At 57.2% G+C, this 56199-nt stretch carries 57 protein-coding genes and 2 pseudogenes (1 of these 59 running past the window's edge); 21 read left to right on the forward strand and 38 right to left on the reverse strand.

Going from position 1 to position 56199, the window contains the following annotated elements; translation table 11 throughout:
* The first annotated feature begins 31 nt into the window (after positions 1–31).
* From proX to betC, 4 genes are all read left to right on the forward strand, one after another.
* Positions 32–991, forward strand: coding sequence for a glycine betaine/L-proline ABC transporter substrate-binding protein ProX (gene proX, locus AABB31_RS00580; RefSeq protein WP_342075074.1), 960 nt, complete (start codon positions 32–34; stop codon positions 989–991).
* 64 nt (positions 992–1055) lie between these two features.
* The gene (locus AABB31_RS00585; RefSeq protein ID WP_373634759.1) at positions 1056–2075 is read left to right on the forward strand and encodes a glycine betaine/L-proline ABC transporter ATP-binding protein; all 1020 of its coding nucleotides are present in this window, start codon (positions 1056–1058) and stop codon (positions 2073–2075) included.
* A gap of 10 nt (positions 2076–2085) precedes the next feature.
* Positions 2086–3003 carry an ABC transporter permease gene (locus AABB31_RS00590; RefSeq protein ID WP_373634760.1) on the forward strand — a complete coding sequence of 306 codons (918 nt, stop codon included), beginning with the start codon at positions 2086–2088 and terminating at the stop codon, positions 3001–3003.
* Positions 3004–3010: 7 nt separating this feature from the next.
* Positions 3011–4528: a choline-sulfatase gene (betC, locus tag AABB31_RS00595; RefSeq protein ID WP_342075072.1), complete on the forward strand. Its 1518-nt coding sequence runs from the start codon at positions 3011–3013 to the stop codon at positions 4526–4528.
* 43 nt (positions 4529–4571) lie between these two features.
* Here the strand turns inward: betC and AABB31_RS00600 are convergent.
* Positions 4572–4739 (reverse strand): annotated as a pseudogene (locus AABB31_RS00600) (EamA/RhaT family transporter); the annotation flags it as partial.
* A gap of 150 nt (positions 4740–4889) precedes the next feature.
* On the opposite strand from AABB31_RS00600, the gene AABB31_RS00605 reads away from it, so the two are divergent.
* On the forward strand, positions 4890–5828 hold the full coding sequence (locus AABB31_RS00605) for a tyrosine-type recombinase/integrase (RefSeq protein WP_342075071.1): 939 nt from the start codon (positions 4890–4892) through the stop codon (positions 5826–5828).
* Positions 5829–6036: 208 nt separating this feature from the next.
* Here AABB31_RS00605 and AABB31_RS00610 read toward each other — a convergent pair whose 3' ends face one another.
* Positions 6037–6726: a hypothetical protein gene (locus AABB31_RS00610; protein WP_342075070.1), complete on the reverse strand. Its 690-nt coding sequence runs from the start codon at positions 6724–6726 to the stop codon at positions 6037–6039.
* Between the two features lie 244 nt (positions 6727–6970).
* Complete coding sequence (locus AABB31_RS00615; protein WP_342075069.1) at positions 6971–8350, reverse strand: IS1182 family transposase; 1380 nt, start codon at positions 8348–8350, stop codon at positions 6971–6973.
* 101 nt (positions 8351–8451) lie between these two features.
* Between AABB31_RS00615 and AABB31_RS00620 the strand changes: the two genes are divergently transcribed.
* Together AABB31_RS00620 and AABB31_RS00625 are read left to right on the forward strand one after the other, a co-directional pair.
* Positions 8452–8583, forward strand: coding sequence for a hypothetical protein (locus AABB31_RS00620; RefSeq protein ID WP_342075068.1), 132 nt, complete (start codon positions 8452–8454; stop codon positions 8581–8583).
* Positions 8584–9085: 502 nt separating this feature from the next.
* Positions 9086–9676: an FRG domain-containing protein gene (locus tag AABB31_RS00625; protein ID WP_373634761.1), complete on the forward strand. Its 591-nt coding sequence runs from the start codon at positions 9086–9088 to the stop codon at positions 9674–9676.
* Positions 9677–9810: 134 nt separating this feature from the next.
* Here the strand turns inward: AABB31_RS00625 and AABB31_RS00630 are convergent, their stop codons facing one another.
* Entirely contained in the window at positions 9811–10359 is a 549-nt protein-coding gene (locus AABB31_RS00630) for a hypothetical protein (protein WP_342075066.1), read from the reverse strand.
* A 78-nt stretch (positions 10360–10437) separates the two neighbouring features.
* Between AABB31_RS00630 and AABB31_RS00635 the strand changes: the two genes are divergently transcribed.
* From AABB31_RS00635 to AABB31_RS00650, 4 genes are all read left to right on the forward strand, one after another.
* A complete protein-coding gene (locus AABB31_RS00635; protein WP_342075065.1) occupies positions 10438–11010 on the forward strand; it encodes a Crp/Fnr family transcriptional regulator in 573 nt (190 codons plus the stop codon).
* A 461-nt stretch (positions 11011–11471) separates the two neighbouring features.
* Positions 11472–11879, forward strand: coding sequence for a hypothetical protein (locus tag AABB31_RS00640; RefSeq protein WP_342075064.1), 408 nt, complete (start codon positions 11472–11474; stop codon positions 11877–11879).
* Positions 11876–12319 (forward strand): DUF2147 domain-containing protein, encoded by a 444-nt coding sequence (locus tag AABB31_RS00645; RefSeq protein WP_342075063.1) that lies wholly within the window; start codon positions 11876–11878, stop codon positions 12317–12319. The genes AABB31_RS00640 and AABB31_RS00645 overlap by 4 nt, the downstream gene beginning before the upstream one ends.
* Positions 12316–12894: a hypothetical protein gene (locus AABB31_RS00650; protein ID WP_342075062.1), complete on the forward strand. Its 579-nt coding sequence runs from the start codon at positions 12316–12318 to the stop codon at positions 12892–12894. Before AABB31_RS00645 ends, AABB31_RS00650 begins: the two co-directional genes overlap by 4 nt.
* Here AABB31_RS00650 and AABB31_RS00655 read toward each other — a convergent pair.
* Positions 12857–13837 carry a helix-turn-helix domain-containing protein gene (locus tag AABB31_RS00655; RefSeq protein ID WP_342075061.1) on the reverse strand — a complete coding sequence of 327 codons (981 nt, stop codon included), beginning with the start codon at positions 13835–13837 and terminating at the stop codon, positions 12857–12859. The genes AABB31_RS00650 and AABB31_RS00655 overlap by 38 nt on opposite strands.
* 222 nt (positions 13838–14059) lie before the next feature.
* Between AABB31_RS00655 and AABB31_RS00660 the strand changes: the two genes are divergently transcribed.
* The 6 genes from AABB31_RS00660 (at position 14060) to AABB31_RS00685 (ending at position 20660) form a co-directional block, all read left to right on the forward strand.
* Positions 14060–15235 (forward strand): hypothetical protein, encoded by a 1176-nt coding sequence (locus tag AABB31_RS00660; protein ID WP_342075060.1) that lies wholly within the window; start codon positions 14060–14062, stop codon positions 15233–15235.
* A 240-nt stretch (positions 15236–15475) separates the two neighbouring features.
* A complete protein-coding gene (locus tag AABB31_RS00665) occupies positions 15476–15694 on the forward strand; it encodes a hypothetical protein (protein WP_342075059.1) in 219 nt (72 codons plus the stop codon).
* Positions 15695–15735: 41 nt separating this feature from the next.
* On the forward strand, positions 15736–16782 hold the full coding sequence (locus AABB31_RS00670; RefSeq protein WP_342075058.1) for a DNA cytosine methyltransferase: 1047 nt from the start codon (positions 15736–15738) through the stop codon (positions 16780–16782).
* A 4-nt stretch (positions 16783–16786) separates the two neighbouring features.
* Positions 16787–17878 carry a hypothetical protein gene (locus AABB31_RS00675; protein WP_373634762.1) on the forward strand — a complete coding sequence of 364 codons (1092 nt, stop codon included), beginning with the start codon at positions 16787–16789 and terminating at the stop codon, positions 17876–17878.
* On the forward strand, positions 17875–19692 hold the full coding sequence (locus tag AABB31_RS00680; protein ID WP_342075056.1) for a hypothetical protein: 1818 nt from the start codon (positions 17875–17877) through the stop codon (positions 19690–19692). Before AABB31_RS00675 ends, AABB31_RS00680 begins: the two co-directional genes overlap by 4 nt.
* A complete protein-coding gene (locus AABB31_RS00685) occupies positions 19689–20660 on the forward strand; it encodes a hypothetical protein (RefSeq protein ID WP_342075055.1) in 972 nt (323 codons plus the stop codon). The genes AABB31_RS00680 and AABB31_RS00685 overlap by 4 nt, the downstream gene beginning before the upstream one ends.
* A 202-nt stretch (positions 20661–20862) precedes the next feature.
* Here the strand turns inward: AABB31_RS00685 and AABB31_RS00690 are convergent, their stop codons facing one another.
* Positions 20863–22245 carry an IS1182 family transposase gene (locus AABB31_RS00690; protein ID WP_342075054.1) on the reverse strand — a complete coding sequence of 461 codons (1383 nt, stop codon included), beginning with the start codon at positions 22243–22245 and terminating at the stop codon, positions 20863–20865.
* 162 nt (positions 22246–22407) lie between these two features.
* Here AABB31_RS00690 and AABB31_RS00695 point away from each other — a divergent pair, with 162 nt between their 5' ends.
* The gene (locus AABB31_RS00695; RefSeq protein WP_342075053.1) at positions 22408–23004 is read left to right on the forward strand and encodes a DUF6088 family protein; all 597 of its coding nucleotides are present in this window, start codon (positions 22408–22410) and stop codon (positions 23002–23004) included.
* Positions 23005–23006: 2 nt separating this feature from the next.
* Positions 23007–24017, forward strand: coding sequence for a nucleotidyl transferase AbiEii/AbiGii toxin family protein (locus tag AABB31_RS00700; protein WP_342075052.1), 1011 nt, complete (start codon positions 23007–23009; stop codon positions 24015–24017).
* A gap of 162 nt (positions 24018–24179) precedes the next feature.
* Here AABB31_RS00700 and AABB31_RS00705 read toward each other — a convergent pair whose 3' ends face one another.
* The 3 genes from AABB31_RS00705 to AABB31_RS00715 all read right to left on the reverse strand — a co-directional run bounded on the left by AABB31_RS00705 (position 24180) and on the right by AABB31_RS00715 (position 28953).
* Positions 24180–24773, reverse strand: a complete 594-nt coding sequence (locus tag AABB31_RS00705) for an SMC-Scp complex subunit ScpB (protein ID WP_342075051.1) — start codon at positions 24771–24773, stop codon at positions 24180–24182.
* A 2-nt stretch (positions 24774–24775) separates the two neighbouring features.
* Positions 24776–25654: a DUF1403 family protein gene (locus AABB31_RS00710; RefSeq protein ID WP_342075050.1), complete on the reverse strand. Its 879-nt coding sequence runs from the start codon at positions 25652–25654 to the stop codon at positions 24776–24778.
* 347 nt (positions 25655–26001) lie between these two features.
* Entirely contained in the window at positions 26002–28953 is a 2952-nt protein-coding gene (locus AABB31_RS00715) for a Tn3 family transposase (protein WP_342074899.1), read from the reverse strand.
* A 140-nt stretch (positions 28954–29093) separates the two neighbouring features.
* Between AABB31_RS00715 and AABB31_RS00720 the strand changes: the two genes are divergently transcribed.
* A complete protein-coding gene (locus AABB31_RS00720) occupies positions 29094–29660 on the forward strand; it encodes a recombinase family protein (RefSeq protein WP_342074900.1) in 567 nt (188 codons plus the stop codon).
* 24 nt (positions 29661–29684) lie between these two features.
* Here AABB31_RS00720 and AABB31_RS00725 read toward each other — a convergent pair whose 3' ends face one another.
* The 13 genes and pseudogenes from AABB31_RS00725 to AABB31_RS00785 form a co-directional block, all read right to left on the reverse strand.
* A complete protein-coding gene (locus AABB31_RS00725) occupies positions 29685–31709 on the reverse strand; it encodes a strawberry notch family protein (protein ID WP_342075049.1) in 2025 nt (674 codons plus the stop codon).
* Positions 31710–31815: 106 nt separating this feature from the next.
* Complete coding sequence (locus AABB31_RS00730; RefSeq protein WP_071974127.1) at positions 31816–32091, reverse strand: type II toxin-antitoxin system mRNA interferase toxin, RelE/StbE family; 276 nt, start codon at positions 32089–32091, stop codon at positions 31816–31818.
* The gene (locus tag AABB31_RS00735; RefSeq protein WP_044353023.1) at positions 32078–32377 is read right to left on the reverse strand and encodes a type II toxin-antitoxin system RelB/DinJ family antitoxin; all 300 of its coding nucleotides are present in this window, start codon (positions 32375–32377) and stop codon (positions 32078–32080) included. Before AABB31_RS00735 ends, AABB31_RS00730 begins: the two co-directional genes overlap by 14 nt.
* Positions 32378–32481: 104 nt before the next feature.
* Positions 32482–33138: a hypothetical protein gene (locus tag AABB31_RS00740; protein ID WP_342075048.1), complete on the reverse strand. Its 657-nt coding sequence runs from the start codon at positions 33136–33138 to the stop codon at positions 32482–32484.
* Positions 33138–33731, reverse strand: coding sequence for a regulator (locus AABB31_RS00745; protein ID WP_342075047.1), 594 nt, complete (start codon positions 33729–33731; stop codon positions 33138–33140). Before AABB31_RS00745 ends, AABB31_RS00740 begins: the two co-directional genes overlap by 1 nt.
* Before the next feature lie 74 nt (positions 33732–33805).
* A complete protein-coding gene (locus AABB31_RS00750; RefSeq protein WP_342075046.1) occupies positions 33806–35788 on the reverse strand; it encodes a ParB/RepB/Spo0J family partition protein in 1983 nt (660 codons plus the stop codon).
* A 158-nt stretch (positions 35789–35946) separates the two neighbouring features.
* Positions 35947–36336 (reverse strand): DUF3768 domain-containing protein, encoded by a 390-nt coding sequence (locus AABB31_RS00755; RefSeq protein WP_342075045.1) that lies wholly within the window; start codon positions 36334–36336, stop codon positions 35947–35949.
* Between the two features lie 87 nt (positions 36337–36423).
* Entirely contained in the window at positions 36424–36633 is a 210-nt protein-coding gene (locus AABB31_RS00760; RefSeq protein WP_342075044.1) for a DUF6330 family protein, read from the reverse strand.
* A 23-nt stretch (positions 36634–36656) separates the two neighbouring features.
* Positions 36657–36959, reverse strand: a pseudogene (locus tag AABB31_RS00765) (zincin-like metallopeptidase domain-containing protein); the annotation flags it as partial.
* Between the two features lie 110 nt (positions 36960–37069).
* The gene (locus AABB31_RS00770) at positions 37070–38065 is read right to left on the reverse strand and encodes a tyrosine-type recombinase/integrase (protein ID WP_373634765.1); all 996 of its coding nucleotides are present in this window, start codon (positions 38063–38065) and stop codon (positions 37070–37072) included.
* Positions 38065–39009 carry a tyrosine-type recombinase/integrase gene (locus AABB31_RS00775; protein ID WP_342075042.1) on the reverse strand — a complete coding sequence of 315 codons (945 nt, stop codon included), beginning with the start codon at positions 39007–39009 and terminating at the stop codon, positions 38065–38067. Before AABB31_RS00775 ends, AABB31_RS00770 begins: the two co-directional genes overlap by 1 nt.
* On the reverse strand, positions 39006–40253 hold the full coding sequence (locus tag AABB31_RS00780) for a tyrosine-type recombinase/integrase (protein ID WP_342075041.1): 1248 nt from the start codon (positions 40251–40253) through the stop codon (positions 39006–39008). Before AABB31_RS00780 ends, AABB31_RS00775 begins: the two co-directional genes overlap by 4 nt.
* A gap of 359 nt (positions 40254–40612) precedes the next feature.
* Positions 40613–40753 carry a hypothetical protein gene (locus AABB31_RS00785; protein ID WP_373634772.1) on the reverse strand — a complete coding sequence of 47 codons (141 nt, stop codon included), beginning with the start codon at positions 40751–40753 and terminating at the stop codon, positions 40613–40615.
* Here AABB31_RS00785 and AABB31_RS00790 point away from each other — a divergent pair.
* Complete coding sequence (locus AABB31_RS00790) at positions 40697–40909, forward strand: hypothetical protein (RefSeq protein WP_373634766.1); 213 nt, start codon at positions 40697–40699, stop codon at positions 40907–40909. The two genes, AABB31_RS00785 and AABB31_RS00790, sit on opposite strands and share 57 nt — an antisense overlap.
* Before the next feature lie 89 nt (positions 40910–40998).
* Here AABB31_RS00790 and AABB31_RS00795 read toward each other — a convergent pair whose 3' ends face one another.
* The 16 genes from AABB31_RS00795 to AABB31_RS00870 form a co-directional block, all read right to left on the reverse strand.
* Positions 40999–41754, reverse strand: coding sequence for an SDR family oxidoreductase (locus tag AABB31_RS00795; RefSeq protein WP_342075040.1), 756 nt, complete (start codon positions 41752–41754; stop codon positions 40999–41001).
* Positions 41754–42596, reverse strand: coding sequence for a fumarylacetoacetate hydrolase family protein (locus AABB31_RS00800; RefSeq protein WP_342075039.1), 843 nt, complete (start codon positions 42594–42596; stop codon positions 41754–41756). Before AABB31_RS00800 ends, AABB31_RS00795 begins: the two co-directional genes overlap by 1 nt.
* Before the next feature lie 11 nt (positions 42597–42607).
* Positions 42608–43333, reverse strand: a complete 726-nt coding sequence (locus AABB31_RS00805) for an SDR family NAD(P)-dependent oxidoreductase (RefSeq protein ID WP_342075038.1) — start codon at positions 43331–43333, stop codon at positions 42608–42610.
* Positions 43333–44928: an isochorismatase family protein gene (locus tag AABB31_RS00810; RefSeq protein ID WP_342075037.1), complete on the reverse strand. Its 1596-nt coding sequence runs from the start codon at positions 44926–44928 to the stop codon at positions 43333–43335. The genes AABB31_RS00805 and AABB31_RS00810 overlap by 1 nt, the downstream gene beginning before the upstream one ends.
* Before the next feature lie 84 nt (positions 44929–45012).
* Positions 45013–45861, reverse strand: coding sequence for an N-acyl homoserine lactonase family protein (locus tag AABB31_RS00815; protein WP_342075036.1), 849 nt, complete (start codon positions 45859–45861; stop codon positions 45013–45015).
* 19 nt (positions 45862–45880) lie between these two features.
* Positions 45881–46753, reverse strand: a complete 873-nt coding sequence (locus tag AABB31_RS00820; RefSeq protein WP_342075035.1) for an amidohydrolase family protein — start codon at positions 46751–46753, stop codon at positions 45881–45883.
* Positions 46750–47835 carry a VWA domain-containing protein gene (locus AABB31_RS00825; protein WP_342075034.1) on the reverse strand — a complete coding sequence of 362 codons (1086 nt, stop codon included), beginning with the start codon at positions 47833–47835 and terminating at the stop codon, positions 46750–46752. Before AABB31_RS00825 ends, AABB31_RS00820 begins: the two co-directional genes overlap by 4 nt.
* Positions 47832–48713, reverse strand: coding sequence for a MoxR family ATPase (locus AABB31_RS00830; RefSeq protein ID WP_342075175.1), 882 nt, complete (start codon positions 48711–48713; stop codon positions 47832–47834). Before AABB31_RS00830 ends, AABB31_RS00825 begins: the two co-directional genes overlap by 4 nt.
* Positions 48713–49750: a molybdopterin cofactor-binding domain-containing protein gene (locus tag AABB31_RS00835; RefSeq protein WP_342075033.1), complete on the reverse strand. Its 1038-nt coding sequence runs from the start codon at positions 49748–49750 to the stop codon at positions 48713–48715. Before AABB31_RS00835 ends, AABB31_RS00830 begins: the two co-directional genes overlap by 1 nt.
* Complete coding sequence (locus tag AABB31_RS00840; protein WP_342075032.1) at positions 49750–51597, reverse strand: molybdopterin cofactor-binding domain-containing protein; 1848 nt, start codon at positions 51595–51597, stop codon at positions 49750–49752. Before AABB31_RS00840 ends, AABB31_RS00835 begins: the two co-directional genes overlap by 1 nt.
* Complete coding sequence (locus tag AABB31_RS00845; protein ID WP_373634763.1) at positions 51594–52079, reverse strand: (2Fe-2S)-binding protein; 486 nt, start codon at positions 52077–52079, stop codon at positions 51594–51596. The genes AABB31_RS00840 and AABB31_RS00845 overlap by 4 nt, the downstream gene beginning before the upstream one ends.
* Positions 52079–52864: an FAD binding domain-containing protein gene (locus AABB31_RS00850; RefSeq protein WP_342075031.1), complete on the reverse strand. Its 786-nt coding sequence runs from the start codon at positions 52862–52864 to the stop codon at positions 52079–52081. Before AABB31_RS00850 ends, AABB31_RS00845 begins: the two co-directional genes overlap by 1 nt.
* The gene (locus AABB31_RS00855) at positions 52861–53307 is read right to left on the reverse strand and encodes an SRPBCC family protein (RefSeq protein ID WP_342075030.1); all 447 of its coding nucleotides are present in this window, start codon (positions 53305–53307) and stop codon (positions 52861–52863) included. Before AABB31_RS00855 ends, AABB31_RS00850 begins: the two co-directional genes overlap by 4 nt.
* Before the next feature lie 12 nt (positions 53308–53319).
* Positions 53320–53478, reverse strand: a complete 159-nt coding sequence (locus AABB31_RS00860) for a hypothetical protein (protein ID WP_342075029.1) — start codon at positions 53476–53478, stop codon at positions 53320–53322.
* A gap of 24 nt (positions 53479–53502) precedes the next feature.
* Positions 53503–53940: an SRPBCC family protein gene (locus AABB31_RS00865; protein ID WP_342075028.1), complete on the reverse strand. Its 438-nt coding sequence runs from the start codon at positions 53938–53940 to the stop codon at positions 53503–53505.
* A protein-coding gene (locus AABB31_RS00870) for a flotillin domain-containing protein (RefSeq protein ID WP_373634709.1) crosses the window boundary here: on the reverse strand, positions 53940–56199 show its 3' portion. The gene runs 1208 nt beyond the window's last position; 2260 of the gene's 3468 nt are visible here — the last part of the coding sequence; its start codon lies beyond the right edge, outside the window — the gene reads right to left on this strand; its stop codon occupies positions 53940–53942. Before AABB31_RS00870 ends, AABB31_RS00865 begins: the two co-directional genes overlap by 1 nt.

Below are 56199 nucleotides of genomic sequence, written 5' to 3' on the forward strand. Positions count from 1 at the left end.
AGAGTTCGAGTTCACACATCAGGGGAGAGATATGATGCTTCGACTAACACTCACATCCACCGTAGCCGCGATTGCCTTGGCAGGAAGCGCATTCGCGCAGGACATGCCGGGCAAGGGCGTCACCGTGGAGCCGATCAAAGGATCACCCGCCAATGCTTGGTTCCAGCACATGGTGGTTCAGCTTGGACTGGAGGCTTTGGGCTACAAGATCGAAGAGACCCGCGAGGCCGACTTCCCGGCGCTGCATTTGGCCGTTGCCTCGGGCGATGCGTCCTACACGGTCAATCACTGGCAGCCGCTGCACAATGAATTCTACGACAAATCGGGCGGCGACGACACGATGGTGCGCAACCATGCCGTCATCACCGGCGCGGGCCAGGGCTATTACATCGACAAGACCACGGCAGAGACCAACGGCATCAACAATCTGGGTCAGCTTGCCGATCCGGCGATTGCGGCCCTGTTTGACACCGACGGCGACGGAAAGGCCAACCTGTCTGGCTGCAATCCGGGCTGGGGCTGCGAGCTGAAGATCGAAGCGCATCTCGACACGTATGAGCTGCGCGACGCGGTGCAGCACGATCAGGGCAGCTATTTCGCGATCATGGCCGACACCATCACCCGCTACAACGAAGGCGCGCCGATCCTGTATTACACGTGGACACCCAACTGGATCAGCGACGTGTTGGTGCCGGGCAAAGATGTTGTGCAAATCGGAGTGCCATCGGACGGCGCTGATATGGACCCCGGCTTTGCGGTCAATGACGTCTATGTCGTGGCCAACAAGGAATTCATGGAAGCCAATCCGGCGGCCGCTGCATTCCTGAGCACCGTGGAAATTCCGATCTCTGCCGTGAATGCCGCGCAGATCAAACTGCGTGACGGCGAAGACACCGTCGAAGATTTCCGCCGCCACGCCGAAGACTGGGTTGCAGCCAACCAAGACCAGTTTGACGCATGGGTTGCCGCGGCTGCGGCGGCTGCCAACTAGACCTCCCTGCAACTCAGGGGCATCGCTGAGCCGGTGCCCCTTTTCTTAACAAGACAGGGACCACATGCCTGACGTCGAAATTGAGTGCCGCAACCTTTGGAAAATCTACGGGAGCCGCGAAAAGGAAGCCTTGAAGGCGGTACAGGCGGAGGGTCTTTCGAAGGACGAGATTCGCGATCGCTACGACTGCGTCCTGGGCGTGCGAGATGCCAGCTTCAGCGTCAACAGGGGTGAGATTTTCTGCATCATGGGGCTGTCGGGATCCGGCAAATCCACGCTAGTCCGCCACATCAACCGTTTGATTGAGCCGACGACGGGCGAGATTCACGTCGCAGGACAGCGCGTCGATACGATGGGCGAGGTGCGGCTGCGCCAGTTGCGTGCTGAGGCGATCGGCATGGTCTTTCAGCACATGGCGCTTTGGCCGCATCGGACGCTGGCCGAAAATGTGGGCTTTGGTCTTGAAGTCCGCGACGTCCCCTTGCCTAAACGCCGTCAAGCCGCGATCGAGGCTTTGGCGGCCATGGATCTGCAAGGCTGGGAAGACCATTATCCCGACCAGTTGTCCGGCGGCATGCAGCAACGCGTGGGGCTTGCCCGCGCCTTGGCCGCTGATCCTGACATTTTGCTGATGGATGAGCCGTTTTCGGCGCTCGACCCGCTCATCCGGAGGCAATTGCAGGACCAGTTTCTGGAGCTATCCAAGAAGGTCAAAAAGACCACCGTGTTCATTACCCATGATCTCGATGAGGCGATCCGCATGGGCGACAAGATCGCCATCATGAATGACGGGGTGATCGTGCAGATCGGCACACCTGAGCAGATCGTGACAAACCCCAAAGACGCTTACGTGGCAGAATTTGTCAAAGGCATCAGCCGGGTCAATCTGGTGCGTGCGCAGACCATCATGGCACTGCTGGACGGCCAAAGCCCGACGCCCAAGACCGTGCCACTGGGCAGCGAGCTGGGCGAAATCATGGATCATTTCATGACCGATCAAAGCCCCGTGACCGTGCTGGGCGCGGATGGTGCTGCGGTCGGGATTATCACCATCACAGACGCGCTGCGCGCCTTGCGAGGATAGGAGAGACCAAATGGATCTTTGGGACATCTTTGACACCGAATGGGTGCCGGTAGGCGCTTGGGTCGAAACCGCGCTGCAATGGGTCGTCGACAATTTCCGCTTTGTCTTTCAGGCTATCAAGGTGCCATTCGACATCGTTCTGACAGGCCTTGAGGATGGACTGACCGGCGCGCCGGACCTTTTGATGCTGGCAATCATCGTGCTCATTGGCTGGCAGGCGGGCGGGCGCAAACTGGCGGTTGTCACGGCAGCCTCGATGATCGCCATTGGGCTGATGGGCGCGTGGGAAGAAAGCATGGTCACACTGTCCATCGTGCTGACTTGCGTCATATTCTGTTCGCTGATCGGCATCCCGCTAGGCATTATGGCTGCGCGCAATGATCGGTTCTGGACGGTCCTTCGACCCATACTGGATCTGATGCAGACGATCCCGTCCTTTGTCTACCTGGTCCCGATTGTGATGCTGTTTTCCATCGGCAACGTGTCCGGCGTGATCGTCACCTTCATTTACGCGCTCCCGCCCGTCGTGCGGCTGACCAATCTGGGCATCCGTCAAGTGCGCGAAGACATGGTCGAGGCCGCCCGCGCTTTCGGGGCGAGCAAGCGGCAGGTGCTTCATAAGGTCGAATTGCCGCTTGCCATGCCCACCATCATGGCAGGCGTGAACCAGACGATCATGATGGCGCTGTCGATGGTAGTGGTGGCCTCGATGATATCGGTGACTGGTTTGGGCCAGATGGTGCTGCGCGGTATAGGGCGGCTCGATATGGGGATCGCCACGGTTGGAGGCCTCGGCATCGTGTTTCTGGCCATCGTCATTGACCGGATCAGCCAAAGCTTTGGCACCTCTGCGCGCGATCGTGGGCACCGCAAATGGTACGAGACAGGCCCAATAGGCGCATTGCGCAAACTTGTCGGCAAAGGATAGAGCGTCCATGACATCCCCCAACATCCTGTTCATTCAGGTCGACCAGCTGACCGCCGCCTCCCTGCGCGCCTACGGCGACACGGTTTGCCACGCGCCCAACCTTGACCGGCTGGCCGAAACCGGCACCGTGTTCGAAACGGCCTATTGCAACTTCCCGCTTTGCGCGCCCTCGCGGTTTTCAATGGCGGCGGGGCAGTTATGTTCGACCATCGGGGCCTATGACAACGCCGCCGAGATGCCCGCATCCATACCCACCTACGCGCATTACCTGCGGGTGGCGGGCTACCAGACGGCGCTGTCGGGTAAGATGCACTTCATCGGCCCCGATCAGTATCACGGGTTCGAAAAGCGCCTGACCCCCGACCTCTACCCGGCTGATTTCAGCTGGGTGCCGAATTGGGGCGATGAGGGCGAACGCGACACCAATGATGAACGCTCCGTGCTGATCTCCGGCGTTTGCGAGCGCTCCGTGCAGATCGACTTTGACGAGATGGTCACAGCGCAAGCAAACCAGCATCTATATAACATCGCCCGCTCCGACGACACGCGGCCCTTCTTTCTACAGGTGTCCTACACCCACCCGCATGAGCCCTATCTGTGCCGCAAGGAATATTGGGACCTCTATGAAGGCGTCGACATTCCAATGCCCGCCGTTCCGGCTCTTTCGGCCAATGAACATGACGCCCATGCGCGCCGCCTGCTGGCCGATTTCAAGATGCTCGAAATGCGGTTCGCGGATGCCGACATCGCCCGCGCGCGCCGTGCCTATTATGGCTCCATCAGCTATATCGACGCGATGATCGGCACGTTGCTTAAGACACTCGATGCAATTGGCAAAACCGACAAGACCGCGATCATCTTCACCTCCGATCACGGCGAAATGCTGGGCGAACGTGGGATGTGGTTCAAAAAGCATTTCTACGAACACGCGTTGCAGGTGCCCTTGCTGATGAAACTGCCTGGCCAGGCACCTGGGCGGGTCACAACACCTGCCTCACTGGTTGATCTTCTGCCGACATTCATGGGGATTGCAAATGACTCCGGCTGGCAAAGCGACGTCGAGCGTCTGGAAGGCCATGATCTGACCCAAACCCTGGGCAGCGCGCCAGAACCCGACAGGCCCGTCTACGCCGAATATCTGGCCGAAGCCACAACCACACCAATCCTGATGATCCGGCAGGGTGACTATAAATTCATCTATTCGCGCGTTGATCCCGTGCTGCTGTTCAACCTCAAGACCGACCCGGATGAGCGCAACAATATCGCAGGTGATCCCGCGCAGGCCGAACGGGTCGCGTCGTTCAAGAAGTGGATCGAAGAGAAATGGGATATCGCCCGCCTGAGCGCCGAAATCATCAAAAGCCAAAAGCGCCGCCGCCTGATCGTAGACGGACATAAAGACGGCCCCAAACCGCGCTGGAACCACGCCGAAGAGGCCACAGACGAGGTCATCTGGTATCGCGGCGATGGCGGCTACAACGAATGGGCGTTCTCATTCCTGCCGGTGAAAATGGGCACGAGTTGAACCGGCACTCAACTTTGGCACAGTATTACGAAGCCAAGACACTTCAACCGGTTGACGCCTTGCCGCGCCAAAGAATGAACAAGCCGGATAAGACAATCAACTCGGACCCTAGCACCATCACAGAGCTCAGCTGTTCGCTGAACAGCACAACACCAAGCGTGGCTCCAAAGAGTAACCTCGTATATCTGAACGGCGTCACCGCAGATACTTTAATATCAATGGTGCATCGCTTTCTATACTTGGTGCCGCGAATGGCTGTTTGATAATTTTGGGTCCCATTATCGTTACCGCATTTAGGACCCGATTTCGACGATTCCGAAGACCGTGATGAACTGCTTGAACACCTCAACAGGAGTTCAGCATGCCCCATCTCGATCACACCGCCTTCGTCAATTCCCGCCGGGATGAACGCAGCCTCGGCCACCACACGCTTCGAGCCTACGCCCAGGATCTGCGCACCTTCGCGCGCTTCACCAAAGCGCGCCACCTCAGCGACCCGCTATCAAAAGACGACATCCTCGCTTACCACCGCCACTTGCGCGATGAATTGGGCGCCAAGCCAACGACCATCGAACGGCGACTCGTCACCCTCAAGACGTACTTTGCCTGGCGTGCGGATCGTAACAGCGCCCTGCCCTCCCCGTTCGCGGACGTCCGCATCTCCGTAAAGATCCCGCGACGCCTGCCGCGCCCAATCGATCGCGACACGCTAAAGGAGGTCCTCCAATACGAAGACATTCCATTGGCCGCTCGGTCAAAGGCGGGCGCGGACGACGCGAAACTGACCTCACAGAATGCCGTCACCCTCCTGATCATCAAACTGTTGATCGTGACGGGAATCCGCATCAGCGAACTAACAAATCTGAAGGTCCGTGACGTCTCGTCGGACGGTGGTCAGATCCTCGTGCTCGGTAAGGGTAGTAAAGAGCGGATCGTCTTCGTGCCGAACCGTGAGCTGCAGGAGGAGTTTCAACAATTCTGCGAGGTGCGTTCTAGAGACGGCAGCATCGCATCGCCATTGTTCCTCAACACGGTGGGGCGTCGACTCCGCGCGGCCACCTTCCGAAAGCGACTTCGGGCGCTGTCTAAGCGCCTCGGCATCGAACCCCACCTGACCCCACACCGGTTCCGGCATTCAGCAGCGACGCTGCTGATCGAAGAGGGTATCGACATTCGGATGGTGCAGGCGCTCCTCGGGCATGCAAACCTTAAGACAACGGAAATATATGTGCGGGTTTCGAACCATGCGTTACGGCGAGCGTTGGAGCGGGTCGACGTGCTTGGCGAATTGCGGCAGTAACAGCACTGAGCTGCCTTTCACCGACCGATCAAGTTGCTGCGGCGCGGCCCGCCGAACCTTCCGTTCGCTGTATGCGCTAAATCTCTGGAGTGGTGAACTCACAGTTTGCGGACATTGCTGCCGTTTACTAGTCCTATCATAAGGTCGGCTTTCGGCGGCGTGCTTGCGCCCATCGCCGTGGGTAGGCGCATGGCAAACCCAGAAACTGCTACTCCAAGGTGGCCTCTATTTCCCTAATCATGGTTTGGCGTACAAAACGGTTTGGAAATTCTACCACCCCTTCCGCTTTAAATATCTGAAGAACAAACTCCTGGTTGAGGTTTGGCTTGAAAAAATACGGTGATGCAGTGAGTCTGGACATCGAAATCTGCCTTATTTCTAAAGCATTGTGGATAAAGAAAGTGCCAGCCGGTGTGCGAGTGAAAGCGTTATATCGAGTGAAGTCTTGGAGTGGTAAATTGTCAGCCCAGCTTTGGATTCCTTCATTCCAATCAGTAACGGATCGCCCGCTCGCAAATGTGCCTTCTTCCTCCGCAATTAGCAGCATCCGCTCACCAGTAGGTGAGTGGAAAAATTCTGCGATATCAGAAAGATGCGCGGCTCCGTAGTGTTCAGAAATAGTCTCGGCAACTAGGGTTTCTTGTTGATCGATTATTTCTTGAACCGCCTCGGCAGGTATCATGTCTCGAAAGCGCGCTTCATCGACCACTTGGATATCTTTGGCCCGTAGTTCTTCTTCATACTCGTAGGCAACATTTAGACGGCCTGAGTTGCGTGCCGGGGACCAAAAAGCATCGTCGAGAAAATGAGACATGAAGAAATCAATGTCTTCTCCAGCGTCCGCATACAAAGGATTCGTTATGAACAACAGAAAAAATACTACGGTCGATTTCAACATATTTGGTCCATTGAGCGAAAGGTGAACAAACCTCGATCGGAACAATCTAGTTTTTTTGGGCTCAGCCAAGTTGGCACAGTTGTCGAATATCACCGTGAAGACAGTGAGGCCAAAAGTCGAGCTCTTGTTGCTACAAGCTGCCGTTGGTACGTGGTGCAGCATTGGTGATTTTGGGCTGATTGTGTTGAAAAACTCGGCTTGAGAGGTGCCTTCGCTTGCGGATTTAGTTTGGCCAGCGTTGATCTTACGCCATCGCCGGGCCTGCTGGGCGCAGCTTTGCAAGCTTCCGGAGGTTTTGGGCGGTTGCTGCGAGAAGGAACTCGTCTTTTACGCCGTTTGGTCCACGAAGGCGCAGGCGGTCGAGCCGCATGATCTTCTTGAGGTGTGCAAAGAGCATTTCGACCTTTTTTCGTCGCCTGCTTGCATCGGTATAGGCGTCGGTTTTGGCAATTTGGCGTGCTTTGTTGCGAGCTGCCTCATGAACATGTCTTGAGACGATGCGGGCGTCTTGGTTTGGGGTGCATTGGTCCTTGAGGGCGCAAGTCGCGCAGTGTGTTTTGCTCGCGTAGTAGCGCTTGATGCCATCCTTGCTGACGCCTGTCCGTGCGGTGCGCATCTTTCGCCAATATTTCTTGAGGGGATTGCCGCCAGGACATGTGTACTCATCAGTTTTCTGATCATAGCTGAAGTCGAGGTTTGAGAACGAACCATCTTTGCGATCCGATCTATCGATGACAGGAATGTGCGGGTCGATGTTCTGGTTCACCAGCCACCCCAGCATGTCGCCGGACCCGTAAGCGGTATCAGCGGCCAAACGATCAGGAAACAGGTCGAACCGATCTCGCGTGCGCGTCAGCATGGTGCGTGTCGCACCAACCTCGGCTTGGCGGATGGCACGAGAGGCTTCCACATCAAGGATGATCGCATGGTCGGTGTCGATCAGGTAGTTGGTCGAATAGGCAAAGAATGCTGGCCCTTTCAACGCACCCGTCCACTGGCTGGCTGGGTCAGAGAAAGACATGAACTTTGGTGTCACATCACTGGCCGCACCAAATGCGGTGTCATCCAAGGTCTCCAGATACTCCCGCACGGCCCTTGGCACGACCGCCGGATCAATCTTTGCCGTTTCCCATTCTGCCTTTGGTGCCGAGTACTGCTTGTTCGCATCGGCCTGGATTATGCTGGCATCCGTCGCAAAGGTCTCGCCGCCAACCAAGCCCTCTGCCATGCAACGCGCCACGACGGTCTCAAACAGATGCCGGAACAGATCGCTGTCACGGAACCGTCCATGTCGGTTTTTGGAAAAGGTCGAATGATCCGGGATCGGATCTGAGAGATCGAGCTTGCAAAACCAGCGGTAGGCGAGGTTCAGATGGACCTCTTCGCATAAGCGGCGTTCTGATCGGATGCCAAAGCAATATCCCACCAATAGCATTCGGATCATTAGTTCGGGGTCGATCGAAGGACGTCCAGTATGACTATAGAAATCCGCTAAATGAACACGAATTTTGCTCAGATCCGTGAACCGATCAATCGCCCGCAATAGGTGATCCGGCGGGATGTGATCCTCAAGCGAGAACTCATAGAACAATGCTGCTTGCGCTTCCTGCTTTGGTCCCATCATCGCGATAAATCCTCTGCATCAATGAAGAGATTGAATCAGGGTGCAGCACCCTAAACAAGCAGAGTTTTTCAACACAATCGGCTCATAGCTGTCTTCGGAGAATGCGCAGCATCCAAGCCTATGCCGTGAAACCGAGCATCGAGTACGGCCCATACCGGACGCCCGACATCTGGCTCAATTGCTGCGGATGCAACCCCTATTCCGGCCATTCGCTGCGCAAGAAAAACGAGTAATGTCTCGTGGAGAAGAGCCCGTAGAGTTTACTCTGACCTAGACTTTCTGCTGCTGAATTGGTGTGATGTCGGAGCACTTCGCCACAAAAGCACTTGATTGAAAGCTTAGTCAAACTTGGTCAAAGTCCATACTCAGATTGCTGGCAAAGACCTTGATGCTCGCCGGTTTTTGGCACTTCTGCGACCATCAAACAGTTTTTGGTGGCCCAATAGGAACTACTTGGGTTCGCTGCCTTGGGCCTTCAGAGGCGTAGCAGACGCAAATTACGGTCTTCTCCCGAGCGGATTAAGGCCTATCGATGCAACAAGCTCGAAGCCAGCGGAACGGTATAGATCTTACCTTTTTGATCGAGTGTATGCTCTATTTGGGCAATACTTGGAAAGCTCCGACGACTTCTCGGACATGTACACGCCCTGGACGATGCAGGATTTGTGGCACGTTTTCGTCTGCGAAGGCGTAGCACAGTTCGTAAATCGAGCCAGCGAGCTCGGGCTTCTAGACATGGAACGTGTTCCCACTGTCTTTAGTCCGAGCTTTTCTATTCGCGAGAGTGATCCCTGGGGGCGTCCTGAACACAACGGACCACCGGCTTCGTTTGAGACTTCCGTATGGGCCTTGGCCCAACATCATGGCATTCCGACCTACTTTCTTGACTGGACAAGTAATCCGATTGTAGCTGCGTACTTCGCAACCTTGAATTGGAAGTCTGACAACCCCACCGACATTGCGGTTTGGGCATTTAATGAGCACAAGTATGTCAAATCTATTGGAAGGCTTCCTTGGCGTGTTTTTGGCGACGGCACTATTAGACCGGGCCACGTGCACAACAAATATCTGGGTGCGCAAAGTGGTTTGTTCACTCAGATTTCGACGAGCTACGATGAAACTCTTAAACGTTGGATCGACGCGGATTCACTGACAGAACGGGGATTTGGACAAATCTCAAATCAATTCGTTAAGAAAGTGGTACTTAAGGCAAAGCACGTTCCAGAGTTTTCGGCATTGCTGAAGCGAGAAGGCATATCTCAATCGACATACATGCCTACTTTAGACAACGTCGCGTCTGAGGTGTTTAACAGCCGACATAGTTGACCGGCCCTTACCAGACATTGAGCAATGTCTCCGAATGCTGCGGCCGCAGTCCGCATTGTCGACATTCGCCGCAGCCGCAAAATCAGGTGGTAGGCGAACCCACAATTTAGCGGGACAAAGCCGACGTTGACTAACTATGGACGAACGTCGGCTTCAGAAAGACGTGTCCAGCTAAACCCCACCAGAAGCGTCAGCAGCACAGCTACGGTTGTTAAAGCGGATTTAAGAATTGTGGCTGTGCTGGTGGCATAAACCAGTGGAACGGAAACCTCGGGCCAGCTCCAAATCATGGCCACGATACCAAGATTTTCGACATAATCGAACAGAGCAGCACCAACCGAAAGGGCAATGCCAAAGCGGACAAGCTTTCTGTTTGACATGCGTTGCCCAAACCAGCAGATCGTGGCGACCAAAGCCAAGGTGAGCATGGCTGGATAAAGTGTGTCCAAAGCGATCTGGCGACTGAGATAATACGCGCGCCCTTCCACTCCCAACGCTTCAAGAAGCGTCGCCGCCTCTGTGGAGCCATAGCCGAAAGGACGCATGTCGAAGGGGACGTGCCCTGAGACCGCTTCGATATGGGCGAGCGTGACATTGATCATCAGCAAATAGATTGATGCACCTATCAGTCCTGAGCCAACCGCAATTGTTCCAATATGCTTTGACAAGATTCTGTTCGTCATTTTGTAAACTCCTTGAACTGTGCCAAACATGCCCTCAGACGAAGTCACCCGCATTATCATTTGATAAGGCACGCCAAGATGGATTTACGGACGTTTCTGATGCAGTCACCTGACCTGTCAGATATGGCTTGCGCAGACGATTTTGCGTCTGATTGGAAACGAAAGCGTTTGAACAAGGGGTTGCACCTTACTCGGCAGGAACAACCCGAAACAGACGAATTCGTTCTTTTGGAAGGGTGCTTGGTGAGCAGTATTTGCGACCAAGACGGCAAAGAAGTTAGCGTCGGGTTTTATGTGGGTCCCTGCGTTATCACGCCAAATATCGCTCGAACGCGCGACGGTGTGTCGCTCGTGTCCATTTCGGCAACAACCGATGCCCTGCTTGCAAGGATCGACAGTGATCTGCTTTCAGATCGGATGATTTCATCTGAACCCGTCCGAAATTGGGCCAATGGTGTTCTGCGGGACGCGCTAAGCAGGAAGGTGGATCGAGAGTGGTGCCTCGCCGCTCTTAAAGGGGCTGAGCGGCTCGCTTGGTTTCGCCAGGCATTCCCCGGCTATGAAAACATCTTTCCCCATACGTTGATTGCATCCTTTTTAGGGATCACACCTGTCACAATGAGCCGTTTACGCACAGGCGACAAACACTGACAGGAAGCGGCCATTCGTGTGTCTTGCAGCATCGGACACTTTGGGGCTCTTGGCGGTCGTTAGGGTCGCCGCAGCATCCGCACCAGGCTGGCGGCGCTTCACCCGCGAGGACGGCCCAAAGCGGACACTCTGCGTACCAAACAGATGCTGCAGTTGCAGCCCGCTTTGCAGACATTTGCTGCGTTCAGGAAATCAATAGAACTGTGAGTTCGTGTGCCAAGAGATCGATTTAGCCACCGGCAGCACGGCTTAAATGGCGCTCGCGCCTCGCGTAGACCGTGCAGAGCTTGGTTATCATACGCCATCGCTGCCCTTTCCAGAAGGCTATGTCACGAGCCCTCGAAAGAGCGGTGAGCTAACATTGGCAAGATTCAGTCGGTTTTCGCCATTTCTCCGGGGGCCAATTCGACCGATACACGCGACGAAGTTGATCCGTATTCCAAAGAGAGAGGATGGGACGAATGGACAGAACTTTGCGGTTCGCAGGCTATGGAATTGCGGCGGCCTATGCCTACGGAGCGTGCGTACACGTCGCGAACATGGCTGGCCTTACCGGCTTCGATTGGTTAAGCGCTCCTTTGAAATGGCAGGTGCTGGACCTTGTCTATCTGGCACTCGATATCGCCGTCGTCGCTGGTGTCGTTATGGCGAACCGCATCTGGATCGTCGCGTTCGGTATTGCCGCAACCAGCCAGCTCATCCTCTACACGGCGCTTCGGTCGTGGGTACTGGACGTGCCAAAAGCCTTTGCCGTTCCGCCGGAGAGCGGAAGCTACCTCGACGGCCTGGTCGCGTTTCATACCGTGTCATTGGCGGTGGTCGGCACGCTCATTTTTCTCAGCAAGCAAACCCGGAGGGCCATGTCATGACCATGGAACGCAGAACCGTCGCTTCTTGCGCCGTGTTTGCCCTGATATTCGGTGTGGCGATGCCAAGTTCCGCTTGGAGCGAGACTTTGAGAGGTACATTTGCTTCACCCGGCATGGCGATCGTCGTTCAGTTCGACCGGTGCGACGACAATACCGACACGATCTGCGGCACGCTTGTTTGGAGCTGGGAAGGTGAGGATGAGCTATCAGTCCCATTCGGCACCGTGATCGCTCCGGCACTGCGCCAAACGGATAGAGGATGGGAAGGACATCTGACCGATCCCGACTCCGGTCGCATGTTTCGAGGCACAGTTGTCAGGGCGGGCCGCGACCAGCTAATATTGCGGGGTTGCGCCGGGCCGTTTTGCACGACGGAACGCTGGTACTCCCTGGCAAGTATTCAGACCGTGATCGAGAACCTGCGGGGGCGCGACAGATGAGAAATATCCTGCGCCTTTATCTTGCTGTGATCGCTGTCACCGCGCTGATCTTTGTCCCGGCGCTGCCGTTCTTACATCTCGACGATCCAAGCCATTGGGGAGTTCTCGGATTTGCGGCGACAGCGTTCCTACTTCTGAGCCCGGCCTCCGACTACTGGCCGCGTCCGCGGCTTCACACCATTCTGACCGTTTTCGTGATCGCCCTACCGGTGATTTACGTTGCAAACTCACTTCGATGGAATGGCGGTCTGACCGGGCTTTCGGTTGAACTCGCGGGATTGGTGATTTGGTGCAGCCTCGCGATCGCAGCTTTGCGCCGCCCGGTTCTGCTGCCGATTGGCATTGCTCTTCATGCCATTTGGGACGCGGCCCACTTCGGGCATGTCGACTACGTTCCGGATTGGTACATCATCGCCTGCATCGCCGCCGATCTCGGGCTGGCAGGTTATCTTTTCGCGAGGTTTTCAATGACGAGTACGGCATACCCCAATGGCAACGACTTGATCCAAGCCTCGCTCGAAACAAGCGCACCAGCGCCTAAAGCGTCTGTCGTTCCCGACCGTGAAGCTTGCTGAATTCAAGCGGCGCCAGCCCGAAGCGTCTCTCGAACGCAGTCCGAAATGCCGCCTCGGACCGATAGCCGATATGCGCGGGCACGGCCTTCACGGCAATTCCACTTGCAAGCAGTTCTCGCGCGCGAGCGAGCCGCAACTGCTCAATGTATTTCGCGGGGGTCATGCCGACGCTTTGCTGAAAATGGCGGAGAAAGCTCCGATGAGACATGCCCGCCCTCTCGGCAAGATCATCGGCGCGCATGGGGATGTTCAGGTTTAGTCCAATCCAGTCGAGCAGATCGGAGAACCGTCCATCGCGCCGCGACTGGGCCTCGAGGACCTCGCTGAACTGCGATTGCAGCCCGGGCCTGTGCGCATAGACCACGAGACCGCGCGCAACACGGGACTTCAGGTCCGGACCGTGATCGGCCTCAATCATGGCAAGCGCCATGTCGATACCTGCGCTCACCCCGGCGGAGGACCAGAGACTTCCGTCGCGCGTGTAAAGCGCGTCAGCGTCGACATGGGCGTTGGGAAACATCTCTGCAACCAGGTCGCACGACCGCCAATGGGAGCAGACGCGTTTGCCATCAATCAGACCTGCTGTTCCCAGTAGGAACGTCCCCACACAAACCGAGCCGATACGTTCAGCCGTCGGCGCAGACTTTGCCAACCAGTCGGGAAGTTCTCCCTCGGAAATTGCTTTGCGAAGGCCCATTTCCGTTCCGCCAACAGTAACAACAGTGTCCTGCTTGCCAATGGTAAATGTCGTCAGAGCGTCTGTCCCAACTTCCGCTCCGCAGGAGCTGCGAACAGGCCCGCCTTTAGAAGAGGCAAGAACGATCTCGTAGGGCGGTTCATTGCAAAATTCTGAGGCCGCGTGAAACACTGCGGCTGGCCCCGACATATCCAGAAGCTGAAAATCTTCAAAAACGGCAAAGATGATGCGACGTGTTGCGGGCATTGGCAAAAGATAGACGTTATGTCGCGATCATGCCAGACTGATTCATCTGTCAGATTTTGCTCTGGACGGCCCAATCCGGACATTGACCGAGCCCTCGCGCGCTGCAGAGCAGCTTTCGCTCGGCAGACATTGACATGGTTCGTGACTAAAGCTTCACGCTAACGTAAACTTGGCGCAGCGTTTTCAATTAAATGATTTTTCGACGGCATTGGAGGAGTAACAATGGCTGACCCAGTAGAGGAAGCATTAGACCTCATTGCCAGCAAGTCGGCGTTACAGGGAGAGGAAAACGCAGACTTAAGAGCAAGGCTGATAGAAAAAGCATACCATCAGCGTAGTCTTGACAGAGAATTTGAGATCTCAGTCCGCAAGCAGGATTTTGCGGAAAAGACGTTTTGGCAAAATACACCACTTGTCGTCGCACTAACCGGAGTGATTGCAGTCGGAGCAAATTTCGCTGCCGACTATTTTCGCGCTGAACAAGACCTCACCGGGCTATTGACGAAGGTGGAGTTTGAGGCCGCATTGGCTTCGAACGCTGCGACTGAAGCTCTTGCTAGAGACAATGAGAGAGAACTCCTAAAGGCAGAGTTGCAAGACAATCTAGCTGATGCCGCGGCGGCTAGAAACGAGCGCTTAAAAGAGATTGAATTTCAGTATTCTGTTCTGAGCCAACTTGTTGACGAACCGAACGAAAAAACCAGAGCGAGATTGCTGTTGTTCTATATAAGGGCTGGAGCACTGAAGGGGCTAGATGTAGAGCAGCTGTCGGCAATGGCGGAGACCTCCATCCGAAATACCGGTGGAGACCCAAGCGCTCCAATGGGCGTTCCATCGAGACAAGCAATATCTACCGCAGCGGATGCAACAACACGTATTCAGTTTTCTGGAAGTAGTGGGCAAACGGGATTCTGTACCGCCGTAAACATCTCGGCAGACTATGTTCTTGCTCCAAGTATTTGCGACAACAATTATCTGGGTGGATCGCATCCCTTTTCCGCAGCCCTAGCAGAAGGCGACGACTTTGTGCGCCTTGAGAAAGTATGGAATGACGATGCCACTGCTCTATCGATATTGAAGCGAGAAATTGCAGGCGGCGAACCGGTATCATTGGTTTGGAATTCGATACGCGTACCGTCTATAGGCGAAGCCATTTACTTTGTTGCCTGGGATAATCAAACTGGTGGCAAGCTATCTCGGACCTGCTCTGTCACCGGTTTTGATACTGACCAATTTAGCCTTACACATGACTGTGATACTGGCCCGGGAGTGGCAGGCGCGCTGTTGCTGGCAGTGTCTGACGACGCACCAGTGGGAGTGCAACTAGGCCAGAATAGCGAGGGTGGATACGGCGCTAGTTTGGGTTCAATACGTGACCAACTAGCTCAGTTCTTCTAGCAGCCCTAAGCAGACTCTGGGCGATAGACGCCAATGCTGCGTTTGCATGCCCGCATTACTGCCATTCGCTGCCTGCGCTAGCCAACCAGAGCTAGACAGGGCGTTACCGAACATTCCTCGTCGTCGACGTTCGCCTTTCAGAGGTTTAGGCTGGTGAGGTAGTAGAAACCTGTCGATTTCTGCTGAATCCTGTTGAACAGACGCTTTGCTTGTCTATCATCGCCTGGAAGGGGTGGGGAAATGTTGACAAGCTTGAAAACTCTGAAGTCCTTAAGGCTTGAGGCAGGGGTGTCTGTTAGCAAGATCGCCCGACATTGCGATTTGGACAGGGGCACTGTCGCCGCGGCGGAAGCAGGTCGCCCCGTTGCAGAGCTTACCGCAGCAAAAATCGCGAAGGGGCTATCCTCCTTGCTTGAGCGACGCATCAACGTCGAAGATATTTTTTCGGTGTCCGAATGAATAGCTCGACCGATGAGAATTCCAAAAATGTGTGAGATGACATGAAGGTTGTCGATCTCTTTTGCGGCTCAGGTGGACTATCGTTCGGAGCATCCGCGGCTCAGCTTGACGTGGCAATGGGCGTTGACTTGGATAGGCACGCCATTGGAACCTACAAAAAGAATTTCGGTGAAGACGCCACGCTGAGTTTTGATTTGTGTAACCCAGCGGTTGACCTGTGCTCACACCTACCTGAGCACGATATTTTGGTTGCAGGACCACCTTGCCAATCGTTCTCAACTTCGAACCAGAAAACGAGAACCGACAAGAACCCATTGAATAATTTGTTGTTCGTTCCTGTTGAGGTAGCAAAGCTTACAGAACCAAGGGCCATAATTGTTGAAAACGTTCATGGACTCGGCATCGGAAGTCGCCGGAAGTACCTCGAGCGCCTAACACAATCGATGGCTGAGCTGGGATACCATCCAACAGTCGTTCAAGTTTCAGGGGCCGAAGTGGGGCTGCCGCAGAATAGAACAAGACTTTTTGTGGTTGGCCTTCGCAAAGCTGGTTTCGAGATCAAGCTCAACACTATCCATCAACCAACTGTCTGGGATGCAATTAGCGATCTGCCTCGGCTAGAGAATGGAGCTTCCGTCGATACTTTGCCGTACGGGTCGTCTGCAACATCTGCCTATGCAAAATCACTTCGTGCAAGAAAACGGATATGTACGGGAAATCTCGTAACAGACAATGCTGAGAAGATTGTGCAAAGGTATGAACATATCCCGCAGGGAGGAAATTGGAAATCAATCCCTGTTCATTTGATGGACGACTACTCGGATGTGACGAGGTGCCATACGGGAATTTATCATCGGTTGGTTTCGGATAAACCGGCTAAGGTTGTTGGCAACTTCAGAAAAAACATGTTGGTGCATCCACACCAACACCGCGGATTGTCAATCCGAGAGGCCGCTCGTTTACAATCCTTTCCAGACAAGTATTTATTTGTGGGCAGTATTGGAAAACAGCAGCAGCAGGTCGGCAATGCTGTTCCCCCACTCATGGCAAAAGCCGTAATTTCTCAGGTAGCAAATTTCTTGGAGTAGCAGATTGAACGAGCTTGAATTAAGTCTGCAAGGTGCGAGTGACGAGCTCTTCACACGGTATGAGGCGTTAGCCACCGGTCTTGCTCCGATCCATCAAGAAGTTGTGGCAGGTGCCTCGGCAACCGATGGAGGTTGGCTTACCGACCATGGGCCTAAGCACATCGCAAAAGTTGGTAGCGAGGCAGCAAAAATTATCGGCCAGATGGGCGCTGAACTAGTTCCGTATGAGATCTTTCTGTTGCTGCTTTCGATACAAGTGCATGATATTGCGAATATTTCCGGGCGGGCAAATCACGAAAACAGGATTGATGAAGTTTGGGGGCGTGTCTTTGGGCCGCTAGGCTTTGACTCGTTGGACAAAAATATGGCAATCCAGATTGCTTCGACGCACGGCGGTAATTTCGAAGGGTCCAAGAGTACACTGCGGGCGGTCGAGCCGAATACGAAGTACAAGAACATTCCGATTAGACCAAGACTATTGGCGGCAATCTTGAAGCTTGCCGATGAATTGGCCGAAGAAATCGATCGTGCATCTATTGTACAACTTGAGTTGGGCCTTCTGCCCAAAGAAAGTGAAGTATACCATATTTATTCTAGCGGGCTTCATACCGCTCATGTCGAGGCCTCATCCGGAACCATCGAGCTCAAGCTTGCTTTCTCAAGCGAGTATTTCGGTCGAAAATTTGGTAAAGGGAAAGGAGAGGTCTTCCTGTTAGAAGAAATCTTCGAGAGGACTTTGAAGACTTGGAGTGAAGCTATCTACTGTTCACGTTTTCTTCCAAATCTTTTGCTGACGACTGTGGACGTCGATGTACAGATTTTTGATGAAGAGACGAAGCTCGAGGCATGTCGCGTCAAATATCGTCTTGAAGACACGGGATACCCGACCGTTGCAGCTGGTGACATATATGACGTCTGTCCAGACCTAGCGGACTTCAAAGGTAAGGGTCGACTCACACCAGAATCACTCAAAGCAACGTTAAGTAGCGACAGCAGCGGGGCTTCTAGCTCAAGTGAAGCAGACGCCGATGAAGAAGATAAGGATGTCTCTTCGATTGGTCGGATTGTCAAAGCGGTATCAGGATTTTTTAAATGAAAACCATCGCAGAAAACCCATTTCGAGTACACACACCAGAATCTCTTTCCGCAGAGGAAGTTGTTAAGCTGTACGTCTCAGAAATGCCGGGCGCTGATGCGGTGCATAGTGCCGGTGACACGATGGTAGTTGGTTCTAGGGGAACCGGAAAAAGCATGATGCTTCGATATCTCGAACCTGATTGCCAGTTGTTGGTCCAAAACCACAAATCGCAAGTGCGCATAACGGATATCGACTATTACGCGCTTTACGTGACCATCAAGCAAACCGATCTGATCTACCCCGAACTTGAAAGCCTCGAAGGAACCTTCGCCGATCGTCCCGTGAACGAGCACTTTCTCATCCTTATTTTGGTTTGGAAGGCTGTATCTCGTTGCATTGATCAAGGAACATTGGACTTTGCTAAGAAGAACACTCTCGACACAGAAAATTCCAAGCTATTCAAGTTACTGAATAATTTTGTCGACTATGACGGGCAGAAGCCAAAGACGGATTTCGACCTTTTTCTCAGTCTTGTCGACTACCTGGCTGATCTGCACGCCGCCAGCCTGCAGTACCTAGACGAGATCCTCGCTGACCCAGACACCACTCCAAAGTTTGAGACGGTGCTACTAAGATTTTCAACTTTCTTGCTCCCGTTCCTCGAAGCGTGGGTTGGATTGGAGGGGATGCCAAGGACACGAAAGCTGTTCATAATCATCGACGATGCTGACTATCTGAACGAGATGCAGACGAAAATTTTGAATACGTACGTCTCGACCCGACAGTCTTACATATTTTTTAAAATTGCGTCTGAGATTTATCAGTACAAGACGTTTAGCACTCTCGATGGCCGAAGGATTGAGGTGCCACATGATTTTGCGGAGATTAATACGGTAGATATATACACATCGAATACTACAAGGGGCTATGAGGCCAGATTAACTCGCATAATTGACAAGAGGTTAGAACTTTACAACTTCGACAGGTCAAAAACTGGACGCATCGCGAACGCTGAACAGTTTTTTCCGGAGGACGGTAAGCAAAAAAGCGAAATTTCCAAGCTAAGGAGGGAGATATCCACAGGAGCGCACAAGGTGACAAGCGGCGCATCCCGGCCGCGCGACAACGCCTACCGTTATGCAATTCCAGAGTATATCCGCTTGCTTGGTGGCGAAAAGAAGTCGCGGAGCAACTACAGCTACAGTGGCTACAATCAACTGGTCAATATTTCTTCCGGGATTCCTCGTTACTTCTTGGAGGCAGCTTATCTGATGTATGACCGCATGAAAGCGCTTCATGACGGTGAATTCACATTCATTGACCCTAGCGTCCAAAACACGGTGGTTCGAGAACAAGCCGAACGCATCGTCATGGAAGAGCTGGAACGTCTCAAGCTGAGCGATACCCATCTCGATGGTTCATCGGCGACCGCTGTTCTCCTGCACAATCTGATCATTTCTTTAGGATCATTTTTTCAAGTCTCCCTGCTCGATACCCAAGCAACAGAACGAAGGTATTTTTCGTTCGCTCTTTCTCAAACACCAACCCCCGATCTGGAGAAAGTTCTCAGGTTCGGTGTACGAAATTCGATGTTCACTAGGACAACGATTGGACGGAAAGAGGGCTTCGGACGAACGCACCGATACATACTTACACGCCGTGTAGCACCTTACTTCACGTTAGACCCAAACGGATTTACAGCTTACAAGTTTTTGACAAACAGTGCGTTGGAGCGAATGATGCACGACCCTGACGGATTCAGGCAAGAGTTGAGAAGGAAAACCGCAGACGGCGGTATCGGTCCGTTATTCGACGGGCTGGAAGATCAATGAAGCATCTTCAGGATAATTTCGATTGGTCGCGCAAAGATGGGGTTCCGGACCTCGGCAACGCAATTGTTTTACTTTGGAATGGCTTTGAGCCTCGTTCAACCGCGCTGGTAAGACATGCCAATGCTTCAGCAGCCAACAAGGTGTTCATACTTAAGTTTGCTGATAGTCAATTTGATCTTTCAGAGAACGACAAGTGCTTGGACCTGCAGCTTGATCAAAAAAAGGCCTTCCGCGTTGATGTTGACCGCGGGAGCCAATTTAGAACATATCAGACGATAAGAACCCAGATTGCTGAAAGTGATCCAAGTCTAAAGATTGTCTTTGATATCACATGCTTTCCCCGGGATGTGCTCTTGCTCATTCTTTATGTCCTTTGGAGCCTGTCGCGCCTTGACCAAGTAGTTTGCGTCTACAACGTCGCTAAAGACTACAGCACGGAACAGTCGGAGATATCGAAGAAGTGGTTGAGCAAAGGTGTGTCGAGTGTCAGCCCAGTAATCGGATTCCGCGGAGTGCTCAGGCCAGATCGTCCCTTGCAAGTTGTTGGGCTGGTCGGGTTTGATGATCAACGAGTCACGCAGATCGCGGACATTCTATCACCCAGCTCTCTGGTCTTTGCTCACGGAGATACTCAGCTTAAAGAGCGCGAATGGCTTGTCTCCCAAGGTATGGATGCCGTCGGGCTTTTGTTGAACCGATTTGATGAAAGTCGACAGGACACATTCATATGCGAAGATGGTCAGAGTGTCAGCGCAATGCTAGACCGAGCGAGAGCCGCAAAGCCTGATCATAACTTAGTTATTGTCCCCATGAACAATAAGATTTCGACACTGTTCGCCGCAACGTATTGTCTGAAAAACCGTGATGTTCAGATCTGCTACGGTGGTGCGCTTATCTACAACCACAGCCACTACTCAGAGGAATCCGACAAGTTCTTTCATTGGACAGCTATCTCAGAGTCCGCATAGCGTTCAATTCTACGGTTCCTTGCTTCATTCGCCCAGCGTCCAACAACCTCAAACTTCCGCTTTTTGAGAACCGGTATCTTGGTTTGCTCTCGCAGCGAACGACCGCTTTCCGCCGATGTCGTTGAAAAACTCGCTGATTTCGGCGGTGTGCGCGGGGCTGTTGGTCTGATTTTGTTGGGCAGTCTGAGGCGGCACCACCCTGCTACCCTATGGCAGGTACCATGGGCTTCAGTTTGGCCAGTTTCCGGAGGTTCTGGGCGGTGGCTGCGAGGGTAAATTCGTCTTGGACGCCACATGGCCCTCGTAATCGGAGTCTGCCTAGCCCGAGGATGCATTTGAGATGTGCGAAGAGCATTTCGACCTTCTTTCGTCGTCTCTGAGCGGTCGGGTTGAACTCGGAGGCCGTGCACAGCCGCGCAAAGTCTCTGACGATCTCATATTCTTCACGATTGATGCTGCGCGTCGCGGTGTTTGGGCAGCATTTAGGTTTTGACAGGCATCTCTGGCAATCGAGTTTCAGGCTGCGATACTGACGGCGACCAGGTTTGGGTTTGTGTCTGCTCGGGTCGGAATAATTACGCCGTGTGTGGTGGAGTTCTTTGCCTTCCGGGCAAATATACCGGTCATTGTCTGCGTCCCAGGTGAAGTCGGATCGCGACCAGGTGCCATCCTTGCGCTTTGAGTGGTCAATGACAGGGATGAAGGGCAGGATTTTCCGTTTGAGTGTGAGCCAAACCAGGTTCTCGGAAGACCCGTAAGCCGTGTCCGCTGCCACCCAATCAGGCTTCAGGCCAAAGCGGTCTTCGGTGCGGTCAATCATCTTGCGCATGGCACCCACCTCTGCCTGCCGGATCGACCGGCTGGCGTCCACATCAACGATAACCCCGTGATCTGTGTCGATCAGGTAATTGTCTGAATACGCGAAGAAGGCGGGGCCTTTGCGCGCGGCAGTCCATTGACTGGCGGGGTCGGCATGGGCGGTGAACTTGGGTGTTGTCTCACTGGCCGCCCCGAAGGCAGCATCATCGAGAACGTCGAGATATTCGCGAACCGCCCGGGGTGCATCTTCCGGTTTGACCGTGCGCTCCTCCCAGCTCTCAGGGTTGCTGGAGTTCTGTTTCTGGACGTCGGCAACGATCAGACTGGCATCAGCGGCAAAACCCTGACCGCCCACCAGCCCCTCTTCAATACAGCGCGCAACGGTCATCTCAAAAACATGGCGCAGCAGGTCACTCTCGCGAAAGCGGCCGTGGCGGTTTTTGGAGAAGGTAGAATGATCTGGAATGCTGTCACTCAACTCGAGGCGGCAAAACCATCGATACGCCAGGTTCAGATGTACCTCTTCACAAAGGCGGCGCTCAGACCGAATGCCAAAGCAATAACCCGCCAGCAACATTCGGATCAGCAACTCGGGATCGATCGACGGGCGGCCCGTGTGGCTGTAGAAATCTGCCAGATGGCCGCGGATGCTGCTCAGATCGAGATGCCGATCAATCGACCGCAGCAGATGATCTTGAGGGACATGAGCCTCCAGCGAGAACTCGTAGAACAATGCCGCTTGCGCTTCCTGCCTCGGTCCCATCATCGCAATCTACCTCCTTCAATAACAGAAGTGAATCAGCGAGTTGGTTCCAGATCAAGTAAGAGTTTTTCAACGACATCCGCCCGACGTGCAGAGGGGTACCGATGTCGACAGCCCCTTGACGTTCAGAAAAACATACCCTATTTTCTGACATGGAGTTGAGCCATGATCACGTCGAAAATTAAGCAACGTATTGTTGGGAAGGGCCGAGGCGCCATCTTCGCGCCGTCGAACTTCCTCGATATCGGATCGCGCGCAAGCGTGGATCAGGCATTGTCACGCCTGGCGGATCAGGGTGTGATCCGGCGTCTGACGCGTGGGCTTTACGACTATCCAAAGCACAGCTCCCGTTTCGGTGTCTTGGCCCCGTCTGCTGATGACATCGCGCGCGCCGTTGCCCGGAAGGACAACCAGGTTCTGCAGCCCTCCCCTGCCATGGCGGCGAACCAGTTGGGTCTATCCACCCAAGTGCCGTCCAATCCGACCTACATGACCGACGGGCCGACACGAACCAAGAAGATCGGACGGCAGGTGATCCAGTTCCGAAACGCCTCCCCGAAGACCTTGGTTGGTGCCGGTTCTAAGACGGGCACTGTGTTTCAGGCGCTCCGTTATGTCGGCAAGGATCGTATCGACGATCAGGTGATTGGCAAGATCGCCCGCACGCTGGATTCCAAGGACCGGGCGCAGCTTGCAAAGCAAAGCCGACATGTTCCGGCCTGGATGCATCCTGTCGTTCAGCAAATCGTGGCATACGCCTAAGCATGGATGCCTTTGCAAACGACACACCAGCAAACCGCGACGAAGCTTTTCGGCAAGCGGCAGCAGAACTCGGGTTTGCCTGGGCGATTGTCGAAAAGGACTTCTGGGTCTGCTGGTCGCTCCAGCACCTGTTTGCCCTGCCCTCCTTTGGCGATCACCTGATCTTTAAAGGAGGTACATCGCTCTCGAAAGCCTATGACGTCATCCAGCGGTTCTCTGAGGACGTCGATCTGTCGCTTGATCGCGCCCAACTCGGGTTCGAGGGAGACAGTGACCCTGAGAGCCCCGACCTCTCGGGCGGCAAACGCAAATCGCTGCTACAGGATCTTCAGGAGGCCGCCGAGGCCACAGTGGCAGGCCCCCTGCTCGATGAAATCAACACCGCCTTCGCAGCGCGCCTGGATCAGCCGTTCTCGCTCCAGATCGACGACGGCGACCCTCAGACCATCTTATTTGCCTACCCGTCTCTCGATGACAAAGACCAAGGTTACGTCAAGCCCGTTGTGCGTTTTGAGTTCGGCGCGCGTGGCGCACAGCTTCCGGCCGAACAACGAACCCTCTCAACCTATATCCAACAAGCCTTTCCCGATCTGCCCGGCCTTAACCCTGTTGATGTGCGCACCCTCGGTATCGAACGGACCTTCTGGGAGAAGGCGACGATCCTACACATGTTGTTCCATCAGGACAGAAGCAAACCGCTCGCTGACCGCATGTCCCGGCACTACTATGACATGGCGCAACTGACCCAGCACAACGCCAAGGCGCGGGCTTTGGCCAATCTCGACCTCTTGAGCGAGGTTGGCCATCATAAGTCGGTGTTCTTCAAAGCGGCCTGGGCGAGATACGAAGACGCAAAACCGGGATCGCTTCGCCTAGCCCCAGGCAAAGACCTCGAGGCCGCACTCCGTCGGGACTATGCCGGAATGCATGAGATGATCATGGGTGACGCGCCAAGCTTTGATGACGTGATGAGCGCGATCGCGGCGCTGGAAGCGGAAATCAACTCAGCCTGACCTCGCAGAGCTTGGTTATTGGAGATCATAAAACTGGTGATTGAGAGCCATTAGAGCTTCGACTGCCAGGCCAGCAAATGGTGATGAGTTATAGGATGCAGCTCTATAACTCATAAATGGCCCAAATTTGAGCGATAGATCGCGATTTTCGCCGCTGGCATGTCATTCTGCAGCCAGTCCCGCATCCGTCAGCTGTTCACGGTCCGGCAGGTCTTGGAGCGACTCCAGCTCGAACGCCACGAGAAACTTCTCCGTCGTCACATAGGTGTAGGGTGCTCCGCGCCGCGGCGACCGTGGTCCGGTCCCGATCAATCCGCGGGCATGTAGCCGCCCGATAAGGTCGCGGCTGATCTCCTTGCCGAAGATGTCCTTGAGCCCGTCCCGGGTGATCGGCTGGTGGTAGGCGATGGCGGCCAACACGGCAACGTCGTATTCGCGTAGGTCGAGATCCTGATCGCCGACATCCGCCGCGGTCTGGATCGCCGCCGCATAGGCCGGCCGCGTCCGCAGCATCCATCCGCCGGCCACTTTAGCGACTTCGAAGGACCGCCCCTCGAGATCAGCCACGAGATCGTCGATCAGCAGATCGACCGAGGCCCCCTGCCCCACTACGCGCGCCAGGTCCTCGCGCGGCACGGGTGACGCTGAGGCAAACAGCACGGCTTCGATCCGGCGCATCCATTCGCACCAGCGCAACTCTTGGGGAAGCTCTTCAAGCTCCCGATCAAGCCCCTCGTCTGTCTGATCCTTGGCCATCGCTAGACCCCATACAGCCGGAACGTGTCTCGCCCCGTCAATTCGCGCACGGCGCCGAGCTCAACCAGACGGTCGCAAAACCGACGTGCAGCGCGATCCGACCGAAGCGATGTCAATGATGTAGGCGCGACAGCATCCTGTGTCAGTAACTGCGAAACCGCCTCCTCCGCGCCCCTCGCTCTCAGCTTTGGCGCTACCGCTCGCAAGCGACTTGCGCGTCGCGTCAGATCAGTGGCCTGTCGTGTCGCTTCCGCAACCGCCGCGATAATCGCTTGATGGCAGGTCAACCGAAGCCCCTCATCTGACTTTCGCAGATCGCCGCGCTTGAAACCGAGCCCCAGAAGCGGCGTTAGATGCGACCATCCAAGCGCCTGTGCCAAAGCCGCATCGGCCAATAGTAGCGCCGTGGCGAGATCGCGAGGTCGCTCCTCGATCACGGCTTGCAGCACAGCCGCAGCCCGCGAGACCGGCGGCCCCTGCCCCGCGTCGAGCCAGGTCGCAATCTTCTCCGGCTCCAGATCAGGCAACGCGCGGTGCAGTGCATTGACTGACACAGGTCGTTCGATGGCCCGTCGCCAGGACAGGTAAACCTCCCCGGCAGGGCCCGGGCTGTCGCCGGGCTGCAGAAACGCAACCGCATCCCGTAACTCTGACGCCCGTTCCGGGCGTCCCTGATGTGTCATGCATGCCTCCGCCGCGCGCAGCGCCAGACGCGCCCGGAGCAAGGTCTGGGGGACTGCATCTTGGTTCAACACAAGATGCAGATGGCTCAGCGCTGCGCCCGACAAAAACGCCACATCTTCAGGGGTTTCAGACCGTGCGGAGGTGACCCAAGACGGCATTCTGGGTAGTGTGTCGAAGCTGTTAGCGGCATAGGTCATACCACAAGACTATCTGAAGACGGCGCTTTTGTCCACCATATATGGTATAAACCGCCCCGCTTTACCTACATCTTCTATGTCCAATAAGTTTGCATTATCGGACGTAAAAATATAGGCTGCGAAAAGACAGGTAATCTCGCAATAAAGGGCACAGAAGTGGCCGAGAAATCGCGCGCAGACCCCCCTGCCCCGTCAATTAACTCTCAGCGCGACGAGAGAGACGGCTCCGCCAATAACGCCATCCGTGTACCGGACACTGTCGCCACCTCCGGCTCGTTAGAACAGCTGGCCCCATCGGAAGGTTTGTTCGTAGAACCACGCTAAGGAAGAACTTCCAGCGAACACAATCAGGTTCCCCAGTCTCTGGCTGGCCTGATGTTCAGTGGCCGCGCAATTTTGCGGTCGGCGGCCCCGGAATGCCAATCGAAGTCGCCTGATAGGATGACGTGCTCCCATCCGAGCGGCGAGGTATGCGCAAGCAGCTTGGCGTCATAGAGGGGGCTGTTCTGCGCGAGGTGGTTGGCGGCCTTGCCCATGTAAATCGTGTTCCAAAATGTGATGGCGGCGATGACGAGGTTGAGCGCCATGGCCCGTTTTTGTTGGGCCGCGTCAGAGCGGTCATGAATGCGCCCTTGGGCGTGGGCAAAGACGGCCCTGGCCAATGAGTGGCGCGCTTCTCCTTTGTTCAGGCCAGCGTGGCATTCCATGCGTAGGTCGGCGCTCTCGATCCAGTCGAGCATGAAGAGTGTGCGCTCGATCCGGCCGATTTCACCCAGGGCGAGATATAGCCGGTTTTGCTGGCGGTACGCCCCAAGCTTGCGCAGGATTTCAGACGGTTTGAGAGACTTGTCGCGGATGCTGGCCGCGAGCCGCATGATATCGCCCCAATGCTGCCGGATCACCTCTTCGTTGATTGGCCTCCCAATGAGGGAGGACAGAGTGGGCCACGCCTTCGCGCTCCCGAAGCATGCCAGCCGCCGGTCAGGAAAGTCGCGCAGGCGCGGGGCAAAGGTCATCCCCAAGAGATGGAACAGGGCGAAGACGTGGTCCGACACGCCGCCGGTATCTGTGTAATGTACAAGTGGGTCGAAGCTGGCCGGGTTGGTCAGGAGGCCATCAAGCACGAAAGGGGCTTCGCCTGCCGTTGCCCCGATGACGCTGGAATGGAAGGATCCGTACTGGCCCGACAGGAAGGAATAGAGTTTCAGGCCGGGATCAGGCCCGTATTTCGCGTTGATGAGCCCGCTGCCGCGATTGGCAGCAAAGAACTGGCCGTCCGATGAGCTGTGCTCCGCCGCACCCCAGTGCTGCGCGAAGGGCAAACCATGATGGGCGTCGACGATACGCCCCAAGGCATCCGCGAATGTCTCCGGCCGAAGATACCATGTCTGCGCCCAAGTCAGCTGCGCGTGGCTGACACGCGATGAGGCATGGGCCATCCGCTCCAGGCCGAGATTGGTGGCCCCGGCCAGGATCGTGGCCAGAACGGCGGCAGGTTCATCGTGCTGCTTGCCAGACCGCAGGTCAGTGAAGGCATCAAGGAACCCGGTCTGCGCGTTTACCTCCCAGAGCAACTCCGTGATGCGGATGCGGGGCATCACGGCATCAATCGCCCGTTCCAGTCGCACGGCGGCGGGCGGTGTGACCGCGTCATGCGGCGTAATCTTCAATCGCCCGCGCTCAATTCGGACACCAGAGAGCGCCTTGCGCTTCAGGACGCGCTCTACTTGGTCAAAACGTTTCTCAATCGTCACTCGCCGATCAGACAACCATGCTTCCGGATCTGTCTCGAAGCCCGCATTCCGCATAATGGTTTCAGCCTTGTCCCGGGGCTTCAGGTAGCTGTCGAACCGGCGATACTCACGGCTTCCGTCGACCCAGATATCCCCGGCGCGCAGGCGCTCGCGCAAGGTGGACACAACGGCGGTCTCGTACACACGCCGTTGTGGCTGACCATCCTGGACGATCAGCGACGACCAATGTTTGGCCGCGAAGGGCATGGGCGGATCATCGGGCAACTTGCGTTTACCTGTGCGGTTCTGTTCGCGCAGCAAGGCGATTGCGTCCTTGAGGTCATCCCCCGCATCGGTGGCCTTGAACTCGAAAGCCTCAAGGAATGCAGGGGCAAACTTGCGCATATAGGCGTAGCGCTCAGCCGCCAGAGCGAGCGGGTCACTCGTTGCCAGCTCTCCGAAACCAGCGATTTCGTCACGCTTGCCCAAGAGAGTTTCCCATCCGACATCAGCATCCAACGCAGCAAAGGGATCTTGCCCCAGATCTTGTGCGCGGGCCATGGCATCAATGGACGCGCCAAAGAGCTGCATCAGCTTGCCAACCCGGGTTTTTCCCATGCGCCAGACCTCCTCTTGGCGATTGCGGGAACGTGAGAAGAGCTGGCCTGTCAGTCGCTCGAACATGGCGATGGTCGCGTCGGTGATCGTGATGGATAAATCCGCCATCTGCGCCGCGAGCGTTGCAATCCGCCGTCGTTCGCCAAAATCGTTCAGCAAGCTCACAGGGGCCACAGCGCCCTCGCGCGCGAACTTGAGCAGCCGGTCGGGGTGGAGGCCGTGCCCAAGGTTTGGCGGTAAATTCAGCGATCGCAGATAGTTCAAGCGATCCAGAAGCGCGGTCATGCTGGCCGGACTGGTCGAATACGGATAGCCCCGCAACCACGTGAGACGCGTTTGCCCAACCGATGGATCATTGACCAAAAGCGCCTGCAACTGGACACGTTGCTCCGGTGAGAGAGCATCAAACAGCGCGGCGGCAGCCTCGCGCCGGGCGCGGGCCCGCCCTTTCAGCGCAAGGCGCTCGAGCGTATCCACGCTCGGCAACACCAGATGCTGCTTGCGCAGCTCCCCGACCAGCGTCTCAACAATCTTCACGCCGTGATCCGTCGCGAAGGCCGCCCTCGTGGCGACATCCTCCGCTTGCTGGACATGTTCAGGTCCGAAAGGGGCAAGCCCCAAGTGGCGCATCGCGACGGCATGATGTTCGTGCCGCGTATTCCGCCTGATGGCATATTCGTCGAGAGTACAAGCCTCCACCTGAAGTTGTTCAGCAAGCCAAGTGATCAGTTCCGCTGGCGGCATGATGCCGTCGCTCCACCCGAAGCCCGGGTAGCGCAGCAGACAAATATGCACCGCGACACCAAGGAGGTTTTCGGCGCGACGTCGAGTGCGGATCAGGTCAATGTCGTCCCCGCTCAGCAGATAATGGCGGATCAAAGCATCAGGATCTGTCGGCACCTCGAAGAGGTCTGCATGCGCGCGGGAAGAAAGTAGTCGGCGGGCCATAAGGTGTCCTCAAAACGTAGTTGCACGTTTGAAGACCTCGAATATTATGGAGACCAATAAAAAGACATATTTTCCACGCCAATTCAGGATCACATCGATGACGTGAAGTCAGGCCACAAAACGGCCGTTTTGGCGACACCATGACACGCACTGGCGACATCCTCGGATACGCAAGAGTCTCCACCGCCGACCAAGACCTGTCCGGCCAAAAAGACCGGTTGCTACAACACGGCGCTATTCGCGTGTTCGAGGACGTGATCTCCGGCAAGACGTTCAACCGACCTGGGCTAACAGAACTGCTTGATCAGGCGCGCCCCAACGACACCCTCGCCGTTATCCGCCTTGATCGTTTGGGACGCTCGCTCAAGGAGCTGCTGGAAACCGTCGATGACCTGAAGGCCAGAGAGATCAACCTGATCAGCCTTGAAGAGCGGATCGACACGACATCTGCCGCTGGCGAACTCGTATTCCACGTGTTCGGGGCCATCGCGCATTTCGAGCGCCGCCTGATCTCAGAGCGCACCAAAGATGGCCTGATCAACGCCCGAAAGCATGGTCGCAACCCTGGGCGCCCACCATTGCAACCCGAGACAATCTCAGCCCTCCAGGATCTCGTCAGCGCAGGACAATCCGTCGCCCAGGCCGCAAAACACCTCGGCATAGGCAGATCAACAGCTTACAAGGTGATCAGAAACGCTACACCATAAGCCATGTTCAGTTTTCGTTCCCCCTTAGCGTGGTTCTACGAAGAAACCTTCCGATGGGGCCAAACTCTCGCGGCTCGGGAAGGGGTATTCGGGCCCCTGCCCCCAGAGACCCAGCCGCGCGGCATAGGCCAGGTTGTGCACGCTCGTGGCACCCGTGGCCGAAATGTAGAAGACGCGGGCGCGGGGTGCTGCCAGTTGCAGCCGCAGGCCAGCAAGGCCCTGCTGAGAGGGTTTGACCCCCCTGCCCTGCTCGGACCCTGCCGCGTTCTGCATGGCATGGGCTTCATCAAAAGCCAGCACGCCGTCGAAATCTCCGCCCATCCACTCAAATATCTGGCTCAGCCGCGTGGTGCCGCATTTGCCCGCGGACCGCAGCGTGGCGTAGGTCACGAACAGGATACCGTCGCCCATCGGGATGGGCTGGTCCGGTTTCCATTTGGAGAGCGGCTGGATGTCGGCAGGCGAGCCGCCGAGATCGGTCCAGTCGCGGATCGCGTCCTCGATAAGCGTGGCGGATTTGGAGACCCAGATCGCCTTTCTGCGCCCGCCCAGCCAGTTCACGAGAATGAGCCCCGCGCATTCGCGACCCTTGCCGCAACCGGTGCCGTCGCCGAGGAAGTAGCCGAGGCGATAGGCCTGTGCATTCGGGTCATCATCGGCGCGCGTCAGCTTGGTCTGGTCGTCATCGATGGTAAACCGACCGGGCAGGTCGCGCCCATGGGCATCATGCGCCATGACGATGGTCTCGAGCTGCGCCTCGGAAAGATGTCCCTCCTCGATCAACCGTGCGGGCAGGTGCAATTCCGCACTTGCGGTACCTGAGGGCACCGGCGGGGCCACAGAGGCCATGGCGATGCTCTCTACCAGCGGCGTGGGATGTTCCTGCGCGCCTGCGATCTCGATCCGCTGCGGACGGTAGCGCGCATAGATGTCCGAGATGGGCGTGTTGTCGCGCGGGACATCGAAGCTTGTGAAGCTGAGCGGACGGACGGCATTGGCCCGTGGTTTGGAGGCGGCAACAGGCACAGCGGCGGTCTTGCGCGGGGCAGATGATGGAACGGTCGGCTGAGCATGAGGGATCGCCGCTGCCCGTTTTACGGGGCGCATCTCGGGCCGGGTTGCGGCCCCGGCGTCGACATATGCCAAGGCTTCATCCAGATCCCGCACAGGGACGCGGATCATCTCGCCGTCTTCCTGCACCTTGTCGAAGACCATGAGCTGGGTTTCCACAGAGGTGCCGAGCTTGCGGTAGACCTGCCCCGGCATCGTCAACGCCAGTCGCGGCGTCAGGAGGCCGCAGGCGCGGGACCAATGCGCGGCATCGCGTTCGGGCGTGAACCCCGGCGGCATGATCGCCACAAGCCGCCCTCCGCGTGCCAGGCGCTTGGCAGCGGCGATGAGGTGCTTGGCGGCGATGTGTTTGTCCCGGGAACGATCGACCGAGGAGGCGAAGGGCGGGTTCATCACCACGACATCAGGGAAAACCGGCGTCCGCAGCAGGTCATCGATATGCTCGCCGTCATAGCCCGTCACCTCGCCGCCAAAAACCACCCGCAAGAGGCTCTGGCGGAAGGGGTCGATCTCGTTGAGCACAAGGGTGGCAGCGGCCCGGGCGGCGAAAGCGGCCAAGGCGCCGGTGCCCGCCGAGGGTTCCAGAACGGTCTCGCCCTTGCGGACCGCCGCCGCCCGCACGGCCATTACCGCGAAAGGCAACGGCGTGGAAAACTGCTGCAGCCGGATTTGCTGTTCCGGCCGGCGCGTTTCCGTCAGGAGCCGCGAGGCAAGAAGTTTTGCGGCAGAGTAATCATCCTCACTGTTGTCGCCACGTAGCAGCGCCTGCACAGCCGCGGCCTGCATCAGGTCATAGGCCATCCGCCAGTCCCAGGCACCTCCGGCATCGTTGCCATGAAACGTCTCGCGCATGATGCGCGCGAGCGCTGAACTGCGCAGGGGTTGGTGGTCGATCTCCGCGCCGATTTGCGCCAGCGCAGAGGTGAGATCAGCGTCGGAGATTGAGAGAGCCGGGTTTGCCAGTTTGGGCTTCGTCATGGGGATTTCCTTTGGATCAGGGTCTGAGTTCCAAAGGACAAAAAGCCCGCTCTACACTTTGAAGGCGTAGAGCGGGCAATTTCTTAGCGGAGGGCCTGCACACCGATCATGGCCACTGCTGCGCAGCATGAAGTACGCGCAAAATGGTCACCATCTCAGGGCTTTCAGCATAAACTACGATGTAGTTCGGTCGAACAACCATCTCCCGGGTCCCATCGACACGGCCCGCACGATACATTTGAGGGCGTTCTGGAAGCAGGGACGTCTTGTGTTCAATCTCATCTTTGAGAACTTGAGCGGCATCCGGGTTGTCGTCAGAGATGTAGTCAATGATTGCCAGCAAGTCGGCGATGGCCGTGGCTTTCCATTCAAGATTTGGCAAGGCGCTTCCCGTCAATCAATGCCTGAGCGTCTTGCATCGCCTTGGCATGGGGCGTTGTGGGCCTTGGATCGTCCAGCGCTTCCTGTACCTTCGCCCGGAACCAGGCGTCATAGGCATCCGGATCAGCGGTCAATCCGGCAGGCAAGCCGCCTTCTGCGGCTACGCGGGTCAGAAGAATACGCACCGCGTCGGAGAGCGTCAGACCGACGCCCGCAAGTGCGTCCGAAGCCTGTGCTTTCAGCTGATCGTCAACACGAACGTGAAGCATGGATGTTTGGGCAGGCATGAATGGTCCTCCTATCGTTCACATTGATGTATCTCATTTGAGATACGATTTCAAGTCGGCGGTATGTGCGCGCGTAGGCCCGAAGTGTGGTCTCATCTGGTAACTCAGCCACCCTGCCCCGCCATAAACTCGGCGAGCACCGGGCTGGCCTCGCCCTTCGCGGAGTTGAGCAGCTCCGAGCCCGCAAGCGAGGCTTTCGACAGACGAACGAGCCCGCCGGTTTCCTCAATGCGATAGCAGCGGCGTTTTTGGCGCCCGCGCCTGTAGTGGGTCGCGGTGTCGATCTGGCAGGTGCTGCCATCGGTGAGCGTCACAGGTGCTGCGAGCTTGATCCTGTCGCCTTCGGCGTAGTCGGGAATCGCGGCCCAGTCCCGGCAGCGCTGGCGCCAGGCATGGGCGTAGCTGTCCGGGTCTTTAAGCTCGGACAGCAGGGCCAACAGGCTCAGAGGCGCGCGAGATTCGACCGGTCCCGCGCTTTCCTCCATGTCCTTGTAGCCCCAGCAGCCGTCATCGTATCGGGTGAGGAAGACAGCCCCGAAAGTGATGGAGCCATCCGCATCGGTCACATAGGTCGTGTCCTCGACAGGGGTGCCGTCGAGATTGGTGACCCTTGCCGCCGCATACCAAGTCGAACCCACCTTGCAGGCTTTGACCAATGCCGTTTTGCGCCTGTCGCTCTCGAAGGTGCAGAGCCGGGTGATTTCCGCTTTCTCATCCGCATAGGTCTGGACGCGACGGTCCGTGTAGAAAAGCCAGCCCACTACGCCGCCCTCCGGTCATCGATTTCCATCAGCGCATCGAGCGGCACGCGATAGGGCTGCATAGCATCGAAATCCTCGCAATTGCCGCAGTTCTGCACGATCGCGAAGGTGTCGCAGGCATCCTTGAGGATGACCCGGAAGGTGCCGCCGAGGCCCGAGGGCACCTCGTAGGTCCCGCCGATGAGATAGTCCGAGGCCCGGCGCACGAAGACGCGGATGCTGTGACCATCGGTGGCGAGCCGGACCGTCCCTTGGCCACGGTCGATGAGCACCTGCACATCGTCGAGGATGTCGGTGTAGAACTGGCCGGTCAGATCGCGAAACGCCATGCGGCGCTGCGCCATCCAGTCGGTGTCCCGGAACGGGTTCATGCCGTCAGCAAAGGCAAAGGAGGGATCGGCCTGTTCGGTGGTGACGATGCGGGTGGTCGTGCCATCGATGCCGTTCGAGCGCAGTTGCACGCCATTGCCGACGATCAGGATCAGGGCGGGCCTGTCCACGGGTCCGTTCCAGTTGGGCAGGAAGGTTTTGCAGGCGCGCGCATGGGCGATCTGCGCCGCGATAGCGGAGGCAGAGAACTTGAGAATAGCCATGGGGATGTCTTTCGGTTGGGTGTGGGAAGACCGACCCGCGCGGGCGGCATGGCTCGCGCGGGTCGCGTGAGGACTCAGGCCGCTTGCGCGACTTCGCTGTCAGGTTCCGAAGTTTCCGCAGTGTGCTCCGCCTCATCACAGGCGCCGCCCGCGGTCTGCATCATTGGCGGGCACCAGGCGGCCACCGCGGCGCGCTGTGCATCCGTCAGCGTGGCGAAGGGTTCGGCGAAGAGCTTGTCGCAGAAGGCGACGATTTCCTTCTTGCTCGACGAGGCCAGCGTCACCGCCTCCTGGGCGAGGCCCAGTTCCTCGCCGAGGATCTTCAGGAGCCATGCCTTCTTGAAGCGGTTGAAGAGCGCCGCATTCGGCGTCCAGTGGGCGCGGATGTCGGGCATGATCTCGATCTCGAACGCATGCATCAGGCTGTCGCGCTGGCGGTCCCGCGCGAAGCAGGACTGCGTGGTGCTGGCCGTCGCATAGGCCACGAGCTTGGCCTTCTCCCCTGCATCGAGCGCGCGAAACGCCGCGAACTGATCGGCGGGCGGGCGGGTATCATCGAGCCACGAGAGGTCCAGCACATCATGCGCCGCGGCCACCTGCTCGAGGGAGGTCTCGTCGATCTCGTCCATTTTGGCGTGGTTGCGGTATTCCTTGCGGGCATCGATCTTGATCGCCTGCGTGACGCTCATGCCAGTGCCGAGGACGTCGGTCACCAACTTGAAGAGCGTCAAATCGAGCGTGGCCTCGGGATTCAGAGCCATCGCGGCGCCTAAGGCCTTAGCCCGCTCGGTCTTGAGGTCCTCGGCCAATGAGGCCGGATAGGTTATTTCCCCGACGTCCGGGGCCTCCTCCCCGGTCGGGTTGGCCGAGGAGCCGCGCGCGCCCTCCCCTTTGACGGTGTCCTCGGGGCGCACGAGGCCCACATGGAGCGTAACCTGGCCACTCGACCACGAGGCGATAACCCCGGCCCGCGCCAGATCCTCGGCGCTGTAGGCCTCATGAAGGTCGCGGGCTTCCTCTTCCAAGGCGTCCACGCGCTCGTAAAGCGCATTGTAGGCATCGTCTTCGAGCCCCTCATCCTCCATCTCGAGCTGGAGTTGCTCGAGCGCGGCGGTGATCTCGTCGATGCGCTTCTGGGATGCCTCATCCGGCTCGATCGGGCCGGGATAGACCCGGCCGTAGTCGGCCATGGTCGCGTAATCATAGCGGACCATCGCATCGGCCCAGGCAAAGCCTAGCTTGATGCGGGCCTCTTCGGCGGCAGCCCCGAGTTTCTCGAGCAGGATGGTCTCGACCAGCGCCGCATCCTCCAGCACGGAATGCTCTTCCAGGAGATCGGCCGCGATGGCCCCACCTCGCGCTTCGTAGTCCTCGCGTACAAAGGCCCCGATATCGTCACTGACCTGCACACCACGCGACTTGAGCGCCTGCCGCACCCTGTAGGCCTGCAGGTAGCTGTCCTCCTTGGTGAGCGCCTCATAGACTTCGCCTTGCACCTCCTGGCTCGGATGCTCAGCAAAAGCCTTCATCGTATCGAGCGTGATCGTCTTGGCCCGCGCCGCGGCGCGGATGTCGGGGTGGATCAAGCCATAGCGCAACCGGCCTTTCACAGCGGCCACCGTGGTGCCGAAGGTCTTGGCGATCGTCTCGGGCGTCTGGCCGTCGATCTCCATCATCCGGGCGAAGGCCTCGAACTCGTCGATGGCGTTCATCGGTGCCTGGGTGATGTTCTCAGCAAGCGACAGCGCCGTCGTCACGTCGCAGTCTTCCGGCACGAGGCGGCAGTCGACCTTGGTTTTCGCGGTGAACCCCTTCTCGCTCTTGTCCGCGACCAGCTCTTTCAGCGCGGCATGGCGGCGACCGCCTGCGAGGACGGCGTATTTGCCGTCGATCTTCTGAACTAGGAGCGGCTGGAGGAGACCCAAAACGGCGATGCTGGCTTTCAGATGCGCGATGTTCTCGGGGTCGTAGGTTTCCGGCGAGTTGCTGCGCACATTGGCAGGGTGAGCTGTCAGATCGCCGAGGGCGACGGCGACGGGTTTGAAACTTGCGGTCATTGGATGTCCTTTTCGGTGGATGAGGTGGGGCCCGCGCGTTCACGCGCGTGACCAATCCCCGGCTTCGGGGATCACCACGAAAAAAGGCCCGCTTTGCCTTTTTGGGGGCAGCGGGCCTTCATCGTCTGAGATGTCAGGAGGAGGTGTCCCCTGCCCCTCTACCAGTCGCGCGCCAGCATAATGGTCAGCACGCGCATGGTGGTGGCGGGGTTGTCCGGGGTCTCGGCCCCGTAGCGGAAATCGGAATCCGCTTCATACAGATCGATTTTCCAGAACACGGTCTCGCCGCGGATCTCGACCGCCCCGAAATCATGCCATCCTTCGGGATCGTTCTCGGACTCGAAGGTCTCGAACATGCCCGTGGCCTTCACCGCCTCGGCCATGAAGCCGTCACCAGCCTCCATGAGCGAGCGGGTGACATGTATGCGGCCCTGTATGGGCTGCGCGGGCGGCACCCCGAGGCACGCGAGCTTGCGGAACGCGTCGTTCTGCGCCGCGATCACACTCGGATCAGGGCGGTCTGTCTGGGCTTGTGCATTGATGGTCATTGGGCTCTCCGTTGAGAAGTTGAAACACCCTTCCCAAAGCCCGCTTTTTCTTTTCCGCACGGCGGATGAATCGAGGCCGAAGGCGCCCTACCCGAACAGCCCCTTGAGTCTGTAATTGGGGTTGGGGATGGTTTCGATCCAGCCGCCCTGTTCCTTGATGGTCTCGAGCGCTGCCGAGAGTGGATAGGCACCCTCGGACGCGCTCCACCAATAGGCACCGCGCTTAAAGGCGATGATCTTACGGCGGCCGTCTTCGAAGCAGGCCACCCGCAGCGTCTTGGGTTCCTTGCGTGACATGGGCGTCTCCGTTCTCCATGTGGTCAGGCGGCCTCGGCGTCCTCCCCTGCCCTCCCCGCCTCCGACCGTGCGATCAGGTAGTCGCAGGCGCGCTGCGCGTCAGCGGCGTGCTTGAAGATGGCGCCCTTGTCCGAGCGCAGAACGCGCAGCCAATTATAGAGATACGCAGCGTTCATCTCGAGCGTATGGGCCGTAAAGCCGAGCGTCTGGCCAAGGAACACCGAGGTCAGTTCGGCGACGATCTCTTCGCGGGCATAGGCTGTGTTGCCGAAGCGAGAGAAGCCGTAGTCGCGGTTCAGCCGATGCGGGGCTTTCGTGGCATGGGCGTTATGCCGATGTCGGCATAAGGCTCATAATGCCGCGCTTTGGATTATGCCGCGCTGCCCCATCAAATGCCTGATCTGATGGGGTATTCAGCGCGGCAGGTCAGCATAACTTACAAGGCTTCGAGGAACGACAACAGATCGTCACCGGGTCGATAGCGACCGCCCGGCGCGTCCACAGGCTTTGTCAAAGCCATTGCCTTTTCCTTAAGTTCGATATCAGCGTGGATATAGACCTGCGTCGTCTCGACGGATTCATGGCCGAGCCAAAGGGCAATGATGGTTCGATCAACGCCGCTTTGTAAAAGCTGCATTGCAGCCGTGTGGCGCAAAACATGTGGTGTGACACGCTTCAACCTGAACGTCGAGCTGTGCAGGGCAGCACTACTCGCGTGTTTTCGAACTATTCGTTCGACTGCGTCTCGGCTCAAGGGCGCGCCTCGAATGGTTGCAAACAGAGGCTGGCTGGAAGCAGCACGCGACTGGGCCAGCCACCACTTCAACGCATTTTGACTGTCTTTTCGAAGCGGTGTCGCGCGTTCCTTTCGGCCTTTGCCCATGCACCTGACATGAGGCCCCGTTCCAAGCTCAACATCAGCCACCCGCAAACCGATCAACTCCGATACACGCAACCCTGTCTGGAGCATCGTAAGCAAAAGGACCCGATCACGCCGCCCAAACCAAGTCGATTGGTCGGGTGCCTTTAGCAACGCCTCCATTTCATCACGCGTCAGGAAGTCTACGACACGTTTTTCATGACGTTTGGAGGGCATGGCCAGAACTCTTTGGCAATGATGCAACAATTGAGGCTCGCACCCAGCCACATATTTGAAGAAGGACCGAATGGCGGCAAGACGTGTGTTCCGGCTTCTCGCGCTATTGCCTCGATTTTCTTCGCAGAAAGTCAAAAACCGCCCGATGATGTCAGCATCAATGTGTGCAACATGCAGGTCCGTTGGTTGTAGCTTCGTCTGTGCTTCTGCGTATTTCAACAATAACCTGAAGGTGTCACGATAGCTGGCAATGGTGTTTGGACTGGCCTGCATTTGCGTCAAAAGCCGTTCGGTAAAGAACCGCTGAACGTAGACTGGCAATGGATAGGTTGCGATCATGATGCACCCTCCAAAACCCGCTGTTCGGCCCGCGCAGCGGCGAGTTGCATGAGTTCTGGCACCGCCTCGATGTACCAGAATGTGTGCTTTGGTTCTGAATGTCCCAGATAGGTGCTGAGCTTGTACATCTCACATTCGATGTCCCGGCCATCTCGGAACCAGTCCAAGATCGTGTGGACCGCAAAACTGTGGCGCAAATCGTGGATGCGAGGGCCATGACCATGACGGTTGAAGGATTGAGGGGATCGTAGACCGACATTTCGGCTGACTTGCGCGAAGTTGTATCGCGCACCGCAGTCACCAGCCGGTTCGCCATCTTCTTTGATAAAGAACCGTTGCGTTTGATGTTCGATCAGGCGATCTCTCAAGTGAGCATAAGACGCAAGCCGATTAGCGGTATCCTTGTTGAACGGGAGCTGTCGATCCCCTCCATTCTTGGAGTTCCTGACAACAAGAACCGCACGGTTCAGATCAACATCGTGCTGATTCAGAGACAGTGCTTCATTCACACGCATTCCTGTCACAGCGATCAACCCAAAGAGGGTCTGCCACAGTGCAGCCCTTAGTCCGTATGGCGACGGTAAACGCCCGGCCTCAGCGACGATATCTGCAATTTGCTTTGGCGCGTAAATGTAAGGGACGCGCCTTCGGTATCGGCCTGCAACAAGTTGGCTTGAAGGGATCTCGGTTTGGCCGTCATGTTCCGCGAGCCAGAAGGCAAATCTGCGAACCATCCCGAGGCGATGAGACCAGGTATTGTCGTCCGCACTGCCATAGTTTTCTTTCCAATCGAGGAACAAGGCCGTCGAGATCAGATGCTCCCCGATTTCGTCGCCGTAATTCACGAACTTGCGCAGCACTCGTTCATCAAACGAGAGATCAAAACCCATCGCGCGGCGCAAAGCCAAGTATTCGTCAAGCCGTTGCGAAAGAGTTTTCATTGCATGTCCTCCCCAGTCGGCCAAGGGCGCGAGATCGAGCGCAAGGCATCGACATCGTGTTGCGCATAGATTGTCGTTGCCAGTGGAGACCGATGACGCAGAACATCGCCGATTTCAGAAAGTGAAGCGCCATTTCGCAGCATATCAGTGGCGAGGCTGTGCCGAAGAATGTGCGTGCCGATGTATGCCTGTGGCGGGGTAATACCGGTTGCGTCATAGGCATCACGCAAAATCCAGCGCAGGATTTGAGCATCCTTGAACCTTTTGAATGGCGGTTTTACCGAGACAAACAACGCGCGGTCCGGCCCCCGGCGTTCATTTTGAATGTAATCCACAATTGCTTCGCCAATCTCTGCTGCCATTGGCATCTTGTCGTGCAACTGCCCTTTGCCCCGGATCAATATCTCACCTGCACGCCAATCGATGTCATCCAACTCTATCGCTGTCACCTCTGGTGCTCGAAGCCCCAGACGGGCGATAAGCATCAGCATTGCATAGTTGCGTCGGCCAGTTTTCTTGTGACCTCGAACCACGTCTATCAGGCGGTTAACTTGGTCTGGTTCGAGGTATCGCGGGATACCTGTTGGTTTTGGTTGTCGGGCCTTTGGTACCGACTTGCTCAGGTTCCGCTCTGTTTTGCCACTCCAAAACAGGAACTGGAAAAGGTTGCGAAGGTGTGACGGACCCGTCTTATCGCGCGGCGCATTCTGCTCTTGGCGCAACCGAATGATGAAGCCCGTGATATCGTCCGGTTTGATCGAATGCAGGTCACCTAAGCCCTCGCCAAACTTCGCCGTCAGGAACCGTTCATAGAAGCGCAGGCAATGATAGATCGTATCATCGTACAACCCACGTTGAACGCGGAGATAGGTTTCATATTCACGTTTCAGGCAGGCTCGTGGCGACATATCCAGCTGTGGTGGTAGACGTGGCGCGGCGTTGGCGTTCTCAATCAAGTAATCTCGAAACCGGTTCAGGCGGTGGCGGCAGTGCTTTCGGTCTTTCTCAGAAACGGCATTGATAATCGGCGTAGCAAACTGCTCCATACAGTCATCGGTCAGGTTAGCGGGACTGAGCTTCGCCGCTTCCATCGCAGACCAAAGGGCCTTCGCAGTGGCGCTGTACTTGGCCAGTGAGCCTGAGCCATAGCCCTCAGCCTCGATCTGCAACGCAAATCGCTCCGCATAGTTGGCCGTGCGTTGCGGTGGCTTCGCCAAGTGATCTGATCTTGAGTGATATTCCATTGGTATTTCCTTCATGTGGTTGAAGGGCGTACTTATGGCAGATCACCGAAGCGGACGCTCATTGCGCAATCTCGGGCAGTAACTTTGCGGACAAAGGGTGAGTTCGCTGCGTTTGCGCAAAAGGCTGCTTCCTTGCGCTTTGCAGACCTTCACCTTGGATTGCACACGAGGCGCACACAATCAGCGATTAATACACTGATTCAAAAGGACAGTCGGGTCGATCCTCCATCGACTGGTCGAAGTTATACTCGAATCAATTGCCAAAACCTGACCTTCGTTGGCTCGGTGGTCAATGCTGGGTCAGTGCCCAAATTGCTCGTTGGGCTGTTGGCCGTGCTACGGAGGTGCGGTTTGGGTCGCTAGTTATCAACCAATGGTTCAGAGACGCTATCCACCAGACATTCCCGCAGGTGGCCCGTCTTCTTGGAGAATACGACAGCCGCATCGCCTTCGGCCAAAGCCGCCTCTTTTTGGTCTGGCCCCACCTTATCTTGCCGCATAACCGATCGCTTGTCTTTGAGTGCGCGCCCGGCACCGGCAGCGCAGGTGCAGGTGCAGGTGCAGCGGGGCTATTCATTTTCATTGCCTCTTCAACCATCGGCAGGGAAAACTATAGCTCTCGAAGGTGCCCAATCACAAAATCGTCTAGTATGTAAAGTGGCTTCGATCACCTGGCACCTTTCCATTTCCCGTCAGTTTCAGATCAGAGACTTGCCATAGAGATTGTTCTGCCCGGCAGGTCGCTCTAGAGCGTCCATCCCCCATCAATCTTGAGTTCGGCACCGGTGACAAAAGCTGCTTCATCGGACGCCAGATAGGCAGCCATGCCTGCGATCTCTTCTGCTTTTGCGACCCGGCCCATTGGCTGGCGCGCGATAAAGGCGTCGCGTGCCTTATCCTTTCCGCCCATCGCGCGGCCAAGCTCATCAACGCGCGCGTGCCATGACGGGCTTTCAACTGTACCAGGGCAGATTGCATTGCAGCGCAATCGGTCGGCGGCAAAGTCTGCAGCAACGGCCTTGGTCAGCCCGATAACCGAAGCCTTTGTCGCACCATAGACATAGCGGTTCGGTGCGCCCTTCAACGAAGAGGCACCGGATGACATATTGATGATGCAGCCACCCGAAAGGCCAGTGTCCCGCTTTTTGGCCAACATGCCGGGCAAAAAGGCGCGGATTAATCGGTGCATCGACTTCACATTAAGATCGAATGAGAAATCCCAGTCTTCATCAGATGCATCAAGCACTGTCCCGTGATGCACAAACCCCGCAATGTTGCAAAGCGTATCGATCTGGCCCACCTCGGCGGCATAGGCGGTGATTGCAGCCCCATCGGTGACGTCAAGTTTACGGGCATCAGCGTAATCTGGGTTAGTTAACAGATCGCCGTTGACATCGCTGGCAAATACCTGCGCACCTTCCAAGGCAAACCTGTCAGCGATCGCTTTTCCAATCCCCTGCCCCGCGGCGGTGACGACCGCGATGTTTCCCTGCAGCCGCATTAGCCTGCCACCACGGACTGGCGTTGCTGGCCAAGCCCATCGACAGACAATTCAACGACATCGCCAGGCCTAAGAAACACGGGCGGCTTTTGACCTTGCCCCACACCCGGTGGCGTCCCGGTCGAGATCACATCCCCGGGGTGGAGTGACATGAACTGGCTGAGATATGAGATCAGGAATGGCACCTTATAGACCATCGTATTAGTTGACCCATCCTGATAGCTATGCCCATTGACTGACAGCTTCATTGCAAGGTCTTGCGGGTCTGTGATTTCGTCCTTTGTGACCAGCCAAGGGCCCAAGGGCCCGAATGTGTCGCAGCTTTTGCCTTTGGTCCACTGCCCCGACCGCTTTTGTTGAAAATCGCGCTCGCTGACATCATTCATGATGGCGTAGCCCGCCACATAGTCGAGCGCATCTTCTTCGCTGACGTATTTGGCATGGGTACCGATAACGATGGCAAGTTCGACTTCCCAATCTGTGGCTTTGGAGCTGCGGGGAATTTCGATGTTGTCATTGGGGCCGCAGACAGCGCTTGTTGCCTTCGAAAAGATGACGGGCTCCGGCGGAACCTCCATACCGCTTTCGGCCGCGTGGTCGGAGTAGTTGAGGCCAATGCAAATGACCTTACCGATCCCACCAACACAGGCCCCGATCCGCGTTGCGGGGTCAATTTGCGGCAAGCTGTCGGGATCGATCCCCGCCAGCTTTGCCAAACCGTCCGAAGACAGCGCATCACCTGCGATATCGGGCACATGCGCCGACAGATCACGTATCCCGCCCTGCCCATCGATCATTCCGGGCTTTTCCTGCCCGATCGGGCCATAACGCAAGAGTTTCATTATCCGTCTCCTCAATATGTGGCGCGCCCACCAGAGAGATCAAAAACCGCTCCGGTGGTAAAGCTGTTTGCAGGAGAGCACAGCCAGCCGATCATTTCGGCGGCTTCTTCAACCAGCAAGAAGCGGCCGCGCGGGATTTTAGACAGCATGTAGTCGATATGCTCTTGGCTCATCTGGTCAAAGATTCGCGTTTTTGCAGCGGCAGGTGTGACACAGTTCACTGCGATGTCCATATCGGCACATTCCTTTCCCGCTGATTTGGTCAGACCAATGACACCCGCTTTGGACGCAGAATAGGCAGAGGCATTGGGGTTACCCTCTTTGCCTGCGACAGATGCGATCAGCACAATGCGGCCAAAACCTTGGACCTTCATCCCCGGCAGCAACGCCCGCAGCAGGTAAAAAGATCCGGTAAGGTTGATCTGAATGATGTCGGTCCAATCTTGAAGCGAATAGTCTTCGATCACCATATTCGGCCCGGCTATCCCGGCGGAATTGACCGCCTGCGTGATTGGGCCCAGCGCGTTTTGCGTCACCTGCGTGGCCGCGTCCACGCTGACCCAGTCGGCCATGTCGACAACGACTGTTTCGGCTTGGGGCAGAACGTCCTTTGCCTGTGCCAGCGCAGCCGCGTCAGTATCCCAAAGCGCAACCTTGCTACCGCTTTGTGACAGATGCTGCGCACAGGCCAGCCCGATGCCCCGCGCACCGCCAGTGATTACGGCAACCTGATCCATCAGCCCAGCGCCGCGATAACGGCGTCAGTATTGGTTACCGTCGCTACATTTTGCATGGCGAAGTTGATGGATGCACGATGCCAGTCGTCGTTCATCGTCGAACAACTGTCCTCTGGAACAATCATATGAAACCCCTTGTCGGCACCCGTGCGCACGGTATGTTCCACGCTCATATTGGTCCATGCGCCACAGTTGATGATCGTGTTACGCCGCCCGTGATGCAAGTAGCTTTCTAGGCGAGATGTTTCCCATGCGCTCATCGACATCTTCTCGACGATCAGATCGTCACCCTGCGGTTCAAGCCCCTTGGCCGGTTCGACACCCCATGTTCCGCGCACGAGCGCGTTTTCACCCTTCAGCCCCTGCATCAGCGCCGCGTGTTGCGCCAGATGCGGGTGTCCCGGTTCACAAACCATCCAGACATGAATGACCATCACGCCTTTGGCGCGTGCAACCGACGCCAGACGCGCGGCATTCGCCACCACATTCTGGGTGCGCGCATGCAACGGGCTGCCGGTTTCAGCAAAAGCCCCGCCCTCGATCATCACGTCATTTTGCAGGTCCTGCAAGATCAGCGCCGTACGCGATCCGTCGATCCGCCTGATCCGGTCCTTGATCTGCAAGATATGGGCTGGTGCCGCGGGCTTCGGCGACGCGCTGGGACTTTTGTCAGCAGTGGGTGTCATGAATGCCTCGGCCCTGCCTTGGGTCTGGGTACGGACCGAATAAACTGAAGTTTCCGCGCAGATGTAAAGGGTCCCCCAATCTGCATCGCCCCAGTGCAGGTTGGCGGCCATTTCGGGCAATATGATCTCGCCCAGTTTCATTCCATGAAAGTCATAGACCCAGATGCCACCCGGTGCGGTAACAAAGATGTTTCCATCCTTGTCAGATTTCATCCCATCCGGCACGCCCTTGCGCAACGGCTCCTTGATGCCACTGGCAAAGATGCGGGCATTTTTTAGCATGCCGTCTTCGCCCACGTCGAACATCCGAATGTTCGCCTGCTCGGTATCATTGACCCACATAAAACGCTCGCAAGGCGACAGGCACAACCCGTTGGGTTGCGTGAACATATAGCGGTCAGAGACTAATACCGGCTCCTGCCCCGGTTGGTGTCCGGGCGGTAACATATACACGCCCTGGAAACCCATCTGACAAGGACGCGGCACACCGAAACCTTCCATCCGCCCATAGGTGGGATCGGTGAAAAAGATGGCCCCGTCACGGCGCACGATGATGTCGTTGGGCGAGTTCAACTCGCGGCCTTCAAAGTGCGTCGCCAGCACTTCGCGCGTGCCATCCCTGCGCAAGCGGACAACAGCTGAGGTACTGTGTTCGCAGATCAATAGGTTCAGCGCGGCATCATAGGTCATGCCGTTACCCTTGTTGGAGGGTTTAGCGATCTCGCTCACACCTTGGCCCGGCACATATTTACGTCGCGTGTCACCGGGCATGTCTGAAAAGATCAGCGTTTGATCGACTGGATGCCAAAGCGGACCTTCGGTAAAGACATAGCCGGTTCCGATCTGGCGCACCGGGGCGTGTCCGTCCAGCAAAGTCTGGAATTTTGGATCAGTTGCAACGTGGCCCATCAGAGGCTCCATTTGTGATGATGCAATGGGCTTCGCCCTGCCCCCGGGAGAACGGGACAGAGCGAAGCGTTGAATGGTCCGCTCCTACATTGGGAACCATTCGCGCTTGGGCAAGGTTTCAGTCAGTGGGCCGGGTACGACCATTCCTGTGCGTCCCACAACCTGCCCATGCTCAACCTTGGCCCCTTTGTCATGGGTCGGAAGGACGAAGGTGTAATTGTTCATCAGTTTCTTGAATGCTGCCTTTTCGGCGCGCTTTGATCCTGAATGGTTGCCGGTAACCTGCGGCTCCATGTAGTTGTTGACCCTTACGTGTTTCACGATTTGGTCGTTGAAGTCGTAGACGACATCACCACAGATACAGGCCAGCCCCTCCGCGGTCTCGACAATCACGTTCATCGATCCTTCGGTATGCGCACCCGCAGGCTCACACCAGACGCCTGGCATGATCTCTTCTGCGCCGGTCAGTTCCAGATCGAGGAACCGCATCGCGTCATCCTCGTAAACCCGCTCGACCAGATGCAGGATGTCGGGCTTGGGGTATTGCGGGTACATGATACCAGAAACGCTGAATTCCAGCTCGCGCCGGTTCAGCACCACGGTTGTGTTCATCGGGAACAGGTCGTCCTTGCCCGCATGGTCAATATGCAGATGGGTGTGCAGGACATAGCGGATATCCCCCATCTTCAGCCCATGTTTGGCCAGTTGGTTTTCGATCATGTTGTCGTGAAACTGCAACCCGCGCATGCCCAGGCTTTCCATGATCGCATTGTCACGATAGCCGGTGTCAACCACGATGGGATAGGCCCCGCCGGTGATCAGAAAGCCATAGACCGGCACACGTCGGGTGCGCCCGCATTCATGCCCCAAAACCAGAAACGAGGTTTCCAGTTCGATATCGCCGTAGTCCAGCACATGAATTTGAAGTGCCATTGTTGGTGTCTCCCTTCGGTTAGAATTTCAGCCGGTAAACCCGGGCCGCTGTTTCGGTAAATACGGATGAAAGATGCTTTTTCGGGATCGCCTTGCGATGTGCCGCGAAAAGATCAGCAAATGATGTCCAAAGCTTTTCAATGGGATAGTTGGACCCGAACATGCAGCGCTCAGCCCCAAATAGATCCAGCGCCGTGCTGGCCTGATCCGCGATGTGCTTGACGTCATTCTTGTGGATGAACGTACCAAGACCCGACAGCTTGCAGACCACATTTGGGCAAGCGGCCAAGGCGCTCATCCCTTCCAGCCATATGGCACGCGCTTTCTTGCTCCGGTCCTCAAGCATGCCGGCATGTTGCAGGATGAATGTCACCTCGGGACAGGCTTGCGCCAGCGCCACGGCGCCGGGCATCTGTGCTGCAAATACCTGTAGATCAAAGCTGAAACCATGATCCGCCAACAGACGCACGTTTGACTGCACCTGCGGGTCCGTGCACAGATCGGCATGAGGTGCAAAACGGTAAGCGGGCGTTTCGTGCCAGTGAAACTGATGCCGAATACCGCATACGCCCTTTATCTCCGACAGCGCCTTCAGTTGGCGCGCACAGTCACGGCGTGTCATGTCGGCGTAAGCCACAATCGCCATAGGCCAACCGGTACGATCGGCCTCGGCCTGTACCCAAGCTGCCTCATCCAGCGCCCAGTTCGGTGCCCAGTTAGCCTGCACATAGACTGACCCGGTGATGCCAGTTCCGTCGATATCCGACAGGTATTCCTCAATGCTGTAGTCCCGCTTTATCGGGGCGTATGGGCCAAATATGCGCGGTTGGTCAGGACCAATCAGCCAAGGCAGATCGGCCTGCCGCCAGATGTGATGATGCGCGTCGATCATGCTGCCCTCGCTATGTTCAGAACGTATTCAGAGATGGCCTGCGCCGTTGATCCGTCCGCCAGACCATCAAGCCAAGGCAGAACACCAGCTAGCGCGGCCGTCTTTGGTTCAAATGCCGGATCAGCCGCCAGGGGCGTCAGCCAATGGAACTGCCACGCCATGCGCGACATGCGTGCGCCCGCGTCGATCATGGCCGTCGGATCATCGCGTTCCAGACCGTCGGAAAGGACGAGAACCAGCGCCCCACGGACAAAGCCCGCATAGCGCGGTACAGACAGAAAGGCTTGCAGCCCGTCGCCGATCCGCGTGCCGCCATCAATATCGCTGACAGCCTGCGCGACCCGCGTCAAAGCCGCCCGCCGGTCTTTCAGGGCAAGACCTGTGGTGATCCGCGTCAGCCGCGTACCGATTGTAAAGACTTCGACGCGGCCTGCTGACTGCGCCAATGCGTGCGCAAATCCCAATAGCGCATCTGACCGGTCCTTCATCGACCCCGACACATCAACCAGACAAACGATCCGCCGCTGGCGGGTCTTGCGCCGCGATTGAGGCAGAACGACCAGATCACCATCGGTACGGGCAGCGGCCTTCAGCGCGCGACGCAGGTCAATCCGATCGCCGTGCTTGCTTTGCTGGCGCCGATAAGACAGGCGCCGTGGCAGGCGCCGTGCCGCTTGTGTTTCAAATTGCCGCAACGCATCCGCCGTGCCAAGAATTGCGCGCTGCGTCAACCGTTCGCTGGCAGTTGCATCTTCGCCTGCGGGTTCATCCGCATCTTCGACTTCGATGTCAGTGGTGTTGTCGCTTGGCTCCAGCGCTTCGATCTCGTCTTCATCACTGTCTGCGTGCGCCTGCACCATCTGTCCAGCAAAGATAGCGCGAAAGATAGCGTCGAACTCATCCACACGCTCGGGCGGGATTGCAAAAAGTGCGCGCGCGGCGGCATAGACGTCATTGATCCCACGCGGACCCAAGACGCCAACACCCGCGATGAAATCCGTCGTCTGATCAGGTGAGACAGCAAAACCTGCCTGCCGCAGCGCTGCTGCCAAAGCAAAGAAGGGATCCAACGCGCGCATCATGCCGCTTGCCCCGGCAGTATCTGATCCAGCTTTGGTGCCAAATAGCCCAGATCATCATGATCCTTCAGCGCAACCCCAATGGCCCGGGCAAAGGCATCGGGCCATGCGGCACCTTGGGTGTTCAGCAGTGTCGCCGCCTCGGCCCATTCAATGGTTTCGGCAACGCCAGGTGGTTTGGACAAAGGCTCCGCCCGCATCAACCCGACAGAGGCAACCACGGCCCGCGCCGTTTCCTCAGCCACACGTGACGCGCGTGTCAGAACGATCTGCACCTCCAATGCAGGATCGGGATAGTCGATCCAGTGATAGACACAGCGTCTGCGCAAGGCTTCATGCAGGTCACGAGTACGGTTGGATGTCAGTACGACTACTGGCGGCTGCGTGGCGCGTTCGGTCCCGGTTTCGGGGATCGAGATCGTGAAGTCCGACAGAAATTCCAGCAAGAACGCTTCAAATTCCTGATCAGCGCGGTCAATCTCGTCGATCAGCAACAGCGAGGTCGCCGGGTTCCGCAGCGCAGACAAAAGCGGGCGTTCCATCAAGAATTCCGGGCCATAAAGGTTCAGCGCGCTGTTCTCAGATTGCCTCAGCGCAAGCATCTGACGTGGGTAGTTCCATTCGTAAAGGGCAGCACCTGCATCAATACCTTCATAGCATTGAAGCCGGATCACCGATCGGCCCAGTACCCCACCCAACGCTTTGGCGGCCTCAGTCTTGCCGACCCCCGGCGCGCCTTCCAACAACAAGGGTTTGCCCAAGGCAAGCGCTAGATAAGAAGACGTGGCGAGTGCCGGTGCAGTGATATACTGCGCCGCTATCAATGCCTCCGCCAGAGCTTCGGGACTATCGACCCCCGCGATATTGGTGCGTGCGACCATCAACCAGACATCCCAGGATGGCGAGGGCCGGGTTTGGCACCGCCGATTGCCTGCAGTCCCCGCAGGATTTTCTCGGGTGTTATGGGCAGTTTGTCGACCCGGACCCCAACTGCGTTATAAACGGCATTAGCGATAGCGGGCAGCACCGGATTGGCACACATCTCGCCCGGGCCTTTGCCGCCATAGGGTGCATCGGCAGCGGGTCGTTCCAGCACGGCGATATCATGCGGCACCGTCTCGCCGGGCCCCGGCATCAGGTAGGTATTAAAGTCCTGCGGCAGATGATCACGTGCGGGATAATAAGGCTCTGTCGTTTCATAAAGCGCGTGGCTGACGCCCATCCAGGCCCCACCGATGAGTTGCTGTTCTACCAGCTTGGGATTGAGCGCGCGCCCAACTTCATAGGCTGAATTGATCTGGTGCACTTCAACTTCACCCGTTTCGTCGTCCACGGTCAGATCAATTACCAATGCAGCGTGGGCATAAGTGGTGACCGGACTCATCTCGCCGGTGTCCCAATCAACGCCTGACGGCTCGATCAAGAAGATACCGCGCCCCGATAGTGTCCGGCCTTGCTTGAATTGCGCGGCAATCGCGGTATCGGCAACGGTGATGGTTTTGCTTGGTGCGCCTTTGACCTGAATGTTGCCCTTACCGTCCGTGTCCAGATCGGCTGCACTGACCTCAAGTTCTTCTGCCGCAGCCTCCAGCATCTGCGCGCGCGCCTCTGACGCGGCGCGGATGACTGCATTGCCCATCCGGTGCGTACCACGCGAAGCAAATGAGCCCATATCATGAGGGCCGGTATCACTGTCAGCGGTATCGACATAGACATCCTCCAGTGGCACGCCGAGAGCTTCCGCAGCGATCTGTCGACAGACCGACTTCATGCCCTGCCCAAGATCAATCGCAGACAAGGTGACCATGAACTTGCCGTCGGGGGTTGAGTGCACGAGTGCCTGACTGGGATCGCCGCCAAGGTTCATCCCAATTGGATAGTTGATACAGGCAAAGCCGCGTCCAGCGTGAACAGTCATCAGCGCCTCCTTGAACCGGAAATGAACCGCGACGCACCCGGGCGCTTGAGCCCCCGATCAAAGGGCTTTTCCGGGGCATATGCCGGTGGTTGGGGTTCTGCCGCAGGGGGCGGCGTGGCAGCGGCGGGTGGTGATGGCACAGCCGGTGGGACCGGGGCTGCTGAGGGCGCATCGGCACGTGGTGGTGGCGCTGCAGTTGCATTTGGCACGGGTGGCGCTGGCCGTGAAGGCGCAGGCGGCACCGGTGCCTGTGGCGATGCACCAGTCGCTGCAGGGTCGTGATGGCCAATACGTTCGGGTGAGATCTGCATGTCAGGGCGCTGCACTGGAACGGCGACATGGCTGCGGCCATGTGTGCCTGCGGGCAAACGCTTTGTGCCCGGTGCGGGCGCTGTAGCCGGTGTTCGCCCTGCAGGCCGTTCGCCAATCTTGCCCTCTTCATCCAAAGCCGTTTCTGGGATTGCCTGGCGCGCCGCATCAGATCCGGTCAGCGAACTTGCCGCTCCATCTTCGGCCGACAAACCCCAGCCGGCCTTTTGCGCTGCGACCTGACAGCTTTCTACCAGCGCACAGTTTTTTGCAACACGGCGGTGTGCCTTCATATCGCCATCGCTATAAGCGTTCTTGATGCGCAGACTGACCGGATCGATGCCTGCCGCTTCGGCCACGCGATCCATGTGGCACTCAATTGCGAAATCAACACCCGTGATGCCAAAGCCACGCATGGCTGTGGCAGGCGTGCGGTTGGTATAAACGCAAAATGTGTTCGCCGCGACATTGGGAATTGAATAAGGGCCCGGCAGGTGCCCAGTGCCTTTGGTACCGGCATAAGAGCTGAGCCGGGTATAAGCGCCCGCATCAAAGAAACCTGTGAATTGGCGCGCAATGATTGTTCCATCCGCCATCACACCATCCTTGATGCGCCAACGCTCGGCACCCCTGGGCGCGCCAACTTGCATTTCCTCCTCGCGATCCCATTGGAATTTCACCGGCTTGCCCGTTAACATCGCGCCCAGCACGGCCATTGGTTCGGTAATACTGTCGACCTTGCCGCCAAAGCCGCCGCCCACCGTGCCGCCGATGAAATGCAACCGAGAAGAATTCATATTTAGAAGCTTCGCAGTCGTTCCCAGCGAGAAGAACAGCGCCTGCGTGCCAGTATGGCAGACGAAGCGATCCGCTGTTTCTGGTGCCGCAATCGCCCCGCAAGTTTCTATTGGGGCCTGCTCGATTGGTGACATCTCATATTCGGCCTCGACAATATGGTCTGCTTGAGCAAAGGCTGGCTGGACATCGCCAAAGCGCAGTTTCACGTGATCGTAGGGGCCATATTCAAATGTGTTGTTAGGATAGGCCGGATTGACTGATGGGGCGCCCGGAGCAATTGCTTCCTCCACGTCCAGTACGTGTGGCTGCACATCCCAATCAACGCGCACAGCGGCACAGGCAGCGCGCGCTGCAGCCTCAGTCGTGGCGATGATCGCCAGTACAGGTTCCCCGCGGTAGCGCACGACTTGATCAGACAACATTTGTTCGTCGTCTTTTCCAAAGCCGATTAGAGACAACAGCGTGTTGAGGTTGTGGGGCACATCCGAGGGGCGGACAACGCGCACAACGCCATTCATCCGTTCCGCAGCTGCAGTATCCACCGCGCGGATACGCGCATGATGATGGGGCGATCGGACACAGCGCATGTGCAAAAGCCCGTCAAAGAGATGGTCGTCGTAAAAGGCGGTGCGTCCACGCACATGCCCTTCAATGTCTTGTCGCAGCTTCGGTTTGCCAATCTCGTTAAGATTGTCATCGCGTTCATTTGCGAACAGGTCTTTGCGGAACTCTATACTCATGCGATTGCCCGCCCCTGAATTCGGTTGGCCGCATCAAGGATTGCATCGATAATCGGGTCATATCCGGTGCAGCGGCACAGATTACCGCTGATCGCCTCGATCACCTCTTCACGGCTAGGGCGCGGGTTGTGATCCAGTAGCGCCTTTGCAGCCATCAACATACCGCCAGTACAAAAGCCACATTGTGCGGCAAAGCCTTCGGCAAAGGCCGCTTGAAGCGGGTGCAAATCTGCACCGGGCGCCAGCCCCCCGTTTGTTGAGATCGCCGCACCTTCTGCCGCCTGGGCAAGTACCAGACACGACAGATGCGGCGCGCCATCAATCAGCACCGTGCAGGCCCCACAGGTGCCTTGACCACATCCAAACTTGGGCGACAGATCACCTGCCTCACGGCGCAGCGCCTCAAGCAGGTTCTGGCCAGGATCGACAAAAATGCCGGTCTCTGCACCGTTGAGCGTAAAGGTGACGGGTGTCTTTGGCATCAGGTTTCTCCCAACAATAAGCGGCGCAGGTGAATGGGTGCGACCTCGCGCCGATACCAGGCACTGGCCAGCGCATCATCGGCAGGGTTCAGATCATTGGTGCAAGCGGCGCAGGCTGCGGCAACACCGCCAACGTCAAGCGTCGCACCCGCAAGTGCTGCCTCTGCTGCCTTAGCCCGCAGCGGTGTTGCCCCCATCGCACCAAAAGTGATCCGGGCCGACAGCACCTGCCGACCTGATCCGTTGATCAGCACCGCAATGGACAAAACCGACACACCCTTGGGTTTTGTCCGCGCAACCTTGGCAAAGCGCAACGCCTCGCCACGCGGCGGATCAATCAGCACAGCGGCGACGACGCCGCGCGCGTTGGCGCGATTTGCCAAAAACACTTCGATATCCTCAGTGCGACCGTCGGCCCACTGCACCTGTGCACCAATCGCCAAAAGCGCCGTCGTAAAGTCACCATAGGGATGTGGGGCAAAAAGATTACCGCCGACAGTCGCCATGTTCCGAATGGCCGGCCCCCCGATAGCACGGGCCGCAGGTGCCAATGCAGCCAATTCAGGTGCGGCGATCACCTGCGACATACTCACGCCCGCACCCAGCGAAACCTGGCCACCCACCCGCCCGATCTGTCGGAAGGCCGGGTCGGTAATACGCAGGATTTTCGGCACTTCCTGCGGGGCGTAATTCACCTGGCGCATCAAAAGCGTGCCACCTGCCAGAACCTGACCCTCTACCTGCCCGGCGGCGCTGAGTGATTGAATGGTCTGCACCTCTGTCATGCGTGCTCCAATTCCAGTTGCGCCCGGATTGCATCAAAACCGGACATGTAAATGCTCTCACCCACCAAGTCGGACAGTTCGGCCTCTTGTCCTTTGGGCGTGTCAAAACGGCTTTCCCATTCCCAAAAGGTGGCGTCGGTGTCGGTGACCGGCGTCAAACGTACATGGGCGACGTAATTCAGCAGTGGAATGGGGGTGTCCAACAGGCAGTAAGAAAAGGCAGTTTCCATGTCTGACAGGGTTAACAGCTGCTCGCGCAGCTCACCCCCATCCTGCAGTTGGAAACGCCGCACGCAACCGACCTTGTCGGATGGGTGGCCGCGTTCGATCTGACTGGCCGCTACGGCAGGGTGCCAGCGATCATGACCATTGAAATCGCGCACGATTTCCCAGACCGCATCTATCGGTGCCTCCAGTATGGTGCTGCGATAAACCTTGACCACGATAACCCCCGCCTACTCTGCCAAGACCACGGTGGCATGATCAAAAGTAATGACCTGCATACACATCCGCCGATCACGGCGCCCGAAAGTTGGCACCGTGTTGCCCTGCGCCGCCGCGAAAGCCGCACTGGCATCAGGTACGACCATCCGTTCTGTCATTAGCACGCCCATGTTGGCCTCCCGATCATCCGTGAATTAACCGCCGAAATGACGCTTGAGGGCGTCAAATCCGCCCTGAAATACGTTGCCACCGATGCCCGCGACCAGGTCATCCTCGTCACTGAGGTCGCAGGAAAACTCCGCTGACCACTCAGCAAATGTGCGTGCCCCGTCGGTGACCGGCGTCAAACGCAGCGTCGCTACGTAATCACTCAAAGGCATGGGGCTTTCGAGGATCGCATAGGTGGTGAACATATCGTAGTCCGATAGACCCAACAGCTGCTCTCGCAGGTTGTCGCCATTCTGCAGGTTGAAATTTCGGATGCAGCCCACCTTGTCAGATGGCAATGCGTCCTCGATCCGGCTGTTGCGAATGCGCGGGTGCCATTTGGGCAAAGCGTTGAAGTCGCGAATGCGCTCCCAAACCCGTTCGGCAGACGCATTGATCACGGATGAGACAAAGACACGGGCCATCAGGATTTATCCCCCTTGGACTTGTCTTGCTGCGCTTTGGCTCGCGCGATTTCCGAATTGGCCCGCGTCATGTCAGACGCATTGCGGAAAATGTCCGACTTACCCATGTCCTTGGCATCGATGCCGATCTCCTTCATCAGACTATCAACGAAGGGGGCCTGGACGCGATAACGCAGCGCGCTGTTCATCACCTCATCGGTGGGACTGGGTGCATCGGCGCCGCCACCGCCGCCCGAACCACCGCCGTTCGCCCAGTCAAGCCCTTGCGTGCCCGACCCGCCCAGCTGCATGATTTTGATATCGCTGACATTTTCTAGCGGCTTGGCGCTGGCAGCAATAATGCCTTCGACATGCTCCAGCATCTTGCGACGGAAGATCGCGTGGCGCGCATCGTCCGTCAGTACGTTTTCTGCCTCGTTGATCAATCGCTGCGCCTCGGCTTCGACGGCGGTGCGAACCTTTTCGGCATCGGCAATCACGCGGGTACGCTCTGCCTCTTTTTCAGCACGTAGAATATCGAGGCTCTTCTCGCGGCTGACGCTTTCAGTCTCTGCAGCAGTCTTGGCCTTCTCGGCAGCCTCCAGCGCATATGCTTTGGCATTCTCAGCCTCAACTGCGGCAGCACTTTCATCCAGCGATTTCTGGTAGAGCGCGATGGCCTTTTCCATCCCGGCCTCTTCGACTGCCCTTTCGCGCGCTATTTCGAGGCGGCGGCGCTCAGTCTGATGTCCAATGCGGGCATCATCCAGTCCCCGTTCGCTGGCAATTCTTGCACGCTCGACGTCTTCCTGGCTTGCGATCTCTGCTTCGCGCAGGGCCTGAACCCGCGCGATTTCTAGCTGTTCAAGCACCTTCTTGCGTTCCAGTTTCTTGGCGTCAATTTCCTGCTCGGCTAGGATACGTTCGGCGTCGACTGTTTTTGCCTTGGCCACGCGGGCAGCTTCTATTGCGGTATCAGCCGCAATCTGTGCGGCATCCATTGCCTTGTTGCGCTCGATTTCCAGACTGCGTATCCGCTCGTCACGGGCAATTTTCTCGGCGGATGTTTCGGCCTCCTTCTCGATCCGCTGCTGATCCACCAAACGACGAGAGCTGATTTCAGCGGCCTCCACTGCTTCTTGCTTTTCGATCTCGCGGGATCGAATTTCAGCATCTTTCGCGATCTGAGCAGCGCGGGTGCGCTTTTCCTCGGCGATCCGCGCCTGTGCCACCTCTTCGGTCGCACTGACGTTGGCGACGTCAACGGCTCGGTTGCGGGCGATCTCGCGCTCTCGCAAGTCTTGCTCATAGGCGATCCGGTCGGCCGCAACTTTTTTCTCCTTGGCGATGCGTGCGGCCTCTGTTGCCTCGGACTTGGCAATCTCCAGCGCCTCGACTGCGCGGGCGCGGGCCAGATCACGTTCGGTCGTCGCTTCCTCGCTTTCAATGCGCTTCACCGTCAGGCGCGCATCTTGCTCAATTCGCTTGGCTTCGACCTCTTCGCGGGCGGCAACCTCGGCTTCATCGAGCGCCTGATTACGTGAAATCTCAAGCTCTCGCGTTGCCCTCTCAAAGGCGATGCGGTCGGCCATGATCTTTTTCTGCTTGGCAATTTCGGCGGCCTCAGTTGCTAGGGCGCGCGCGATCTCCATGCCCTCGACAGCCTTCACGCGGGCCACGTCGCGTTCTTTGGTGGTTTCTTCGCTTTCGATCCGGCGCACGGCAATCGCTGCTTCTTGGGCAATGCGCTGCGCCTCGACTGCCTCTTTTGAAGCGATCTCGGCCTCGTCTATTGCTTGGTTGCGGGTGATCTCAAGCGCACGAATGCGCTCTTCCTGCGCGATACGCTCTTTGGATGTGGATTCCGCGGCCTCGATCTGCTGTGCGTCCAATACACGCTGCCGTTCAATCTCTTTGGCGCGGGTGTCCTGCTCGGCGCTGATGCGTTCGGCAGCCAAGGCTTTCTCGCGGGCAATTCGCGCGGCTTCCGTGGCTTGCTGGCTGGCGATTTCAGCCGCGTCCAGTGCCTTTTGCCGCGCAATTTCCAGCTCACGCGTGGCCTGATCGCTCCTAATGCGATCAGCATTCACGGTCCGCTCTTGCGCGATCCGTAGTTTCTCTGCCGCCTCTTGCGCGCCAATTGTTGCCTCATCGACCGCAAGATTGCGAGCGATCTCGTGCTCGCGGGTCGAACGTTCAAGCGCGATACGGGCTTCGGTGATCTCACGTTCCTGCGCGATGCGGGCCTTCTCAATCACCTCACGTGCGGCGATATCGGCC

The sequence above is a fragment of the Yoonia sp. SS1-5 genome (assembly GCF_038443705.2).
Taxonomy (GTDB): domain Bacteria; phylum Pseudomonadota; class Alphaproteobacteria; order Rhodobacterales; family Rhodobacteraceae; genus Yoonia; species Yoonia rhodophyticola.

Bases quoted from the DNA above. Each gene is read 5' to 3' on its own strand.
- proX (WP_342075074.1), top strand. From the start codon at position 32: ATGATGCTTCGACTAACACTCACATCCACCGTAGCCGCGATTGCCTTG.
- AABB31_RS00585 (WP_373634759.1), top strand. From the start codon at position 1,056: ATGCCTGACGTCGAAATTGAGTGCCGCAACCTTTGGAAAATCTACGGG.
- AABB31_RS00590 (WP_373634760.1), top strand. From the start codon at position 2,086: ATGGATCTTTGGGACATCTTTGACACCGAATGGGTGCCGGTAGGCGCT.
- betC (WP_342075072.1), top strand. From the start codon at position 3,011: ATGACATCCCCCAACATCCTGTTCATTCAGGTCGACCAGCTGACCGCC.
- AABB31_RS00605 (WP_342075071.1), top strand. From the start codon at position 4,890: ATGCCCCATCTCGATCACACCGCCTTCGTCAATTCCCGCCGGGATGAA.
- AABB31_RS00610 (WP_342075070.1), bottom strand. From the start codon at position 6,726: ATGTTGAAATCGACCGTAGTATTTTTTCTGTTGTTCATAACGAATCCT.
- AABB31_RS00615 (WP_342075069.1), bottom strand. From the start codon at position 8,350: ATGATGGGACCAAAGCAGGAAGCGCAAGCAGCATTGTTCTATGAGTTC.
- AABB31_RS00620 (WP_342075068.1), top strand. From the start codon at position 8,452: ATGCGCAGCATCCAAGCCTATGCCGTGAAACCGAGCATCGAGTACGGC.
- AABB31_RS00625 (WP_373634761.1), top strand. From the start codon at position 9,086: ATGGAACGTGTTCCCACTGTCTTTAGTCCGAGCTTTTCTATTCGCGAG.
- AABB31_RS00630 (WP_342075066.1), bottom strand. From the start codon at position 10,359: ATGACGAACAGAATCTTGTCAAAGCATATTGGAACAATTGCGGTTGGC.
- AABB31_RS00635 (WP_342075065.1), top strand. From the start codon at position 10,438: ATGGATTTACGGACGTTTCTGATGCAGTCACCTGACCTGTCAGATATG.
- AABB31_RS00640 (WP_342075064.1), top strand. From the start codon at position 11,472: ATGGACAGAACTTTGCGGTTCGCAGGCTATGGAATTGCGGCGGCCTAT.
- AABB31_RS00645 (WP_342075063.1), top strand. From the start codon at position 11,876: ATGACCATGGAACGCAGAACCGTCGCTTCTTGCGCCGTGTTTGCCCTG.
- AABB31_RS00650 (WP_342075062.1), top strand. From the start codon at position 12,316: ATGAGAAATATCCTGCGCCTTTATCTTGCTGTGATCGCTGTCACCGCG.
- AABB31_RS00655 (WP_342075061.1), bottom strand. From the start codon at position 13,837: ATGCCCGCAACACGTCGCATCATCTTTGCCGTTTTTGAAGATTTTCAG.
- AABB31_RS00660 (WP_342075060.1), top strand. From the start codon at position 14,060: ATGGCTGACCCAGTAGAGGAAGCATTAGACCTCATTGCCAGCAAGTCG.
- AABB31_RS00665 (WP_342075059.1), top strand. From the start codon at position 15,476: ATGTTGACAAGCTTGAAAACTCTGAAGTCCTTAAGGCTTGAGGCAGGG.
- AABB31_RS00670 (WP_342075058.1), top strand. From the start codon at position 15,736: ATGAAGGTTGTCGATCTCTTTTGCGGCTCAGGTGGACTATCGTTCGGA.
- AABB31_RS00680 (WP_342075056.1), top strand. From the start codon at position 17,875: ATGAAAACCATCGCAGAAAACCCATTTCGAGTACACACACCAGAATCT.
- AABB31_RS00685 (WP_342075055.1), top strand. From the start codon at position 19,689: ATGAAGCATCTTCAGGATAATTTCGATTGGTCGCGCAAAGATGGGGTT.
- AABB31_RS00690 (WP_342075054.1), bottom strand. From the start codon at position 22,245: ATGATGGGACCGAGGCAGGAAGCGCAAGCGGCATTGTTCTACGAGTTC.
- AABB31_RS00695 (WP_342075053.1), top strand. From the start codon at position 22,408: ATGATCACGTCGAAAATTAAGCAACGTATTGTTGGGAAGGGCCGAGGC.
- AABB31_RS00700 (WP_342075052.1), top strand. From the start codon at position 23,007: ATGGATGCCTTTGCAAACGACACACCAGCAAACCGCGACGAAGCTTTT.
- AABB31_RS00705 (WP_342075051.1), bottom strand. From the start codon at position 24,773: ATGGCCAAGGATCAGACAGACGAGGGGCTTGATCGGGAGCTTGAAGAG.
- AABB31_RS00710 (WP_342075050.1), bottom strand. From the start codon at position 25,654: ATGACCTATGCCGCTAACAGCTTCGACACACTACCCAGAATGCCGTCT.
- AABB31_RS00715 (WP_342074899.1), bottom strand. From the start codon at position 28,953: ATGGCCCGCCGACTACTTTCTTCCCGCGCGCATGCAGACCTCTTCGAG.
- AABB31_RS00720 (WP_342074900.1), top strand. From the start codon at position 29,094: ATGACACGCACTGGCGACATCCTCGGATACGCAAGAGTCTCCACCGCC.
- AABB31_RS00725 (WP_342075049.1), bottom strand. From the start codon at position 31,709: ATGACGAAGCCCAAACTGGCAAACCCGGCTCTCTCAATCTCCGACGCT.
- AABB31_RS00735 (WP_044353023.1), bottom strand. From the start codon at position 32,377: ATGCCTGCCCAAACATCCATGCTTCACGTTCGTGTTGACGATCAGCTG.
- AABB31_RS00745 (WP_342075047.1), bottom strand. From the start codon at position 33,731: ATGGCTATTCTCAAGTTCTCTGCCTCCGCTATCGCGGCGCAGATCGCC.
- AABB31_RS00750 (WP_342075046.1), bottom strand. From the start codon at position 35,788: ATGACCGCAAGTTTCAAACCCGTCGCCGTCGCCCTCGGCGATCTGACA.
- AABB31_RS00755 (WP_342075045.1), bottom strand. From the start codon at position 36,336: ATGACCATCAATGCACAAGCCCAGACAGACCGCCCTGATCCGAGTGTG.
- AABB31_RS00760 (WP_342075044.1), bottom strand. From the start codon at position 36,633: ATGTCACGCAAGGAACCCAAGACGCTGCGGGTGGCCTGCTTCGAAGAC.
- AABB31_RS00775 (WP_342075042.1), bottom strand. From the start codon at position 39,009: ATGAAAACTCTTTCGCAACGGCTTGACGAATACTTGGCTTTGCGCCGC.
- AABB31_RS00780 (WP_342075041.1), bottom strand. From the start codon at position 40,253: ATGGAATATCACTCAAGATCAGATCACTTGGCGAAGCCACCGCAACGC.
- AABB31_RS00785 (WP_373634772.1), bottom strand. From the start codon at position 40,753: ATGCGGCAAGATAAGGTGGGGCCAGACCAAAAAGAGGCGGCTTTGGCC.
- AABB31_RS00795 (WP_342075040.1), bottom strand. From the start codon at position 41,754: ATGCGGCTGCAGGGAAACATCGCGGTCGTCACCGCCGCGGGGCAGGGG.
- AABB31_RS00800 (WP_342075039.1), bottom strand. From the start codon at position 42,596: ATGAAACTCTTGCGTTATGGCCCGATCGGGCAGGAAAAGCCCGGAATG.
- AABB31_RS00805 (WP_342075038.1), bottom strand. From the start codon at position 43,333: ATGGATCAGGTTGCCGTAATCACTGGCGGTGCGCGGGGCATCGGGCTG.
- AABB31_RS00810 (WP_342075037.1), bottom strand. From the start codon at position 44,928: ATGGGCCACGTTGCAACTGATCCAAAATTCCAGACTTTGCTGGACGGA.
- AABB31_RS00815 (WP_342075036.1), bottom strand. From the start codon at position 45,861: ATGGCACTTCAAATTCATGTGCTGGACTACGGCGATATCGAACTGGAA.
- AABB31_RS00820 (WP_342075035.1), bottom strand. From the start codon at position 46,753: ATGATCGACGCGCATCATCACATCTGGCGGCAGGCCGATCTGCCTTGG.
- AABB31_RS00825 (WP_342075034.1), bottom strand. From the start codon at position 47,835: ATGATGCGCGCGTTGGATCCCTTCTTTGCTTTGGCAGCAGCGCTGCGG.
- AABB31_RS00830 (WP_342075175.1), bottom strand. From the start codon at position 48,713: ATGGTCGCACGCACCAATATCGCGGGGGTCGATAGTCCCGAAGCTCTG.
- AABB31_RS00835 (WP_342075033.1), bottom strand. From the start codon at position 49,750: ATGACTGTTCACGCTGGACGCGGCTTTGCCTGTATCAACTATCCAATT.
- AABB31_RS00840 (WP_342075032.1), bottom strand. From the start codon at position 51,597: ATGAGTATAGAGTTCCGCAAAGACCTGTTCGCAAATGAACGCGATGAC.
- AABB31_RS00845 (WP_373634763.1), bottom strand. From the start codon at position 52,079: ATGCCAAAGACACCCGTCACCTTTACGCTCAACGGTGCAGAGACCGGC.
- AABB31_RS00850 (WP_342075031.1), bottom strand. From the start codon at position 52,864: ATGACAGAGGTGCAGACCATTCAATCACTCAGCGCCGCCGGGCAGGTA.
- AABB31_RS00860 (WP_342075029.1), bottom strand. From the start codon at position 53,478: ATGGGCGTGCTAATGACAGAACGGATGGTCGTACCTGATGCCAGTGCG.
- AABB31_RS00865 (WP_342075028.1), bottom strand. From the start codon at position 53,940: ATGGCCCGTGTCTTTGTCTCATCCGTGATCAATGCGTCTGCCGAACGG.